Below are 57671 nucleotides of genomic sequence, written 5' to 3'. Positions count from 1 at the left end.
CCTTCCCTCAACAGGATTGGTATGAATATAATCTATTTTTTGTTTGATAACATTGTTACTCCACAATTCTATAGGTTTATAATGATGTTGCCAAAACTGATATTTTGAGATATTGCAATGTTCTTTTCCTACTCGCATAAACTGCTTTCTACTTTCTTGTGTATTGTTCTCTATAGCTTCGATTACTTTTTTTGATGTATGTCTTTTAAAATTTCTCAATAACTCCATTGGCTGTTCATTAGCTGAACAAAACATAAAATGTATATGACTTGGCATAAAACAATAGCAATACAACTCCATGCCTTTTTCATTTCTGCAATAAGTTACACTATCTGCCAAAACATCAAAATACACTTGCCTTGTAAAAACATCTATCCAGTTTACAGTGGCAAAACTTACAAAGTATAAACCTTGTTTGTTATAAAATTTATAATTTCTACTCATAGCAGTAGCAAGATACAAAATAACACGCAACTGCTTCCGCTAGTATTTACTAGTGGCTACACAGTTAAGGATTTTACATAAAAAACTACCATAATCTCTTAAAGTAGTTTTGTCTATTCTTTGTGTTCTCACTGTTGCCGCCACTAGTTACAAACTAGCGGGAGCGAGGATTATAATTGAATATAGGTAGAGTTATATCTTTTAATATTGTATTAAAATTATTGGTATTTCCAATACAAGCTTTTCTATCTTCTTTTATTTTACAAATAGCTTCTTTTATGCTAGATATAAAATCGTTCATTTGATTTCCATCAAGACCGGACTCATCTCTTAATTCTCCTGCTAAAACATTATTTTCAAAAACTCCACCTTGTTTAGATTCGTAATGATTCATTAAATTATCCAAAGAAATATCAAAATTGGAATTGTGATGTGGGAAACTCTTTTAAAGAGCTTCGGTTTTTTACTACATAGGTACTTATTTGCAAACTAGCACCAGCTAAGGGGTATCATCCTCACAATCATTAATGCCATCTCCGTCACTATCTTTTCCACATTTTTCTGCTATAAAAGACTTAACTCTATTAATGGAAGTATCTTTTATGGCTAACCAAAGGCTAAATAAATCTTTTTTAGTATTAATTACTGGACTCATCGCTGATATACGAGAAAAATCATCATCATTATAATAAAATAAAACAAATGAGACGGCACTAAACTCCTTAGGATTTGGATCTATTTCAAAAATAGAGAGCATTAATACAAAAGCAGAAAAATCAAAATCATCAGAATCCAGATAATTATTTAACAATGATGGATTGCTTTTTATAAGATTACTAGTATTATTTACCCAATCACTAGGCATATCAATAATTCTTACATGAGTTGGAAAGTGAATATGGGATTGTCCTATTACCTTCTCATATACCTCTGCATGAGTAGCTACATAAGAATTTGTAAAATTACGCATTAAATCGTCTATTGTTTGTGCTTTAGCACTTACCGTAAATAATAAGTATACTAAAATGGCAAATCTTTTTTTCATAATTTCTTTGTTTTTATTCACAACCATATTTTCTGTTAAGTTCCTGTCTTATTTGAGTATCATCTAAACCTTTACTTCTATAATCAGCAATCTCTAGTTTAATTTCCCCCGCTGGTCCTAGTATATTAAGTATTCCCAATTCGTTCCATACACTATACTCGCTACCGCTAGCATTTGCTAGTGGCAATATAGATAAGCAAGTTATTTTGATAATAACATCATTAAAAGCTTAATATCTAAAATAGGTATCTATACTCTTTGTGTTCCCAAAGTTGCCGCCACAAGTTACAAACTAGCGGGAGCGGAGGCAATACAACTCCATGCCTTTTTCATTTCTGCAATAAGTTACACTATCTGCCAAAACATCAAAATACACTTGTCTTGTAAAAACATCTATCCAGTTTACAGTGGCAAAACTTACAAAGTATAAACCTTGTTTGTTATAAAAATTATAATTTCTACTCATAGCAGTAGCAAGATACAAAATAACACGCAACTGCTACCGCTAGTATTTACTAGTGGCTACGCAGTTAAGGATTTTACATAAAAAAACTACCTTAATCTCTTAAAGTAGTTTTGTCTATTCTTTGTGTTCTCACTGTTGCCGCCACTAGTTACAAACTAGCGGGAGCGGGGAAACACTTTTACAAAAAAAAATTAAAGCAATTTTATTTTACACTAAAAAACCATAAGTTTAAAATTTATGATTTTTTTTATTCGGTTCAACATAATTACAACAAATTATTCTATAAAACCTGTATCATCTATCTCCAAAACTGTATTATCATCTTGATAATTTCTTGCACTTGAGTATTTCCAATCTATTGCATTCGTTACAAAACCAACACTAAAATTCTAAGTACACTTTTTCTATTATTCTTTGCATTGATAACTCCTACCCACGGACAATTATGGAAAAGAATAAAGAATAAAATACAAAATAAGGTTGAACAAAAAATTGATAAAGAAGCAGATAAAATTATTGATGAAACTTTAGAAGGAAATAATGATAATGAAGATACTAGCAATACTAAAAAAACAGAAGATAACATAAAATCTTACGGATCTGCTTCTATAAATCATTCTACTATATACGGAACTACAAGTATTACAAGTTTAACAAAATCAAAGGTACAGAAAGAAGGAAAACAAATTAAAATAATTGGGTATTGGGATACTTTTGGTGTTGATGTACATGATGGATATATTATTAGATTAAAAAATGTTAATGATATTGATAAACTTCAAAACAAGACATTTAAAATTCCTGATGAAGCTTCTTTAAGGCTAGATTATGATGCTTTAGTAAAAGGGAAATATAATTTTGATCAAAAAATTAGAGCAGGTCAGCAAGAAGTAGAATTTACTTCGGGTTCTGTAACTGTTACTTTTAATAAAGATAAAAATATAAATATTTCCTTTTCAGGTAACACTTTAATTGATAACTATAAAATTCCAAGAAAAGAAAATAGTGGTTTAAAAGGAAATATACCAGCAACTTTATCGGGTAGTATAAGTACAACTTTACCAGAATACACAATAACAAGAGAACCTAAAACTAAAGAAAAAGATTTAGTTGAAGCTCTTACAGAGGATGAAAAAATGGAGATGCTTAAAAAAGCAATGCCAACAGTAGATATTCCATCAACATTTAGTTTTGATAAGAGTGTAGAGGTTAAAATGACAGATGATAGAGGAGATGTTCAAACTATTGAGTTTTTACTAGGAACTTACCCAGATATTTACGGAATATCTGTAGCACCAAAAGAAATGCAAGGTCAAGAAATGCTGGTTGTAAATACGCCAGAATCAATGACAATGTTTATGAGTATGGCAGGTATGAAAATAAAAAAATCGACTTCTATAGAACAAATGGGAGACCAATATAATATGGAAGATAAAATTCCGGAAGAAGGTGATTTTGACTATAAAAAAACGGGAAAAACAAAAACAATTGTTGGTTATTTATGTGAAGAAGTAAAGGTAGATTATGAATATACAAACCAAAAAGGAAGCGTATCTTTTTGGGTTTCAAATGATTTCCCGGTTCAAAATAAAGCTTTGCCAATGTTAGGTATGAAAATGAATAATTCAAACTTTTCTGGATTTGTATTGGCAATGAACACCATTCAAAATGGAAAAAGTTTTTCTTTAGAAGTTGTTGGCTTAGAAGATAAGGCGGTAACCATAAATACAAATGAATACAAGAAATTTGGGTTTTAAAATAAAAATGTTATGAAAAATATAGTAATACTTACTTTAATTATTAGTGTTTTTACCAGTTGTTTTGGTGATAAAAAATCTGCGATTGGTACCAATTTTAAAGATACTTCTTTTGAAAATAAAAAATTTAAAACAAAAGTGGTCTATGCAGACTTAGCCCAACCTTGTAGTTATGTTGCAAAAAAAGATTTAGCCAAACAATACAATGTTTCTGTAGAAGAGGTTTTAATTATAGAGGGCAGCTCACAAAACAAAATTTGTACAATAAGAGTAAAATTGTCGGATGATGAAAATAACTATTTAATGGGGAGTTTTAGTTTTTATGAAGAGAAAGATAATTTAATAGATGAATCTTCTTGGGTAGAAAGCTGGCAAATACAAAAAGGAAGTTCTAAAAGTGGAGAATGGATACCTAATTTAGGGAAAGCCGCGCTTTGGATTGGTAAAAAGAGAGAATTAAGAATAAAGTTTAAGGATTATACAATGGCTTTAAAGGTACCTGGTGCAGCTTTTAATAAACAAGAGGAAGCTCTAAAGAGAGATTATAAAAAAATAGCGTTGTCTTTAGTGAGAAAAATTAATCTTTTAAATTAAAAACTATGAAAACAAAATTATTTTTATTATTTTTTTTATTGAGCTCTATAGGGTTTGTAAATGCACAAAGCTTTAGTATTAATGGTGTAAATTATAGTATTTCAAATGAGACAGAAGTAATTGTAACCAGTAATTCTTGTTATTCTGGTTACTTAAATTTACCAAGTTCAGTTGCAACCGAGGGAAAATTATATACGGTAGCCAGGATTGTTCAAGGAGCTTTTGAAAATTGTAATGATTTAACAGGAATTTCCATACCAAATTCTGTAAGATATGTAGGACAAAGAGCATTTGTAAATTGTACAAATTTACAAACTGTAGAAATGTCTAATAGTCTTAATACAATAGCAGAAAATACTTTTTTTGGATGTTCAAATTTATCAGATGTAACCTTACCAAATTCAATCTTAACAATAGAAGAAAGAGCATTTGAAAACTGTACCAGTTTAGAAACAGTTACTTTGCCATCAACCATAAATAAAATAGGAGATTATGCATTTAATAATTCCGGATTGCATAGTATTAATATACCAAAATCATTAGAAACTATTTTAGATGAAACGTATCCTTTTGGTACAAATGTTTTTGCAAATTGTAAGTTTACCAATTTTGAGTTTCCTACATTTTTTGAATATATTCCGGTTGGTTTTTTAAGCGGAAATGAAGAGTTAACCAATATTTCTTTACCCACGTCAATTGAAGAGATATTGGCAAACTCTTTTTCTGGTTGTATTCTTTTAACAGATGTTGCGCTACCTTCATCAGTAGTGGTCATAGGAGTATCAGCTTTTGCGGGTTGTAAAGAAATTGATCAAATAATACTGCCAGAAAACTTAGAAATTCTTTGGGATGGAGTTTTTTCTAATAGTGGGTTAACAAGTATCATTATACCAAATAATGTTAAAGAGATTCAATACAATGCTTTTACAGATTGTTTGAGTTTAACAGAAGTTACTATGGGAAATAACGTAACTTATATAGGGGTAAATGCGTTTAGTAGATGTTTTGTTTTAAGTAGTATAAATATTTCTACTTCTTTAGAAGAAATTGGTGCAAGAGCTTTTGAAAGTTGTTTTAAATTAAGAGAAATTAATTTACCAATTTCATTAACTACAATAAATACTTTGGCTTTTTCTAAAAGTGGCTTAAGAACAATTATGCTGCCAGAATCACTTACAACTGTTTCAAATAGTTTGTTTTATGATTGTAGATCTTTAGAGGAAATAACCTTGTCTTCTTCTATAGAAACCATTGAAGAAAATGCTTTTGCTAATAACACAAAACTGAATAGAGTAACAGCAAATTGGCAAACACCTATTGCAGTAGAAAGTTCTATTTTTTTAGATACAGACATTGCTAATGTAGAGTTGCTTGTGCCAATGGAAACAACAGAACTATACAAAACGGCCAATGTTTGGAAAGATTTTTGAACCATAAATGAAATTATTGATCCAACAGAAACTACAGCAATTACAGATGCTAATTTCGAAAATTTTTTAGAAAGTGAAAACTTGGGTAATGATATTGCAAATGATGGACTTGTTTTTACCGCAAGAATTGCAAATGTTGAGACTTTAGAAATTGAGAATCAAAATATAAGTAATTTAATGGGTATTGAAGATTTTAGGTCGTTAAAGATGTTGAATTTTGATGATAATACGATAACAACATTAGATGTTTCTATGCTTACTAAATTAGAAAGTCTTACTGGTAAAAACAATCAATTAACGTATTTAAATGTTAAGAATGGTAACAATACCAAATTTACAGAATTTAAATCTACAGGAAATGAAAACTTACAATGTATTAGCGTAGATGATGTTGATTATAGTGTGGCCAATTGGGGAGACATAGATGCTCAAACTATTTTTAGTTTAAACTGCTCAACTTTAAGTTTTGTAAGTATTCCTGATGCAAATTTTGAACAATATTTAATAGATGAAGCCATTGATTCTGACAATACCATTAACGGACAAGTATTAAAATCAGATATTGCAACAATTACTACTATTGATGCTCAAGGAAAAAATATTTCTGATCTAACAGGAATTCAAGAATTTACGGCGCTTATTTCATTAAATGTTAATAATAATGCGTTAACTACTATTAATTTAACGGGCAATTTACAATTAGAGGTTGTATCAATAAATAATAATCAGCTTACAACAATAGATGTTTCTGAAAACACCAACTTAAAAAATGTGTATGTAGCAGAAAATGATTTAACAGCTTTAGATGTAACGAATAATATCAATTTAGAAATTCTAGATGTTAACTTTAATGCTATAACAGCAATTGATGTTTCTAAAAATACACAGTTATTAGATATCAATATTAGTGGTAATCAACTATCAGCACTAAGCGTAACCGAAAATAGATTGTTAGAACGCTTAGATTGTAATTTTAATCTAATTCCTAGTCTAGATGTAGCAGCAAATATCAATTTAGAATACATTAATTGTCAGCAAAATAAACTGCAACATTTAGACCTTTCTCAAAATGCTGAATTAACAACGATTTTCTGTAATGATAATTTATTGGAGACTTTAAATGTGCAAAACGGAAATAATTCAACTATTACAAATGCCAATTTTTCTGCATTTGCAAATTATAATTTAGGGTGCATTCAAGTTGATAATGAAATTTACAGCAACACCAATTGGAGTCAGATAGACATGCAAACAATTTTTAGATACAATTGTAATTTATCTGATTTAGAGTTTTCTGTGCCAGATGCAAATTTTGAACAGGCGCTCATAGATGAAGGTATTGATAGTGATGGAATTATAAATGAAACTGTATTAAAAGCAGATGTAGAGCAATTAACCTATTTATATCTAGCTTATTCTGAAATAGAAGATGCAACTGGTATTGAAAATTTTATTGCCTTAACATTGTTAACTTTAAGTGATAATGAGATTAGCAAAATTAATTTATCGAAAAATGGTAATTTAGAAAAAGTTTATTTAGAAAGGAATCAATTAACCAACATAGATCTCTCTGAAAATGTAAATTTAAAAGAACTTTTTTTAAATGAGAATCAATTAACCAACATAGATATCTCTGAAAATGTAAATTTAGAAGTTCTTGATTTAAGTAAAAATCTATTAATGGATTTAGACGTATCAAAAAATGTAAAGTTAAAAGATCTTAGTGTAAATGATAATCAATTAACTAGCATTGATATTTCACAAAAGGTGAATTTAGAAAATCTTGAAATAAATAGTAATCAATTAAGTACTATAGATGTATCACAAAATAATAATCTAACAACATTATCCATTGTAGATAATAATTTAACTACTATTAATTTACAAAACAATATAAAATTAAATACACTTTATATCGGTAGTAATAGTATAATGGAATTGGACTTAAGTAAAAACACAAATTTAGTTGATGTTTCAATTTCAGAAAAGCTATTAACTGCACTTGATTTAACAAAAAATATTAAGCTTAATAGTTTAGGAATAGGTTTTGTTGAATTATCTGAAATAGATTTAAGTTTAAATACAGCATTAAATAGGTTATCTATTACTTACAGTAACATTTCTAGTATTAATTTAAGTGAAAACATCCAGTTGCGGGAATTGGGTTTATTCTATAATTTAATAGAGACTATTGATGTTTCAAAGAACACATTATTAGAAAGATTATATATAGATCATAATAACCTTTTAAGAAATTTAGATTTAACAAGTAATGTAGCTTTGGCACATATTAGTTTACAGGATAATCAATTAGTTGATTTAAAGTTGCCTAATTCAGAAAATCTAAGATCTATTAATGTAACAAATAATTTATTACAAAATATAGATATATCAAATCTCACAAATTTAAGCGATCTAACTTGTCGTAACAATCAAATAGTGCATATAAATACATTTTCTAATTTAAAATTAAGTTATTTACAAGTTTCTGATAATTTAATTGAATATTTAGATTTAAGGTTAAATGAAAAATTAAGTGTTTGTAATTTAAAGAATAATAATCTTCATAATTTAAACTTAAAGAACCAAAATAATACAAAATTTACTGTTTTTGATGTAAGAGGAAATCCAAATTTAACCTGTATAGAAGTGGATGATGTTAGTTACAGTGAAACAAATTGGATGGATGACAAAGATAATTTTGCTAGCTTTTCTTTAGATTGTTCTCCGGCAAATGATGAATGTATTGATGCAATTCCGTTAGTTTTTGGTCAACTAACGCCAGGAGATATAATTAGTGGTACATCAAATAACAGCCCAAGTTGTGCCGTAGGAACCGTGTTGGCAGATGTTTGGTACTCTATTGTAGTGCCACAATCGGGAGAATTTAAGTTAGAAGGTTCTGCAATTGGCGGGCAATTAAAGTTTGCTGTTTTTGAAAGTTGTACAAGTACAGCGCCTATAGCTTGCGGAGAAAATATTTCATTAACAAATTTAATAGCTGGTACAAAATATTTGGTAAAAGTATGGATAGATCAAGGAAACAATTCTGCTAGAAGTACAAAAGAAGAAACAGGAACATTTACGTTTAAAGCAGAAGAAACAAGTGTTTTATCTACAGATACTTTTTCTCTGAATAAATTTAATGTTTCCGTATTTCCGAATCCATCATCATCATCAAAGGTTATTACTTTAGAAAGTAATACATCTATTTCTAAGATAGAATTATATACAGCAAATGGACAAAAAATAATGTCCAAGAATATAAACAATCTTTTAAAAACAGATTTTGATATTTCTAAAATATCAACCGGAATATATTTTCTAAAGATTAAAATTGAGAATCAAATAGTATTAAAAAAATTATTGGTGAATTAAATGGATAAAACATAAATTTCTTTGATACTATAAATTCATTTAATAGTGTTTCAAGTGATTTTAAAAGGCTCTTTTTTTAGAAGAGCCTTTTATATGAGCCAATGTTTTTTAGAAAATTATGTAAGTATATGTTAACTTAATAATGCAGTAGGTTGTAAATAATATTTTGCTAAAAATAGTGCTAATCTTAAATAAGAAATTAAAATTTTAGAAATAAAAATTAATTTGAGCGATGTTTTTCATACGAGTAAATCAGAAGTTGTTTCATGTTAAAACGTACTAAATAAGCCTCGCCTTTTTATAAACCCAATGATTGTTTTCTTTTTCAAAAAAAGAATTTTCATGTATCATATTTAAAGAGTTGTTTTCATAAAAATAGGCTTTAAATTCAACGGTGTTTTCTGTAGTTTTTAACACTTCTAGTTTTATCCATTCAACAGACTTTGTCCAAGTTTCTATTTCTTTTTTTTCAAGTTTAGAAGGCCTTGTTAAACTATGATGACTTTTTTGTAGATAATCAATATTAGCCAAAACAAAAGCACTATATCTAGAACGCATTAAAATTTCTGGGGAAGTTGCAGCATAAATATTCTGATGTGCTTTTTTACAACAATCAACATAAAGATTATTAGGATTACAAGGACATTTCATTTGTTTCTTTGATTTTTATAGCGATGGGTAAAAATGATAGGTTATACTTTATATGATTAAAATTCATTAATAAGAAGTGTTGCGTTCTTAATCCTTTTATTTAAGATCAATTTAGATATTATTTTTGAGCCGATTAAATTAATTATTCATCTCAAATATAGTTAAATATTGAGTGGCTTAAAAGTTTCATTTGGCTCATTTTAGATACACATTTTTTTAAGGTTTTAATGACGTAAATGTCAAGGGTGTTAGAAAATTTAAACCACTTTTTTTAAGAGAGCAAAACTGCAAAGATGGATGAATATCAAAAGATAGAAAAGACATTCTCGCCAATAGCATTGAATGAAATATCTCGTTGGATTTTAAACCACCTTAGATAAGGTAATAAAAAAATAAAGTAAAAATAAGCACTTATCTCCCATTATTTGTAAGGATGTATTTACAGTGCAATCAGGTAACTTTTTTACTAAAAAAGACCTTTTTGCGTCATAATTTATATAGCTGCGTCATAATTTTCAATTAATCATCAAACTTTATACTTAAGGCTACATAAGGGTTTATGACAAGGTAACTTCTTGTTGCATCTTTGTAACAACAAAATTAAAAATATTAATCTTAATAAATTTAAATTATGAATACACTTAAAATTACTTCAATCAGAATTGCAATTCAGATGTTATTCTTTACTCTTTTATTAACAAATTCATGTGTACAATCAGACAAAAAATCAAGTTCAAAAAATACTGCTGAAACAACAAAAACAGTAACTAAGTTAGATATGGACATTCATGCAGCTGTACTAACTGGAAATTTAGAAGCTGTTAAGCAGCATATTGAAGCTGGAACTGATATTAATCAAAAAGAGGCAATGTCTGGATCTACACCTTTAATGTCAGCAGCTACATTTAACAAAACTGAAATTGCAAAAGTACTTATCAATGCAAATGCAGATTTGACAATAAAAAATAATGATGGAGGTACAGCATTACATACTGCAGCATTTTTTGGGCGTATAGAAATTGTACAACTACTAATTGATGCTAAAGCAGATAAAAACATACGTAATAATTTTGGAGCGACTCCTAGAGAAATAGTGAATACAGACTTCGCTCAAATGAAACCTATTTATGAAATGCTAATACAGCAATTAAAACCAATGGGTTTTACATTAGACCTTAATGAATTACAAAAAGCAAGACCCGTTGTAGCAATGATGTTGCAATAAACACAAAATAACATGACAACAGAAAGAAGATACGATATAGATTGGCTAAGAGTAATTGCTATTGGTTTATTATTAATTTATCATATAGCCATTATTTTTCAGCCTTGGGCAATGTTCATAGGTTTTATAAGAAGTGAAGAAGCTTTAGAAGGTTTGTGGAAACCAATGACCATGCTTAATGTTTGGAGAATTCCTCTTTTATTTTTTGTATCAGGAATGGGACTGTATTTTGCCATGAAAAAAAGAAATTGGAAGCAATTATTACAAGAAAGAGGTAAACGAATTCTATTGCCTTTTGTGTTTGGTTATTTTGCGATTACGCCTTTGCACATGTATATTTTTCAGAAGCATTATAATATGTCTTTAAGCTATTTTTCTGACAGTGGTCATTTATGGTTTTTAGGAAACATCTTTGTATATGTGCTGTTGTTAACACCTCTTTTTTTATATTTGAAGAATAATGATCATGGAAAATTTAAGAAGATAATTTCTAAAATGATGAGTTATGCTATTGGACCATTATCGATATCTGTTTTTTTTATGTTGGAAGTGGGTTTGATAAAACCACAATTATTTGAAATGTATGCACAAAGCTGGCACGGATTTTTTATTGGTTTTTTAGCCTTCTTTTTTGGATATTTATTTGTTTACAGTGGACGTGCTTTCTGGCAAACAGTTTTAAGATGGAAATGGTTATATATTGGTTTGGCAACAACTCTCTTCGTTATTCGTTTCACTAGATTTGAGTCCATATCAAATATGTATTTAACCTCCTTAGAATCTATTTCATGGATATTGGGTGTTTTTGGAATTGCTAATAGCTATCTCAATAAACCAAGTAAATTACTAAGCTATTTGAGCGCTGCTGTTTATCCTGTTTATATCATACACATGTTTGTCTTATATACTGGGGCATTATTAATTCTGCCATTAGATCTTCATCCTATGTTAGAATTTATAGGAATAACTGTGTTTACATTTATAGTTTGTTTTCTTATTTACGAATTCATTCTAAAAAGAGTTTCAATTTTAAGACCTTTATTTGGGTTGAAATGGAAATTTAAATCAGCAGAACAACAAAATTTGAACACATCTAGTGTTACATCTGAAACTATATAATTTAATTTGATAAATTTTTAAGCCGTGATAAAATTATTTAGAAGAAACAAATCAAATGCTCAAAAGAGTTAGATACAATCTACAAATATTGTTCAATAAAGAATATGTTCTCCCCAAGATTATCGTCTAAACTATTATTATTATTATTATTATTATTATTATTATTATTTCAAGCCAAACGTTCAATTTTGAAATATGGGAGTTTTTTGAGAAAATTACGGAAAAGACATTTATTTTGAATATAGGATTTGAGTAGAATGACAATGATATCACAAAATACAAATTACAAAATGTTGATTATAGATGTGTATATTGTTTCACTTTTAATTTAGATCAGAAAAGTTTTGCAATTAGAAAAACGTAAAAGGGACATTGGTAGCACTAAAACAATAAAAAAACAATCATCTCATGAAAAAAAAACAAACAAAAAAAATGCTTAAATTTTTACTTATTATTGCTAGCGTATTTTCTTTAACCTTTGTACCATGGACTTTAGTTAAGGCTTGGGGATTACCTCTTCCAGATACGGTTCAAGAACAGTTAGATGAAGCCATAGGTTATGATTTTGAAGGAATGGTTGTGTACATAGACCAAGTAGAAAAACAACCACAATTTTATGCTTCTGGTTGGCACAATCGAGAATCTAAGATACCTGCCAAATCTGATGCTATTTTTAAAATAGCCAGTATTAGCAAGCTATATGATGCAGTTGCTGTTACTAAATTGGTAAGTCAAGGACTACTTTCTTTGGATAAAACTTTAGCAGATTATTTACCAGAACTTATAGGTGAAATTGAGAATGCCGAAAATATTACTTTGAGGTTGATGATTCAGCATAGAAGTGGTATTCCTAATTTTACAGACACTCCAAGATTTTGGGAAGATCCAATAAAAACCTATGAAGAAAGTCTTGCTTTAATTCAAGGAAAACCTGCCAACTTTGAACCTGGTGAAGACTATGAATATTGTAATACCAATTATCTACTTATAAATAAAATAATGGATAATGAACTTGGATATGATAATTTTCAATTCATTCAGAAAGAAATATTAAATCCTTTGCACTTAAAAATACATTTAGCTCACTCAAAGAAGTAAATATTGATAGTGTAATGAGTGGTTACCATATTGGATATCCTTATGATGTAAAGACCAATGATTATGGTATGCATGCAACTGCAGAAGACGTTGGTATTTTTCTTAGAGCATTAAACAATGGGTCTTTATTTAAAGAAGATGAACAAGAAATCTATGCTTCTATTTACAAGTATGAACATGCTGGTTGGGTTCCTGGATATCAAAGTTTCGCAAAATACTATAAAGATATTGATGCCGTGATGATAGCCTTCTACAATACAACTGATCCTAAACTGTATAATTGGAATTTATCAGAAATTATAAACAAAAGAATTTATAAAATAGTAAAAAGGAAAATCTAACATTTAACTATATAATTTTATAAACCTATAATTTGTGGATTATAAAGTAAGAAAGAGGGGTGTCCTTGTTGTTTTTCTGTTTTAAAAATCAATGATTCCTTTTTAAAAAGACTTAGGAAAAGTAGACTTTATTTTGGGTACGATGTTTTTTATAAACTATCTTTTAGCATCTTTTCTTTTATTTAAAGGGTTTAGTTGTATTGGAGTGGAGTGTAGGTGTACTATTTTATCTTCTTTTGATTGATTTAGTCAAGTAAAATAAGATAAATAAATTCTAATTTTTATACGTCATGAGCTATAAATACGACTTATATAGCTCATTTTTAATTATGACTTGAGAGAATATTTCATAGAAAGTAAGCTATATCTATAAAACTAAACGCTAATTACGTAATAATTTTTTAAGCCTAGTTTGGTAACCTTGCGTGTAATTTCGTTTCATTTTTTCGTTTAAGAAAGAAGCTTCAATAAGTGTTAAAACTTTATTTTGTTTAGACGTTAAATTTTCAAAAACTTTTTCTACCTGTTTTTTTGAAATACCTGCTTGTTTACCTAAAATATAGAATTGATTTGTAATTTTTCCTTGCGCTAAATTTGTTTGTAACAAACCCTCTTCTAAAGCAAAATCGTTATCCTCTATATGAATTCTACTATTTAATAAATCGTAAGCAGGACTTAATTTAAAATCACCTAAAGGAGTTTCTATAAGTGAGAAGTTTTTAAAATGAGCATCACCATTAGAAAATAAATAATTAAATAAAAACAAGTATTTCTTGCAATTTTCATCCGTTTTAAACCGATCAGCAAACTCTAGAAGAGTTTGTTCTTTAAAAATATGAATTTAAATACTGACCTCTATATTTTCATTAGTATTATTAGTATAAACAATATTGTTTATACCAATATTTGGTCTACCATCAACAAAATTTTAGATGTTTTTGTATGGTTTGTTTAAGTAAAATTAGACGTGGTAAATATGAAAGATATCCTTGCTTTAAAAGGAAATCACAATTATTTAATAGCTAAATTTTGTGTTTTATTCTGATATATGAACTTCTAATTCTATTTCTATCATAAATTCTGGAACTGCTAATTCTTTTACTCCAAGCCAAGAGCCAGTAGGAAATTGTTTGGTATAAATTTCGGCTCTATACGCTGCATTTTCAAGAAATAAAGGCATATTGGTAGTGAAGATATTTTCTACAATAACGTCATCAAATGTGCATCAATAATGTTTTAAAATCTTTTCCAAATCGGTATAACAATTTTTCATTTGCTGTCCTAAGTCGCCAATTTTTATCTATAAAGTAATCATAATATTTAAACTTTATTTGAGTTTGTGGTGAATAATTTTGTTTTCAACAGTATTACAATGTTGTACAATTTAACTTTAAGTCAATTTATAGAATCTTTTAAAACGAACGTCTAGCTTAAGAATGTGAGGAATTATATTTGGAATTGTAGGTGGAGTAACGCATAAAAACTATTTTATATTTTCTAATTTTATGAAACAGAATTTTAAGTTCATGTAATGGTGAAATTTTTATCATTCTGCCTTTTATGCTATCTTTTTTTATTTTGATTGTGATGAATAACAAGAGAATTAAAAATGTTGTATTTAATTAGAATAAATAATTGTAAAACGGATTTAGTATGCCGTAATAGAAAATGCTTTTTTTCCTCTTAAAAACAATTAAAAAATTGAATTAAAACCCGCGTTGTCTTTTTGCTTCAAACAAAATAATAGCCGCAGAAACAGATACATTCATAGAGTCTATTTGGCCTTGCATTGGTATGTTTATGTTTTGCGTAGCGGCTTCTCTCCAAATACCTGTTAACCCGGTTGCTTCTGTGCCCACAACAATGGCAGCAGCATTTGTATATTTTTCTTTATGATATTCATTAGAATTTTGCAATGTGGCAGCAAAAATATTGATATTCTTTTCTTGTAAAAAAGCAATTATTTCTTCAGAAGTGCCTATTGCAATTTGGTTTGTAAATACACAACCTACACTAGATCTAATAATATTTGTATTGTAAACATCGCTTTTAGGGTTTGCTATAAAAACAGCATCTATATTTGCAGCATCTGCAGTTCTTAAAAGTGCACCTATGTTACCGGGTTTTTCTACGCCTTCGGCAACTAAAATTAAAGGATTTTCGTTTTTAAATGTAATGTTTTTTAAAGAGAAATCTTTGCTTTTTGTTACTGCTATAATGCCTTCTGTAGAACCTCTGTAGGCTAACTTTTGATAGACTTCTTTTGAAATAACAATTCTATTGATGTTGCTATTAAAAAAGTGTAGAATTTCGTTTTCAGAAATAATTTCCGGTAAAAACAATACGGTATCAAATTGATAATTTGCTGCGATGGCTAAAGAAATTTCACGTTTTCCTTCAATAAGAAAAAGTCCTTTTTTTTTGCGTTCGCGTGCTTTTTCTTGCAGCTTAAGCAAGTCTTTAATATACTGATTGTGGATACTTGTAATTTCTTTCATCAAAACAAATATACCTAATTGTAGGTATAGAAGTTATATCAAAATAGATAATATTTGTAGTATTCAAGAAATTAATTTATAAACTCTTGCAATATTTTTAAGGGAAAAGCTGCTATGAAAGAGTAAAGTAATTTAATTGAATGATTTTAAATGAGAAGGCTCGCAATTTGCGAGCCTTTTTTGCTATTAGTTAGTACTGTTTAAGAATTTTTTAAACTGAATAATTTTTTGTCTTTTAATTTTTTTTAAAGGCGAAAATCTGATAAAGAAATGTAGCCCTAACTGAAAGCTTTGTATTAAAATAAATTATTTTGTTTTGTACTTGTTAGAATATCTTTTCCATAATGTTGTTTGATGAGTTTCTAAACTAAGTTTTCTACCTTGAATAAAAGCATCTGTTAAAATATTACCTCGCATATCTAACGCATCACCTTCAGAAATAAACAAAGTAGCATCTTTACCAACTTCTAAACTACCAACTAAGTTATTAATGCCTAAAATTTTTGCGGTATTTAAGGTAATCATCTTTAAAGCTTCTTCTTTATCAATGCCATAAGCAGCATAGGTTCCTGCATAAAAAGGTAAGTTTCTAGTACTCATTCTTTCCATATCTCCTTGCATTCCTAAACCAACTACAATACCTTTGTCTAGTAATATTTTAGCGTTTCTGTAAGGCATATCATAATCGTTATCTTCTCCTTCTGGCAGTCTATGAGCACGTTCAATAATAACAGAAATATTATTTTTTATAAGCAATTCTGAAACATTTTCTGCACCCTTTGCATGTACAAGAACAATATTATTAATACCTAATTCTTTACAAGATTTTATAGCATCTGTAATTCCTTTTTCGCCATTTACATGAATAAAAAGCTTTTGTTGCCCATTAAACAATCCTTTAGTAGCTTCAAACGGAATGTTTTTTATGGATGCATTGCTTGCTAAATATGCTTTAGCATCCGTAAAATAGTTGATTATTTTTGTGCTATTTTTTATGTATTTTTCATCTTCTTTTAAGGTGGTGTCTTCTCCTAACCACTTACGTCCGCTTGTATAAGTCTTTGGCCAATTAAGATGAATGGCATCGTCTATTTTTAGTGCTGCATCTTCCCAATTCCAGGCATCAAATTGCATGATAGAAGAGGTTCCAGATATGGTTCCGCCGCGAGGCGTAATTTGCCCCATAAAAACTCCGTTTGGCCTCATAGATTCTGTTATTTTACTTTCTGCATTGTAGGCAATTAAACTTCTAATATGCGGATTCATTGCGCCAACTTCATCTTCATCATCGGTAGCTCTAACGGCATCAATTTCTACCAAACCTAAAGAAGTATTTGCTGCAATAAAACCTGGATAAATGTGTTTTCCCGATGCTTGGATAATCGTGCCAATTCTAGCAATGCGCATCATGGCAGAACCTACAAAAGTAATTTTACCATTGGCAAACATAATTAGCGAGTTTTCTATTATTTTGCCGTTGCCTAAATGCGCTGTTGCACCTTCAATAGAAAAAGCCGTAGTTTGGTTTGGCGCAGGTGTTTGTTGTGCTGCTATGTTTCCTAAAATGAATATGAAACAGATTAAAGTATATAAATATTTATTTTTCATCTTGTATTTTTTTAGGTTTTACTCAGAATCACAGTGAAAATGTCTGCTAATTTTTTTTGTAGGTTTGGTAGTTTTACCGCCTTTCAATTTTTCTGTAAACATCATTTTTAATAAGGTGCTTTTTTCTTTTTTAATGGCTTTTCTTTTTTCTAAATCGGCAGCTAAATCAAAATAAATAGTTCCGTCTATAATTGTTTTTTCTGCTTTTGCATAAATGGATAAAGGATGATTGCTCCAAAGTACAAGGTCTGCATCTTTTCCTATTTTGATACTTCCAGTTTGTGCATCTAAATGCAATAATTTTGCAGGATTTATAGTTACCATTTTCCAAGCTTCTAGCTCAGACATGCCGCCATATTTTATTGCTTTTGCAGCTTCTTGGTTTAATCTACGAGACATTTCTGGATCATCTGAATTAATGGCAACCGTAATACCTTGGTTGGCCATAATTGCAGCGTTGTACGGAATTGCGTCTAAAACTTCATATTTATAGGCCCACCAATCTGAAAAAGTAGAAGCGCCAACTCCGTGTTTTTTCATTTTATCTGCAACTTTATACCCTTCTAAAATATGTGTAAATGTGTTGATGTTAAAGTTGAATTGTTCTGCAACTTTCATAAGCATATTTATTTCTGATTGCACATAAGAATGACAAGAAATAAAGCGTTCTTTATTTAAAATTTCTGCCAAAGTTTCTAATTCGTTGTCTTTTCTATATGGTTTTCCGCTTTTTTTAAGCGCATCATATTCTTGTGCACGCGTAAAATAATCTACATACACTTGTTCTGTTCCCATTCTTGTTTGCGGAAAACGAATAGTTTGATTTTCGCCCCAATTAGATTGTTTTACGTTTTCTCCCAAAGCAAATTTTATAAATTTTGGAGAATTTTTATACAACATGTTCTCAGCATTTTCTCCCCATTTTAGTTTGATAATTGCAGAACGCCCACCAATAGGATTTGCAGAACCATGTAAAATTTGAATAGAAGTTACGCCACCAGCTAAATTTCTGTAGATATTAATATCTGTTGGGTCAATTACATCTTCAATGCTTACTTCTGCGGTAGAATTATGTCCAGCTTCATTTACTGCAGAGGTTGCAATATGAGAGTGTTCATCTATAATTCCGGCAGTTACATGTTTGCCTGTTCCGTCTATTATTGTGGCATTTCTTGCTGATAAATTTTTGCCTATTTCAGCAATTTTACCATCTTTTAAAAGCACGTCTGTTTGTTCTAAAATACCTTCATTTTCACTTGTCCAAATGGTAGCGTTTTTTATAAGAATAGTTTCTTGTTTGGGTTGCACAAAATTTCCAAAACCTATATTAGGATAACTAATAGGTAAGACATTCATGGCATCGTCTTTCTTTGTATCCTCTTTCTTCTTTTTACCTTTTTTTACTTGTTTAGAAGCAGACCAACTGGTTTCATTTCCGGCTTCATCATAAGCAGTGCCTTGCATTAGATTAGAGGCATTTATAACTTGACCAGTTAAACGTGTAAAATCATTTTCATTATTAATAGTAATGTGAATCCAATTATTTTTATAAACAAAAGTGGACTTAATTTTTTTATCGCCTATTTTTATTTCGCCTTTTTGTTTAGCACCTTTTCCAGAAATGGTAAGAATATAATTTATCTTGTTTACATATAACATATATTCTCCTTCGAGATTTTTTAGCGTCATATCAGTAATTAAATTTTTTTCTCCTTGCACCCAATTTTCATACAGTACAGTTTCCTTGTCAAAAATAGCACCAGAAGTAATGATAAAATTGGCATAACTGCCTTCATTTAAGTTCCCAATATTTGTTTTACCTAATATTTGTGCAGGTGTTGTTGTTAAGGCTTCTAATGCTTTTGTAGCATTAAAACCATACGTAATGGCTTTTTGTATGTTTTTTTGAAAATCTTCAAGCTTTTTTAAAGAGTGTGTTGTAAGCGCAAAATGAATTCCGTTTTTTGCCAAAACACTTAAATTTGAAGGTTCTTGATTCCATTTACGTAAATCGCTTAATGCAATTTGTTTTGTTAATAGCGGATTGCTAACATCAAAAGCGGCTTTAAAATTTACCGGAATAATAAGGTTTGCATTTGTTTTTTTTATGTCTTCTATTCTTTCATATTCATCGCCAGCACCAAGTATTGTGTATTGTATACCAAATTCGTCGCCTACTTTATCTGCTCTTAAAAGATCTAAATTATTACTAGTTTCAAAAATTTGTAATAAGTTTTTGTTATTATTTAAGGCTTCTAAAGATTGGTCTTTATTTTTTGTATTTCCATCAGCATACCATTTTGCATCTAAATACATTTGACGTAATAAAGCCATTGCACCCATTTTAGATGTTGGATACGCTTGTTTAGATAAGGCACTTTTGCTAAATGATAAATATTGAGCAGATTTGTTTTCTAAAATTCTGTAAGCGTTAGAAGAATTTGGGTTTAATGCCACTAACATGCCGTTTCCACGCACAATTCCGTCTTGTAAATGTGTGTTTACAACACCAAAACCAGCCTTTAAAAGTTCTTTTGCTTTTTTATCATCAAATTTAAAAGAGGTGGTTGCTTCCGTTTCAGGTCTAATATGATCGTTCCAATAAAAGCCTTTTCTGCTGGCATCATATTGTGGTTTTCCACTCCGTCTATCAGCTGGGTTTCTTTTTGGTTTTTCAATTCCAAAATCTGCATAGATATCAATAAAAGAAGGATAGATTGTTTTTCCGTTTAAATCGATGGTTTTTGTTCCTGCAGGAATAGCAACTGATTTGCCAACGGCAACTATTTTACCGTCTTTGACTAGTAAAGTTCCTTTTTTTAAGATTTTTTGTGGAGTTACATAAATAGTAGCATTTTTTAAAGCTATTATTTTGTTTGTTGTTGTTTTAACTCCTGTATTTGTTGGAAAATAATCTTGTGAATAGATAGAAATTGTCAGCAAAAAGGAGAGAAATAAAAGTAATTTTCTCATTAAAGTTTTGATTTAGTTTTTGTGATAAATAAGTTTTAAATTTAATTAGAAGGATTTTGTAAAACGTTAAAAGAAGTTATTTTAACATAAATTTAAGAGAATGATAAGGTATTCAAGTAAGGTTAAATCACAAAAAAAATATTTATTGAGTTATCTTAGTCTTGCTCTCACTCTCAAAATAACTAATAAATAAATCCACAACATAATTATAAGATGCTACACCTTTATCTTGTTTATTTGCTTTTAAATAAGCGTTATATCCTTTTTTTAAAATAGGTTCAAAAGGGTTTGAGTAGTTTTGCCAAAAGGCATAGCTGGCGTCAAAATCTTTAACAATACCTTTGTTTACATTTTCCCAAAGTTCTCTTGAAAGAGGTCTGTCTCTTTTTCTGAGCTCAGAAATACAATACGAAAAAGCCATTCTATAACTGGCATATTTAAAATAAATATCTTCATTATAATTAGCAGCTAAAAAACCCACAAAATTAGCTTCGTTTTCAGCGGCAAAACCAATTTGATGTGCCATTTCATGGCAAGTTGTGGTAGGATAACTTGTTTTAGGAATTCTATCATTTACTTGTGCTTCACCCGTTAAAGGATTTAGATAACCAGCCGTACCGTTATAGGTTTGCAACAAACTCATTAAAGAACTTTTAACAGAGCTATGTACATATTTTAATTGAGGAAAGTCTTCAGATAAATTATCATAACCCGCAACAGCCAATTGGTACATTTCTTTTTGATGACACGGATTCTCTACTTTTAAAGTGTCGTTTTTTGTAATTTTAAATTGATACTCATTTAACTTCTCTATAATATGATTTGTTACTTTCTTAAGTTGTGCTGTGGTATATTTTTTTTGTTGATAGTTGAGGTTTTTGGCTAAAGGTTCTCTGTAATAATTCAATCCCCAAAAAAGATAAAAGCAAAAGTAAATAAGAGATAATATTGCTGTAAAATGAATAATTTTAGGAAAGAAATTTTTAAATCTTGTTTTTATCAACCTATATATAAAACGAATAAAAGCAAAAATTGCAAAGGCAATTAAAAGGTCACCAACAGAAAAAGGAATCCAACCTAAGGTAATTCTAAAAAAAGAAGCTATGTATGGGTAAATTCCGTTTGAATAATACTGTTCTATAAAGGCAGGATTTTTTGCAACCAATTTCATCAATAGCATTTGTATTGGTAAGAAAATGGTTAAAATAAGATGTCTTTTATGTAGCTTCAAGAATGGTTCTGTTTTAAATAGTATGCTTTTTTTTCCTTCAAAAAAAATGAGAATTCATTTTGAAAATTCCCATTTTATTGGTAAAAATAACATTTCATTTTGGAAGTTGACTGGTTATTAACAAGATAATAACAATTTAATTTGCAATATTGTTTACAAATTAAAGTTGTAATTTAGAAAGAGCATTCAGACTAAAAAAGTACATTTGTAGCCATGGAAAAGACGAGTCCTATAGTAGGTAAAAAGGTAGATAAATCAAGAATCATAAATCTTGAGAAAGGGAAGATTCCGCCGCAGGCAGTAGAGTTAGAAGAAGCTGTTCTGGGCGCAATGATGATTGATAAAAAAGGAATTGACGATGTAATAGACGTATTAAGCGCAGATGCTTTTTATGATTCTAAACACGAAGAAATTTATGCGGCTATATACGAATTGTTCCAAAATTCTGAACCTATTGACATTTTAACAGTATCTAACCTGTTAAAAAAGAAAGGAAAGTTAGAATTTGTGGGTGGAGATTTCTTTCTAATTCGTTTAACTCAAAAAGTTGCTTCTTCTGCACATATTGAGTTTCATGCTAGAATAATTTTACAAAAATTTATACAAAGAAGATTAATTTCAATATCAAGTGAAATTATAGAAAATGCCTATGATGAAAGTTCAGATGTTTTTGAGTTATTAGATGATGCCGAAGCAAAACTTTTTGAAGTTACCCAAGGAAATTTAAAGAAAAGTTCTGAAGATGCAGGATCGCTTGTAAAACAAGCATTACAGAAAATTCAAGAAATAGGAAATCAAGAAGGAATGTCTGGTTTGGAAACAGGTTTTACCAAATTAGATGCCTTAACATCTGGTTGGCAACCTTCAGATTTAGTAATTATTGCAGCACGTCCTGGTATGGGAAAAACGGCTTTTGTAATTTCTATGGCAAAAAATATGGCCATAGATTTTGGTCATGGTGTTGCAGTGTTTTCTTTAGAGATGTCTTCTGTTCAGTTAATTACGCGTATGATTTCTTCGGAAACAGGCTTAACATCAGAAAAATTAAGAAAAGGTAATTTAGAGCCTCATGAATGGGAGCAATTAAATGTAAAAGTAAAACGTTTGTCTGATGCACCTATTTTTATTGATGATACACCGTCTCTTTCTGTTTTTGATTTACGTGCAAAAGCACGAAGATTAGTATCGCAACACAATGTTAAAATAATTGTAATTGATTATTTGCAATTAATGACAGCAGGAGGGAAAGCAGGAGGAAACCGTGAACAAGAAATCTCTATGATTTCTAGAAATTTAAAAGCATTGGCAAAAGAATTATCTGTACCGGTAATTGCATTGTCTCAATTATCGCGTGCTGTTGAAACTCGTGGTGGATCTAAAAGACCTTTATTGTCAGATTTACGTGAATCTGGTGCTATTGAACAAGATGCAGATATTGTATCGTTCATTTTTAGACCAGAATATTACGGAATGACGGAATGGGATGATGATGATCATACGCCATGTGAAGGACAAGGTGAATTTATTGTAGCAAAACACAGAAATGGTGGTTTGGATAACATTCGTTTGAAATTTACCGGACATTTAGCAAAGTTCTCTGATTTAGAAGAAGGATTTAGTTCAGAATTCCAATCTTCTATGAATGCAGATTTTCCGGAAGATCCATTCTCTGGTCAAGGAGGCGTAGATCCTAAAGATGCTTTTGGAAGTGATGATGATGATATGCCGTTTTAAACTCTTAAAAAATATATAAAATTATAGAAATACACAATTGCTTCACGGTAATTGTGTATTTTGGTTTTTAATTATTTCAAAAAATAGAAGTTACCTAAATTGAGAATTATGTAACTTTTAATTTTTGTAACTTTGAAATTAAACAATTGTTTATGAGTTTACAAGCAAGGAAATTGAGTATAATAGAATATCTAATATCTCTAAAGGATGAAAAACTTTTTAAGAAAATAGAAAATGCTGTTTTAGAGTTAAAAGAAGAATTCCCGGTCTTTACAGAAGATGAGTTAATTTTAAGAGCAGAAGAATCGAATAGCGATTATTTAAAAGGTAATTATAAAACTCAAGAAGAGTTAGAAAAGGATAGTGAAAACTGGTAAATTATGAAAGTAATTTGGTCTGATTTCGCAATAAGAATGATAAAAGATATTCATTTTTATCACAAAGAAAATGTATCAATTATAATAGCAAATAAAATCAAAAAAGATATTTTTTCAACTACAAAACAACTTCTTAAACACCCTTTTTCTGGTTCAGAAGAAAAAGTTCTAAAGAAATTAAATCAGAATCATAGATATTTAGTAAATGGAAATTATAAAATAATTTATAAACCTATTAAAGAAGGTTTATTGATTACGGATGTTTTTGATACTAGACAAAATCCGGATAAAACCAATATTCAAAATAGATAATAAATTTGAAAAAACTTATAACAATCTTAACCTTTCTCTTAATTTCAAACTCAATTTGGGCATCTTTTATTTATATACCTATGAGTCATGACAATCAGAAAAACCATTTAAAAGCCTACGGAATTGTATATTTTTCATTAGAAGCTGGTTTAAAATCGAAGTGGTTGTTAAATTATGATGGAGGTGCATTTCTCATAGAAAACAATAAAATTGTAGAAAACGAATGTAAAATTCGCGGTGTTTCCTATCAAGTAATATCTGATGCAAAATCACAACTTATTTTACAAGAAATTTCTTCACCATCTTCTAATCAAGATGCTGTAACTTTAGAAAAAGCACCAAAAATTGCGGTCTATTCTCCTAAAGATAAAATGCCTTGGGATGATGCGGTAACCATGGTGTTAACTTACGCAGAAATTCCTTTTGATGTAGTTTACGACAAAGAAGTTTTAGAAGACAAACTGCTTATTTATGAATGGTTGCATTTACATCATGAAGATTTTACGGGTCAATACGGGCGTTTTTACGGTGCATTTAGAACCGCACCTTGGTATATAGAAGCAAAGAAAAATGCTGAAAAACAAGCAAAAGAGTTAGGTTTTACCAAAGTTTCTCAAGAAAAATTAGCTGTTGCAAAAAAAATTAGAGACTATGTAATTGGTGGTGGTTTTATGTTTGCTATGTGTTCTGCAACCGATAGTTTTGATATTTCTTTGTCTGCCGAAGGCGTAGATATTGCAGAAGCCATGTTTGATGGTGATGCTTCAGAAGCAGGCTATCAAGCTAAAATAAATTATAATAAAACCTTAGCGTTTAAAGATTTTGAGCTTATTAGAAATCCAACCACGTATGAGTTTTCTACCATTGATATGACAAGTAAACGTAGAATTCCAAAAACATCAGATTACTTCTCATTGGTAGATTTTTCTGCAAAATGGGATCCTGTGCCAACAATGTTAACGCAAAATCATACAACATTAGTAAAAGGTTTTATGGGGCAAACCACTTCTTTTGATAGAAATACTGTAAAAACCAATGTATTGGTTTTAGGAGAAAATAAAACCAATAGAGAAGCACGTTATATACATGGAACTAAAGGTAAAGGAATGTTTACGTTTTATGGAGGTCATGATCCGGAAGATTATACACACAGAGTTGGAGACCCAAAAACAGAATTAGATTTGCATCCAACTTCACCCGGTTATCGTTTAATTTTAAATAATGTATTGTTTCCGGCGGCTAAGAAAAAGAAGCAGAAAACATAAATAATTGTTATTCAGAACGCCAGAAAATAGAATTCTTATTGTAATTGTTAATAACCCTAATTTTTGCTTATAAATAATCTTGCTTCTTGTTATTAAAAAAATTACTTTTGCCATCAAATTAAAACAATAAAATGCCTACAACACAACAATTACAAGATTTTACGCAACAAGTTCGTAGAGATATATTAAGAATGGTTCATAAAGTTAATTCTGGTCACCCTGGAGGTTCTTTAGGATGTGCAGAGTTTATTACTTGTTTATATCAAGAAGTAATGGAGTACTCTACAGATTTTGCGATGGATGGAAAAAATGAAGATTTGTTCTTTTTATCAAACGGTCATATTTCTCCTGTTTTTTACAGTGTTTTAGCGCATAGCGGCTTTTTTCCAGTTGAAGAATTAGCTACGTTTAGATTGTTAGATTCTCGTTTACAAGGTCATCCAACAACACATGAAGGTTTACCTGGCGTTAGAATTGCTTCTGGTTCTTTAGGTCAAGGAATGTCTGTTGGTTTAGGAGCTGCACAAGCTAAAAAGTTAAATGGAGACGATAAAATAGTATACACTTTACATGGTGATGGTGAATTGCAAGAAGGTCAGAACTGGGAAGCAATTATGTATGCATCAGCAAAAAAAGTAGATAATTTAATTGCAACTATCGATTTAAACGGAAAACAAATTGATGGTTCTACGGATGAAGTTTTACCAATGGGAAGCATTAAAGCTAAATTTGAAGCTTTTGGTTGGGACGTTTTAGAAGTAAAAAAAGGAAATGATATTGATGCTATCTTAGCAGGTTTGGCTGAAGCAAAAGCATTAACAGGAAAAGGAAAACCAGTTTGTATTTTATTGTATACAGAAATGGGGAATGGCGTAGATTTTATGATGCATACACATGCTTGGCATGGTAAAGCACCTAGTGATGAGCAATTAGAAAATGCATTGGCACAAAATCCTGCAACTTTAGGAGATTACTAAGATTGAATTAAAAGATTCAATAAATAAAATATTAAAGAGCTTTTCATTAAAAAAGAAAAGCTCTTTTTTTATAAATTTATTTTGAATTTAACTGTAAGAATAAAGGTATATTTACAACTAAAGGGATAAGTTTGTTAATCTTTTAATTTTAAATCATTTAATTTTTCAATATTTATATGAAGATAGGAATTGTTTGTTATCCAACATTTGGTGGAAGTGGCGTTGTAGCTACAGAATTAGGAATGGCATTGGCAGATAAAGGTCATGAAGTACATTTTATTACCTACAATCAGCCTGTTCGTTTAGATTTTATTTCCCATAAATTACATTTTCATCAAGTTTTAATTGAAGAATATCCCTTGTTTCAATACCAACCTTATGAGCTGGCGTTGTCTAGTAAAATGGTAGAAGTTGTACAAAAACATGAATTAGAAGTTTTACATGTACATTATGCCATACCACATGCCTATGCTGCTTATATGGCAAAACAAATGCTAAAAGAAAAAGGACTTTCTGTAAAAGTGGTAACTACTTTACATGGCACAGATATTACACTTGTTGGTAGTCATCCTACGTATAAAACAGCGGTAGAGTTTAGTATTAATAATTCTGATGTAGTTACTGCAGTTTCTAACGATTTAAAAGCAACTACAAACAGACTTTTTACTATTAAAAAAGATATTAAAGTAATTTATAATTTTATAGATGTGGCAAAGTATGATAAAGCCCATCATCAAAAATGTAATAGAATTGCAATTGCAAAACCTCATGAACGTGTTTTAACGCATATTAGTAATTTTAGGCCAGTAAAAAGAGTAGAAGATGTAATTAAGATTTTTTATGAAGTTCAGAAAAAAATTCCATCTAAATTATTATTGGTTGGTGAAGGCCCAGAAAGAGTAAAAGCAGAAAATTTAGTCAATAAATTAAAGATTTCTGAAGAAGTTTTATTCTTAGGTAACAGCTCTGAAGTTGCCAAGGTTTTATGTTATACAGATGTGTTTTTATTGCCTTCTCAAACAGAAAGTTTTGGTTTGGCTGCCTTAGAAGCAATGGCGGCTAGAACAGCTGTAATATCTACAAATACAGGTGGTTTACCAGAAGTAAATATTCATGGAATTACTGGTTACTTAAGTAATTTAGGCGATGTACAAGACATGGCAAAAAATGCCATTTCTATTTTAAAAGATGATAAAACGTTAGAAACATTTAAAAACAATGCCAGAGAACATACCAAGCGTTTTTCTTTAGAAAATATTTTACCTGTTTATGAAGAGATTTATAAATCTTGCTATAAAACATTCAGTTAAATTTTTGTTTTTATTGAAGTTGCTATTTTCTTTATAAATAAAGGATGCCAAGGCGTAAATGTTTATTGTTTACATACTGAGTTTTATATTGCTAATAAAATAGTTGTAGAGCATTGTTTAACTAAGTCTTAGAAATGATAAATGGAAGTTGAAAAAGATTTTATAAAACGAGAAATTCAAAAATTAATTTTGCTTTTAAATAGCTTAATTGAGAAAATTAGTGGCATTAATTCAAATAACGCTAAAAGTGAAATTGGAGAAATTAATGAAGCTTTGAAAAGTGAATTTGATTTTTCATTAGTAGAAATAGCTAAAATGGAGAATTCTGATTTTATAGAACATATTTCAAAAATGCACGAATCTCACGCTGAAAAATTATCTGAACTAATCTATGAAATTGTTATAAAAACGGAAATAGTAGATTTTGGGGAGAACTTTAAAAAAACCAAAATCATTAAAAAAGGAATTACAATAATTCACTTTATAAATGAAAACTCAAAAACATTTTCACTCAAAAGAATGAAAATGTTAAATAATCTAAAACAACATTTATAAAGGATTAAAAACGGTTGTACTATTGGTCTAAAATTAATGAATGAAAAAATAATAATAAAATTAAGAGCTAATAGTATTTTCTAAATATGGCATAATTATTTTGGCATACATTTAAAAATTAAGCTGTTTTTGTGTGCTAATTTTAGTAGTTCTTTTTCCTACACTTTTATTTTAGAATATTGAATGGTTGCTTTTTAAAGCCTTAGAAATCTGCTGCAAATTGGGCAATAGAAATAAGAATAAATATGTACTTTTGAAAGGTTTAAAATTGATCATAATTTGAATTACGAGTTATTTATAGCAAAACGAATTATTACCGGCAAAAAGTATAAAAATAGTATTTCATCGCCCATTATAAAAATTGCAATTACAGCAATAGCGTTGGGAATTATTATTATGCTTATTGCCGTGGCAACTGGCGCCGGTTTACAGTATAAAATTCGTGATAAAATGGCGGGGTTTAAAGGGCACGTGCAAATAGTAAATTACGACAATAACAATTCAGATGTTTCTACAACGCCAATTTCTAAAACACAAGAATTTTATCCAGAATTCAAAACGATTGCCGGTATAAAAAACGTACAAGTTTTTGCAAATAAAGCAGGTATTTTAAGAACCAATACAGATTTTGAAGGCATTATTTTTAAAGGAGTTTCTACAGATTACGATTGGACGTTTTTTAAAGAATATCTAGTAGAAGGAAAAGTGCCAGATTTTAATAAACCCAGAAGTAGAGAAGTATTGCTTTCTAAAACAATTTTAAATAGGTTAGCATTAAAAGTAAACGATACTATTTTAGCTACTTTTTTAAAAACTGTAAATAGCAAATTACCCTCAAATAGAAAATATATTATAACGGGCGTTTACAATTCTGGTTTTGCTCAGTTTGATAAAAATATGATGATTGGCGATATTAGAGAAGTGCAGAACTTAAATAAATGGACCGAAAATGAAGTGGGTGGTTTTGAGGTTTTACTAAATAATTTTGATGAAATAGATACAAAAGGAAAAGAAATTAACAGCAAAATTGGTGCTACTTTAAACAGCAAAACAATAAAACAAAGTTATGAAACCGTGTTTGAATGGATTCAACTTTTTGATAACAACGTGTGGTTTATTATTGCAATTATGATTTTAGTTGCGGGCATAAATATGATTACAGCTTTGCTTGTTTTAATTTTAGAACGCGTGCAAATGATTGGTATTTTAAAAGCCTTAGGAAGTTGCAATGCTAGCATCAGAAAAATATTTTTATACAATGCTTCTTACCTTATTTTAAAAGGACTTTTCTGGGGTAATATTATTGGTTTGTCTATTATTTTTATACAACATTATTTTGGTGTAATTACTTTAAATCCAGAAACTTATTATGTTTCTGTGATGCCTGTTTATATTTCTTTAAAAGCAATTATATTCTTAAATTTAGGTACGTTAATAATGTGCTTTTTAATGCTGATTTTACCTTCGTATATTATTACAAAAATAAATCCGGCAACGTCTATAAAGTTTGCGTAGCAACAACAGCTTTTAGTGTTTTATTGGTGAAATTATCTAAAATTACCTTGGTTATTTTATAAGGTTTTGGGCGTTACCTAAAGGTCGCGCTTTCCGTTATATCTTTTTTTCGTTCCTCAAAAAAGGATGCCACTTCAATCGCTAACGCAAATGTGCTATGGGCAAATAGCAATATCTAAAAGCTAGTAAATGTTCTGCGTTAGCGATTGAATGGCGTGTTTGAGCTCTTTAACACTTTTTTTAAAGTGTTAAAAGCGAGTAATGAAAGCGCGACCTTTAGGTAACGCCCTAAAATTATTTTATATTTACCTAAGAAATTTACCGAATGAAATACGCAAAAAATATACTTGAAACCATAGGTAACACACCTTTAGTACAATTAAATGCTGTTACTAAAGATGTTGATGCTTTGGTATTAGCCAAAGTAGAAACCTTTAATCCAGGAAACTCTGTAAAGGATAGAATGGCCTTAAAAATGATTGAAGATGCAGAAGCAGATGGGCGCTTAAAACCCGGCGGAACCATTATTGAAGGAACTTCTGGAAACACAGGAATGGGTTTGGCATTGGCAGCAATTGTAAAAGGTTACAAATGTATTTTTGTAATTTCGGACAAGCAATCTAAAGAAAAAATGGACATTTTACGTGCCGTTGGTGCAGAAGTAATTGTGTGTCCTACCAATGTAGATCCTGAAGATGCGCGTTCTTATTATTCGGTTTCGAAACGTTTGGGAAAAGAAACGCCCAATTCTTGGTATGTAAATCAGTATGATAATCCGAGTAATTCTATTGCACATTATGAGCAAACTGGCCCAGAAATTTGGGAACAAACAGCAGGGAAAATTACGCATTTTGTGGTGGGTGTAGGAACAGGTGGAACCATTTCTGGAGTGGGGAAATTTTTGAAAGAGAAAAATCCGAATATTAAAATTTGGGGAATTGATACCTACGGATCTGTTTTTAAAAAATATCATGAAACGGGTATTTTTGATGAGAATGAAATTTATCCGTATATCACAGAGGGAATTGGTGAAGATATTTTACCTAAAAATGTAGACTTTTCTTTAATTGATGGCTTTACAAAAGTTACGGATAAAGATGCGGCTGTGTATACTAGAAAAATTGCGAAAGAAGAAGGAATTTTTGTTGGAAATTCTGCAGGTTCTGCCATAAAAGGTTTGTTGCAATTAAAAAAACATTTTACAAAAGATGATGTTGTAGTGGTTTTATTTCATGATCATGGAAGCAGATATGTGGGTAAAATGTTTAACGATGATTGGATGCGTGAACGAGGTTTTTTAGAAGAAGATATAAAAACGGCGGCAGATTTAATTAAAAATCATGATGAAAAGCCATTAGTGGCAGCCCAAACTGAAGAATTGGTTTCGCACGCTATAGAGAGAATGAAAGAGTTTAAAATATCTCAAATACCCATAAAAGATGTGCATGGTTTTGTAGGTTCTATTGATGAATCTATTTTATTACATAATTTTATTGCAGATAAAAATTTAGCAGACACTCCTATAAAAAATATTATGGGTAAAGCATATCCGATTGTAAAAAAATCGACAAAATTAGATGTAATTTCTAAATTGATAACCAAAGAGAATCAGGCTGTTTTGGTTGATTTAGAAAATGGAAATTATCATATTATTACAAAATATGATATTATTTCTGCTATGTAAATTTGTTTTAAAAGATGGTGTAAACAATTGCGTAAACGAAAAATGACGAAAAAAGAAATCAAAAATATTTTGAAAACTGAATCTGGAATGATATTGTTGGAAAAGAAATCTGAACAGTCTTTCTTTGAAACTATTTTTAGTAATATGGTTTCTATTATTTCTGCTTTGTATTTCCTGACAAGGAAAAAAAACGATTCTCTAATTCTGACCAAAAAAAGAATAATTCTGATAATTCGGAATAAAATCGATATTGAACAAATTATTATCGAAATTAAATCTCTGAATTACAACATAAATAAAACCACTCTTGAAGTGAATGACCAAAATCAAGAATTTTCATTCCCTCTAAATAAATTAAGAGTTACTTATGAAGAGTCTAAGTTAATTAAACAAAAACTGAATGAATTTATGAATCGGAAAAAACAAATGGAATAAAAAACTGTTTACAATAACAGCGTGTATTTAATTTCAAAAAAAGAATGAAACCTCATTACAGAACGAATAATATTTTAAAATATGAATTATCGAATAGTGATGGTGAGGTTGATAATAGGATGCCTTTTACGCCATTTGGGCCAATTCCTGAAATAGGGACATTTTTCAAGATTAGTTCTAAGGAATGGTTAAATAAGAACATTTCAGAAATCAATATTAACATATTTTGGAATAAAGAATCCTTGCCGAAGGACTTTTTAAAATATTATGCAGACTATCCTAATATACAAGGCTTGGATCATGAGTTTTTTAAGGTAAAAATAAACACTTCACAAAATAGGCAATCTAGCGCATTATTGAATGACCATTCTTTTAATTTATTTCAAGTAAACAAAAAAAAAGCCGAAATTTCTTATAAAAGTGAATTCCGTCTAAGAGTAGGAGAAAATATTGATTTCACCAATTATTTCGAAGGCATCTATATCATATTAATTGAACCAGATTGGGGGTTTGGTAATGCTATCTTTCCTCAATTATTTTCCGAAGTAGTTTTAGAAAATAACCGTTGGTTAAATCGTCTTTTAAAAAGACAACTTCAACTTCCAAATCCGCCTTATATACCCATTGTTGATAAAATAGAAATTGTATATACATATTTAAAACAACCATAATTTAGCATACAAAAAAAACCATCTCGAGAGAGATGGTTTTATCAACTAAACTAACTAATTTAAACAATGAAAACAGGTAACTAATCTGTTTTTATGAAAGACAGTTAACTACGCTGTCTTCAAGTTGTACTTTGCAATCTGTGTGCCATAAAATACCTTGAATTTAATTTTTAGATAACTTTAACAAATAACTCTTATTTTACAATGAGTTTTGTAAAGCGGCTATTATTTTTTGCTATTAATAGTTTGAAATGAGTAAAATAAAAAAAGATTCTCGTTAGAGAATCTTTAGTGTTTTTATAAAGTAGAAGCCACATTTAATATTTTTTACGCAAGATATTAAGTGACGTTTTTTAAACCGCGTGTTTATGTGCTTTGTAAGAAGAACGCACTAAAGCGCCACTTTCTACATACATAAAGCCCATTTCTAATCCTAAAGTTTCGTATTTTTTAAATTGATCTGGAGTTATAAACTCCTTTACAGGTAAATGTTTTTTAGTAGGTTGTAAATACTGCCCAATGGTAATAATATCGCAATTTACCGCGCGTAAATCTTTCATTGTTTGTATTACTTCTTCTTCAGTTTCACCTAAACCTAACATTAAACCCGTTTTGGTTCTCATTCCGTTTTCTTTTAGGTATTTTAAAACACCTAAGCTTCTATCATATTTAGCTTGAATTCTAACTTCACGTGTTAATCTTCTTACCGTTTCCATATTATGAGAAACTACTTCTGGATGCACTTCAATAACTCTATCTAATTGTTTTGTGTTTCCTTGAAAATCTGGTATTAATGTTTCTAAAGTAGTGTTTGGATTTGTTCTTCTAATAGCATCTACCGTTTCTGCCCAGATAATAGAACCACCATCTTTTAAATCGTCTCTATCTACAGAGGTAATTACGGCGTGTTTAATGCTCATTAGTTTTATAGAACGAGCCACTTTTTCAGGTTCATCCCATTCCACAGTTTCTGGTCTTCCGGTTTTAACACCACAAAAACCACAAGAACGCGTACAAATGTTTCCAAGAATCATAAAGGTTGCAGTTCCTTCTCCCCAACATTCGCCCATATTTGGGCAGCTTCCGCTTGTACAAATGGTGTTTAATTTATATTTGTCTACCAAACCCCTAAGTTCTGTATATTTTTTACCCACAGGTAATTTTACACGTAACCATTTTGGTTTTTTAGGTCTTTCTGGAAGTATTACAGATTCTATTGCCATTTTCTATTGAATTTGAAAAACAAAGATACAAAGGAAAAAATAAAAAAGGAGGGTTAAAAATTGAAGTATTACACAGTTTTTAAGGAAATAAAAAGAGTTTGACTATTTTTTAAAAATTACCAGTGATACCGGCTTTAAAATGTTCCCAATCAGAAAAAATAGCTTTAAAAATTATGTAGAAAATGATAGCAATAATCAGAGACAACTTTAATGTATACTTGTTTTTTTTAGACCTGTTTTGTTTCCTTAATATTGTTGTCATATTCGTTTATTTGTTATAAAGAAACATAAATATTTACAAACTCATTAAAAACCAAACACTAAATCCTATTAAAAACACAATGCCCACAATACTTAAAATGCGTAAATAAATTCCTGGCTGATGTTCTTTGGGCGTATGTTTACCGGTAATTAATTTGTAGTTTAAAATTGCATAAAATGGCGCTGTTAAAAAAGATAAAATAGTAGCTATTTTTACTAACAAGCCCATATTGTCCATATAAAATTTTAAAATTAAAAAAGTACCCGCAAATAAGAAAAGAATCCAAAACCAATAGCCATATTTTAGTTCTTTATTTAATAATAATTTTGTGGTTCTATTCATTGCTCTAGGAGAAGCATCTAACGTGGTAATAGTAGTGCTAAACATGGTTGTAAAAGCTGCAACAGCAATAAATATATAAGAAAAATCTCCTAAGTTTTTGGTGTATAAGTCTAATAATTGCGAAGCAAAAATACCTGCTTTATTAGAAAATGTTTCTCCTGATTTATACATTACTAGTGCACCTAACAACACAAAACAAATACCTAAAAATAAGGTGCCAATATAGCCTACGTTAAAGTCGAAAATAGCATCTTTTCTTTTTGTTTTTACAATGTTGGTTTTATCTTTTTCTACAGACCAAATAGAGTGCCAAATAGAAACATCTAATGGCGCGGGCAACCAACCTAAAAAAGCAATTAAAAAAGTAAGTTCTACTGTGCCAAATGGAATAATCTGAGTAACATCAAAAGTGTCTTTTGTCTTAAACAAAGCAACATTTACAGCTATAAGGGTACTAATTGCTAAAATAACAATGATGTATTTCATTACATTGTCTAACAATTTGTATTTACCAAGAACTAAAAAAATAAAACTGATAAACATTATTAATGTAGACCATAACACCAAATCATTGGTAAATCCGAAAAGTTGTGAAGCCAAACCTGCTGTAACAATGGTAACAGCTGCTTGAATGGTAAACATGGTTGCAAAATTAAGAATGTAATATGCAATTAAAACACCTTTGCCTAATTTTTTGTAACCATCTAATAGCGTTTCTCCGGTTGCAGCTGCATAACGTGGACCATATTGAAAGAAAGGGTATTTAAATAAATGCACTAAAAGCAATGCCCAAATTAAGCCAAAACCAAATTCTGCGCCAGCTCTTGTAGATTGTACTAAATGCGAAACACCAATTGCTGCTCCTGCAAATAATAAGCCCGGACCTAAAGATTGTAAAAATGATTTTTTCATAATTTAGGTCTTCTTAATGATCTCGGCTAACAGTTTTTTGGCACGTAATAATTTTACTTTTACGTTGTTCATAGGTTCATTAATATGAGTTGAAATCTCTTTATAACTCAATTCTTGAAAGTAACGTAACTGAATTACTTCTTGGTATTTTGGTTTTAATTGTTTAATATCCCTTAATAGTTTTGCTAAATTTTGTTCTGTAATAATTTTATCTTCTGGTGTAGGACTTTCGTCTACCACCAAATAGGCTTTTTCTTCTTGTTCTTTTGTAGTATCAGTAGCTATAGAAATCTTTTTTTTGCGTAGTAAATCTATATGAACATTTTTAGAAATGGCAATTAACCATGTTTTAAAAACGTATTTTTCATCGTAGGTATCTATTTTATCAAAAGCTTTAGAAAATGTTTGTATGGTAATATCTTCGGCATCATTTTCGCTTTTGGTTCTTTTTAACTGATAATTATAAACATCAGACCAAAAGGTATCTAACAAAAACCTAAAAGCAGATTGATTTCCGTTTTTGGCTTTTGAAATGTATACATCAAGTTTTTTATCGCTTATTTCCAATGAGTCGGTTTAGACGACAAATTAGTGATAAATATCGAAAGTTGAAATATCAGCAGTCCAATTTCTAAAAAAGGTAAAAAATAAGTAACCTGTGGTTCTTGTAATTTCTTAGCAGAAAAACCTATTACAATGAATTGCACAAGATAATACGTTAGTACTATTGGTAACTTAATTTTCCAAGGATAGAAGAAAAATAACACCGTTGCCAAAAGGTAAAAGAATATTTTAGAAACCAAAAACAATCTTAAAAAGAATTTATGTTTTAACTTGTAGTGTTTCCTTCTAGTTAATTGTAGCCTTTTTTTATGAAACAACTCTTTAAAAGAGGGTGGAGTTTCAGAAATGGTAAAACTATTTTCTGTGGTAGCTATTTCTGTATTTTGCTTATTTGCAGCGTCTTGAATAAAAAATTCATCAGCACCAGATTTTATATGCATGTGATTTATAAAGCCACTTACCTTAAAAAATTCATTTCTGTGATAGCTTAAATTTCTACTAGTAGCCATAAATGGAGACCCCATTTTTGCATAACTAAAATATTGAATTGCTGTTAATAAATTCTCAAATCTTACAAAAAGATTTACCAATGAATTTACTTTTATATATTTTCCATATCCAATAACTATGGTTTTTTCTTTAGAGAAATTTTGACTCATTTCTGCTATCCAATGTTTAGAAACCGGTTTGCAATCTGCATCTATAAAAAGTAAATGATTATATTTTGCGGCCTTAATACCTAAAGTTAGCGCATATTTTTTATTTCCCCAAAATGCTTCAATGTTTTCAACATTAATTATTTTAAGCTTCTCATATTTTTTTTCCAATAATTGCATCATTTCTGAAGTTTCTTCAGAAGAAGCGTCATTTATTAAAAGAATTTCAAAATCATCATATTCTTGGTTAATAAGTGAAGGTAGAATTTTTTGAAGATTCTCAATTTCGTTTTTGGCGCAAATTACTACAGAAACAGGTACTTTTATAGTTTCTTTATTTTCTTTTTTACGATGAAATAAAAAAGTTGAAAAACAAATATAATAAGCAATCTGAATGACTGTAAATACTACAAAGGAGTAGAGGAGTACAGATAAAATCATTTAAAAAAAAGAGAATTAGTTATGTTCTGGTTCTGCACAAGAATCAAATTGGTCTGGAGTTTTTCCGCAAAAACCACAAGATTCTCCTGTTTTATTAAGCATTGGGTTTTGGCTTGCACAAGTACCGGCAAATTTACCATCTTTTTTTGCCCAAATTTTAATAGCTATTCCAGCAACAGCAATAGCTAACATTCCTAAAGTAAGCAGTAATAATTTCATAAAATAGTAATTATAGTACAAAGATACATATTCTTATTCTGTACTAAAAAAACTATAGGGAATATTTAAGTGTGATTTTTTTATTATTTCATGTGACTTTTTAAAGAATAAAGTGTCAAATTTAAAAACTAATTTTAATATTTAACTATGAATACAATATCAGAATCTTTGCAAAACTTTTACAGCTCAATTTCTTCTGGATTAGGAGATTGGGGATTACAACTTATTGGGGCTATTGCCGCTTTAATTGTTGGTCTTTGGATTATTAGAATGATTATGAAAGGAATTTCTAAAGCGTTTGAAAAAACAAAACTAGATGAAACTTTACAACCATTTTTATTAACAACTATTGGTTTTATTTTAAAATTATTACTAATAATTTCTATTGCAGGAATTGTTGGTTTGCCTATGGCTTCTTTTGCTGCTTTGTTAGCGGGTGTTGGTTTAGCAATTGGTGCTGCATTTAATGGTTCTTTGGGGCATATTGCATCCGGAATTATGTTGCTTATTTTTAAGCCATTTAAAGTAGGAGATTTAATTAAAACAAATGGCGCTTTTGGTTTTGTAAAAGAAATTTCTGTATTTGTAACGGTTATAGAAACGTTTCAAAATGAAACAGAAATTATACCCAATTCTGCTATAACTTCTAATAAAATTACCAATTTAACTAAAATAGGAAATTTACGTATAGATATGCCTTTTGCAATTAGATATGGTTCTGATATTGCGAAAGCAAAACAAATTGTTTTAGATGTTCTTAAAAAAGATAAAAATGTGTTACAAGAAGGAGCAGCGGCTCCAAGAGTTGCCGTAAATAATTTAGGACAAAATAGTGTTGAGTTATTGGCTTTACCATACACAAATTGCGAAAATTATTGGGATGTGTATTGGGACACAAGACAAGAAATTGTTGAGGCATTAGGAAGTGCAGGTTATGAAGCTCCTTTACCACAGCGTGTTGTTACTATGACAAAATAATTTTTATATACATAATAATTAGAAAAGACTGTTTTAAGAAGCAGTCTTTTTTTGTATGTTTACTTTTTATTAATCTACCTTTTGAACGAAGAAACTTTTATAACACAATTACAAGCTGGAAAACAAGCTGCTTTTAGTCTACTTTTAGATGAATATCAGCAGAAAGTTTTTGGCACCTGTATTTCTTTTATTCCTAATAGAGAAGATGCAGAAGATGTGGCACAAGAAGTTTTTTTAGAAGTTTTTAAGTCGATAAACAAGTTTAAAGGAAATTCTAAATTATCTACTTGGATTTATAAAATTGCAACAAATAAGTGCTTAGAATTTATTAGAAAAAAGAATACTAAAAAGAGATTTGCATTTATGCAAACTATTATGGGTAATGACATTCCGATGGATAAAACCAGTTATTTTACAGAAGTAAATCACCCTGGAATTTTGTTAGAAAATCAAGAAAAATCTAACATTATTTTTAAGGCAATAAATACATTGCCAGAAAGCCAAAGAGTTATTTTTACCTTGGCAAAGATTGATGATAAAAGCTATCAAGAAATTGTTGAAATTACTGGTAAAAGCTTATCATCTGTAGAGTCTTTAATGTTTAGGGCAAAGAAGGCATTACAAGAAAAATTAGAAAAATTTTATAGAAATGAAAGCTCTTGATGCTTTTAATTAGATTGATAAATGAAGCATTTCAATAAATTAGTAATTTTATCCAAATATTTTATGCAGAAAAAGCCAAAGACTTCGCAAGTTTTTATAATTATTAGCATCTAAATACAAAGTAAAGGATTTAAGAACAAATAAATATGAAAAGTAAAGACTACATAAACAAAGAAGTTGAAACTACTTTTAATGCATTAAATACCATTGAAAAAGTAGAAGTGAATCACTTTTTTAAACATAAAGTATTGCAAAAAATGTATGCGGAAAAAGAAGAGAAACAAACTGTTTTTTCTTGGTTTACACCGCAACTGCAATTGGCAACATTAAGCGTAATTTTGTTGTTAAACGTTGGAACAATTTTTTATGCGTTTCATAATTCCACAGATACTTCTAGTGCACTTTCGGGTATAGAGGCATTTGCGAAAGATTATGCTTTACAATCTGAGAGCAATTCAATATTAAATTAAAAGATATGAAATCAAAATTACTTCCTGTTTTTTTACTCTTACTTATCCTGTTAAATGGAGTATTAATTTTTATGTTAGTAAAAAGACCACATGAAAATCAAAGAAATAATCTGAAAAAAAATTTCTTATCAGAACAATTAAATTTTTCTGATGCTCAGAAAGAGCAATTTAATGATTTAGATATTGTTCACAGAGGGTTTATGCATGATTTAGATGAAAGCATTAGAGAAAATAAAGATGTTTTATTCAATTCTTTTCAAAAGGAAAATTTTAATCTAGATTCTATAACAACCAATATTGGAATTTTAGAAGCAAAAAAAGATGTAGAAGTATTTACGTTCTTTTCTAAAGTAAGAACATTATGTACTACAGAACAGGCCAAAAAATTTGATAAAATAATTAAAGAAGCTGTAAAAGGCGGAGAAGGAAGACCACCAAATGGTGGAAGAATGCCACCTCCGGAAAATGAAGGAATGCCTCCTCCTCCTAGATAATATTATAGATAGTGAATAAGAAAAAATCCAAAGTAAAAAGGCTTTGGATTTTTTTTGTTGTTTTTTAGTTTCTAATATGTTTTATGAAATTCCTTAAGAAGTTCTTTTACAATTATTGGGTTTTCAGTGTCAATATTTACAGATTCATTTAGGTCTTTTTTATGACTTATAGTGCTATAAATAGCAGATCAATTTTTTGTTTTCTTCTTTCATTATAACATACAATTCTGAAAGCAGTTAAGAAAATAAGGCTTAAAAAATTGGTAGTTTTCAAATCGAATATGTTTGTACAATAATAATAGAAACCATAAATTTCTACTTCCTCTTATTTTGAATTGGTTTTTTCTAATAATTTTTGATTAAAACAACTAATTATAGTTGGTTGTATTTAAGTGTTTTACGTTTTTTCTTGATGAACTAATTTTACTAAATGTTAAAGTAAAGTTAACCTACGCAAGTTTTAAAAAATAGCAGCATCTAAAAGTACATAAACTAAATAAATAGAATTAAAATGAAAAAATCAGTAAATAGAAGTATCGCAGTTTTAGGGTTAACTTTAGTAATGTCTGCAACAGCTTTTGCTCAACGTTCTAATAATGATGAAAAACCAAAAGGACCACCATCTATAAAAGAAATTTTTAAAGAATTAGATGAGAATGAAGATGGAAAACTTTCCTTGAAAGAAGTAAAAGGGCCTTTGAAAGAAGATTTTAAAAAAATTGATACGGATGAAGATGGTTTCTTATCTAAAAAGGAATTGAAAGATGCGCCAAAACCAGAAAGAAAAGAAAGACCTAGAAATTAAACAAGAATTAAAAATAATACCATGAAAGATTTAAAAGCTCTATTTTTTTCGACATTTATAATACTCATTATGTTCTCATGTACTAATGATGAAGTTGCAGATGTGGTAGAAGAGGAAGAAGAAATTGTAATAGATGATACAGATTTTGAAGCAACAGACTGGACAACAGATACCCATAGTAATGATGCAGACCCTAATTTTGATGAGGTGTTTAAAGACAATACCGTAAAAAGATTAGATTTTGTTATTACACAAGAACGTTGGCAAAGTATGTTAGATGATATGACTGAACTTTATGGAACCTTTGGAGCAAGTTCTGGAGGATCGGGTGGGGCAGGAACTGTAACAGACATAGATGAAGACCCTATTTTTGTTCCTGGAGAAGTCTTTTATGAAGGTAAAGAATGGTACAGAGTTGGCTTGCGTTTTAAAGGGAATTCTAGTTTGAAATCTAGTTGGGAATCTGGTATTTTAAAATTATCTTTTAAGTTAGATTTTGATGAGTTTGAAGATGATTATCCGCAGATAAAAAATCAACGTTTTTATGGTTTTAAAAAATTAAGTCTTAAAAATAACTATGATGATGCGTCAATGTTACGAGAGAAAGTAGCTACAGATGTGTTTAGAAATGCAGGTTTAGTAGCTTCACATACAGCGTTTTATACGCTTTATGTAGATCATGGTAATGGCCCTCAATATTTTGGAGTGTATACTTTAGTTGAAGAAGTAGATGGTACCGTTTTAGATACTCAATTTTCTGATGATGACGGAAATTTATACAAACCAGATGGTGATGCCGCTTCTTTTGCAGACGGTACATTTGATGAAGATGAATATGTGAAGAAAACAAATGAAGATGAGGCAGATTTTACAGATGTTTCTAATTTATTATCAATTATAAATGATGGTACAAGAACAACAGATGCGGTTACTTGGAGAGCAAATTTAGAAGAAGTTTTTGACACAGATGTGTTTTTAAAATACTTAGCTGTAAATACCGTAATTCAAAATTGGGATACCTATGGTAGAATGACACATAATTATTACTTGTACAATAATCCTGATTCTAGTAAATTAACATGGATTCCTTGGGATAATAATGAATCGTTACAATCAGGCAAATTACAAGGATCTCTTCCATTAGATTTCTCTGGATTAAGTGCCTCAGAATGGCCATTAATAGGGTATATGTATCAAGATGATGTTTATAAAGCAAAGTATAATACATTTGTAGAAGAAGTAATAGACGGAGCTTTTAATGAGACAACAATTCAAGCCTTGTATACAAATTATGCTACTTTAATAGAGCCTTACGCAACAACAGAAGTTGCCGGATATACTTTTTTAAATAACAGTTCAGAGTTTCAATCTGCTATAAGTCAATTAAAGGCACATGTAACTAGTAGAAAATCAGCAGTAGAAGCGTATTTAAACTAGTTTTAAAAAATAGATAAAAAATAATTTTGGTTGATTATTTGAAAACTTCATCGGATTTATTCGGTGGGGTTTTTTTGTGAATTTCTAATAGGTATTTATATTATTTTATTACGCAAGATTACTAGCATATTATAATTGGTAAAGTTGTTTATTTATTTAAAAAAAGAACCTCGATACTTGAAAAAGTATCGAGGTTTTAACTCTAGTGTAAAAACTAAGTTTAGTACTAGAGAAATTGTACTAGCTACTATTAATTATTTTATAATTATTTTTTTGGTAGCTTCATTATTTTCAGAAGTTACCTTAACAAGGTAAACTCCAGTAGAAAAATTATTTAAATCTACAGGGATAAAATTATTTCCATTTTGTGCTTGATTAAAAACCTTTTTTCCATTGATGTCAAATAAATCAATATTGATAGCTCCAGCGCTCATTCCTTTTATTTGTAAGAAATTATCATCATTATAAATTTGTAATGTACCAAGATTACTTTCAGTTACACTTAAAGCATTGTTAGAGAAATGAATGTAAAAACGTCCAAAACCAGAAGTGTCTTTAGATAAAGTTACTGTATGAGCTGTTGTTTCATTTAATTCATAAAAAAGAGACGTTTCTTTGTCTTCTAAAAATACTTTTATTCCTTCAGGTAAATTACTATTAAATGATGAAAAAGTAATTTCTTGGTTTTCTTTTCCTTTTAGATTTAAAGGAACAACTTGGTTTTCAAAATTATCATTAGGAATAGACTGAATTGTATATTCTTGATCCGTTAGATTGTCTAACAATTTAGTTGTTAAATCAAATTCTGAATGATTAAAATTAATGATATCTTGTCCTTCGTCAAAACCTATTGTTGCCGTTTCAGAGAAAATAATATCGGTATTTACTTTTACATTTTCAAGAGCAACTGCAATTTTTACATAAGGTGTGGTATTGGCATCTTTATGAAACGTGTGATCTCCTGTTAAGGTGGTTTTTGTTCCTAAATAGCTGTTATTAAAAGCTACCATTTCATCTGTTCCGGAAGCTTTCATTTTTATAAAAAATCCTTGTCCAGGTGCAATTACTTTTTGATCGGCAGAAACTACGTCTGCATAGGCTACGTATTTGTTTTCCTCTTTTTCCCAAACATAAACGGCTTTAGCACTAGTGTTTAATTTAGAGCTATTGTCTTTTATAAAATCTCCAGCAACCCTTTTGTTTGCAGGAAAATAAGCTGTAAACGGATTTCCTATTAAAACCCACTTATTGTGAGCTGCATCAACATTTAAAGAACCTGTGTGTAGTGTACCTGCTAAAGAAACAGTACCATCAGTATTTCTAGACATAGAATAACCAATACCTTTGTCAAATGCTTCAGTTGCACCAACATTTACATCAAAATATTCCCATTTATTTGTAGCATTTGCATCGTTATATTTAGCAATGGCATATTTAACAGGTGCATCTGAATTTTTTCTGATGTCATTATTTGCTTCTTCAGCAAAATCTTTTACTAATTGACCACTTACGGGCGGCGCTACAATACTCCATTTATTTGCTAATAATCCACCTCTTACATAAGTTACTTTACCTGTACTTGTTCCTTTAACAATGAATACACCACTATCATCAGTATCAGAATATATGTAAACGCCGCTATTTGCAGCATTAGAATCAAAATTATTTTCAATTGTTAAGTCCGCATTTTTTTCAATATTTAAATAACCACCATCTGCAATTTCGATAGATTTAGCAATTGCACCGTTAGAATCTAAAGTTACTTCTTCGGCCGATTTTATAAAAACATCGTCTGTTGCTGTTGGTAAAGTTTTTCCTTCCCAACTAGAAGTGTCTGACCAATATATGTTTGCAGGAACGGTATTATCAAAATATTTTTGGTCATTATATACCCACATTCCTCTACCAAAAGTACCAACGTAAATGTTTCCGTTATTCGGACTTATCTTAATATCACTGATTCTAACATTTGGTAAATCTGTACCTAATTTTGTCCAAATTTTTGCTACGTCTGTAGATGAATTATCTGTAAAATACACACCTATTTCTGTAGCTAGATAAATAGTTTCATTCGTTTTATTTGGGTCTAAAATTACTTTAAACAAAATAATATTAGGTAAATCACCACTAATATTTGTCCAAGTATCTCCATTATTTGTGCTTTTATATACTTTTTTACCATCTGTGTAACTAGATACTGTTGCGTAGACTGTGTTTGTATTAGGTACGGCATATACACTATTAATCTTAACACCACTAGGGCTTGCTATGGTAGACCAATTTGCTCCGTCATCTACACTTCTTTTAAGTGTTGAAACTTCTGCAATTTCTCCAATGGCAAATATTCTAACTGAAGAGTTGTTAAGAGAAACGTCTAAAAATTCTGTTTTTGTTAACCCTGAGCCAAGTGCTGTAAAAGTATCTGAAGCTCCATCATCATTATCAAGATCAACAGAACCTCCTTTATCTGCAGTTCTTTTTACATCTCCATGACCTACATATATGATATTAGCATCTGTTGGATGCGTAGCTATAGGAGAAATAAATGCCGCATTTGTTGCATCTGACCTAAGAATTTTGATAGCTGAAGCGTAACCATTTGCATAGCCATTATCAGTTCTATTTAATTGCCCGTTAGTTCCTCCTAAATATCTAATTGCTGGATCTACAATATCTATTGCCGTTCCTGTTCCATCTCCTGCTACGGCTGCAACCCATTTATTTTCATCCGTTTGAAAAACTTTTGAAAAACCATCGTTATCTTGGTTTGCCATCATATAATCATCGCCATTTAAACCATGGGTAATTGCAATATTATAAGATTGTGTTATAATTAATCCGCTAGAAATATCAGGGAAATCTAAATCTGAAGCTGGTGAAAAAGACCCCATTCTAAGTCCTGCATCATTTCCATTAATAATATGTGAGTCATCTGTAAATAATAAAAAGTGATGATCTGCATGCACGTGAATTTGACCAGCAGGTAGTGGATTAGAATATGCATTTAAAATAGGAGTAAAAGTATCTCCATTATCTGTAGATTTCCATCCTTGTACACCACCAACCATTAAGTTATCTGCATTTGTTGGAGAAAGTGCAATACATTGTATATAGCCACTTTGAGAATCAAATGGTGTAGTCGTACCTGCAATATCTGCCGTAACATGTACAGATTTAATTAAATCTGCCGCTGTGTTCGTAAAAGCAAAACGATATTTTTTAAATAATCCATTTTGATCTATTCCATAAAAATGATCGTTGTCTGCTGGTGTGGTTGCAAGTCTTACTATGTTTTGTGTAGGATAATCTCCTCCAGCATCTGCAACTTTGAATACAGCATGTTGTACAAAATTTTCTCCAGCGTCAGTAGAATACCATAAACCTCCCCAAACATCAGAAACTACAACTTTGTTAGTATCATTTGGATCAATAACAATTGTTTGAAAATCTTCAAAATAATCATTTGCATGCGTAAATGTTGCATCGTACCATGTGGCACCACTATCTGTAGATTTTCTTATTCTGTCATTTGTTAAAGCTAAAATTGTAGCAGACGACGTGCCAGGAAGAAAACTGATATCTCTAATGTACTCATTATCGCTTAATGAAAAACTAAAATCTGGTAAAACGGTCCAAGTTTCTCCACTATCTGTAGACTTAAATAAACCGATAGAGCTAACATGTTTGCTGTCTCTATCTCCGGTTGCCATATAAAGTGTATTATTAGCAGTTGTAGTAGCTGTAGTAGGCGTAGTAGATGTAGGAACTATTAAAATATCTGTAACTCCCATACCAGCTAAATGATCTGTTTTTGGTGCCCAAGTAGCTCCTTTGTCTGTAGTTTTCCATAAACCACCAGAAGGAGTACCTACATACATAATATTTGAATTTGCAGGATCTACTGCTACAACATCAACTCTACCAGGACCAGGGTAATCGAAGTTTCCATTTTTAGTTACAATTGCTGTTGGACCAATTTGTGTCCAAGGTTTTACTGTAGAAGAAGATCTAGCTTGTGTATTAGCGTTGTTTTCTAATAAGTTTAAGTAATCTTCTTTATTAACTTGGTTCTTCGGAAAAGTACCATCTGCATTTACTCTGTCTTTCCAAATCCAAACCCAGCGTTCAAATTGTTTTTTTGCTTTTATGTCTGTTTTTGTGAGTACGCCCTTGGCTAGGTTGTTTTTTTCTAAAAACTGTTTTCTTGTTTTAGTCACAATCTCAAAAAAGTTGCTATTCTCTTTAGAGGCTTCCTTTTTATAATTTATTGTTTGTGCACTAAGTGGTGCGCAAAAAATACATAAAAAGATAAAATAAACTACATGTAATCTTGTTTTCATAATAAATTCTAAATTAAAAATTTTGTAAACAAATATCTAAAAAAAATCAATATAAAATAAAAATAATACTACGCAAAAACTACTCATTTCTTATCAAATTATTGTTTTTGTTTAACGTTGATATTAATATTTATTCATAATTTATGTTATGTTGCGCTAGCCTTTGTTATTTTTGTATTTCGTAATTTAAATTTGATAACTTTTTTGATCTTAAATAATAAATATTTTATTCTAAAACTAATTATCGTTTTTTGTAGTTTAACTATTTGCGCCCAAAAAGGAAACTCAAATAGGTACCTTAAATATCTAGATTCTGCAAAAGTTAAAGTGGATGATTTTCCAAATTTGGCAACCAAGTATCTAGATTCTATTCCATATCCAATAGAAAAAAATATAAAAGGTCATCTTTCTGATTATTATAATTTAAAAGCATTGGTAAATTCTCATTTAAACCTGCAAGCAGAGGTATATCATAACTATATTTTAACAGTTAAATATGCAGAGCTAGAAAAAAATTATAATATTGCTGGAGATGCTTGCATAGAATTATTTTACAACCTTTTTATCGTAAAAAAAGATACTATTGCTTTTGATTATCTTAAAAAGGCAGAAAAATACTATACTGAAGTTAATGATACTTATGGACTTTTAGATGTTATGCAAATGAAAGATTTTGCAGAGTATTACAATAAAAATTATGTAAAAAGTAATACACTTATTTTACCAAAATTGGCGTATTACAAATCTTTTACAGAAGATTCTTATTATTATATGCATGCCTTATTTACATTATCATCTAATTATATTCATTTAAAAGATGATGTAAATAGAATTAAATATTTTAATAAGTTTAAAAGTTTAGAAAGCGATACCACTATTCCTTCTTTACTTTATAAAAAGTATCTGGTTACTTTAGATATTTGTTTGGGTACATTATTCTTAGAAAATAACCAATTAGATTCAACTTTATATTATTTAAAAAAAGTTGATACTACGCGTGCCTTTATGAATGATGCTGATGTAGAAAATCATTTCAAAAGCTATATTTCATATTACAACAAGTTACATAATTTTAAAGCAGAAAAAGAATATATAGATTCACTAAAGATTTTTAATGAGACCTTGGTGAAAAAAAATATAAACGCCAGCTATACTATTAATGAATCTTTATTTAAAAGTGAACAAAATTTAGAAGTTGAAACAAATAAAACACATTCCAACAGAAATTGGGTCCTATTCTTAATAACACTTTTAATAGGGATATTTGGCTACATAATAGTACGTTATAAAAAGATGAGTGGTAAAGAAAAGGAGTTTTCTAAACAGAAAAATGAAATTACATTTCTACATAAAAATCACGAAAAATTAAAAGTTAAGGTAAAAGGATTAGAAAATTATATTACTGATTTAAAAAAGGAAATCAAAAATATTTCTTTAATTTCTGATATGAACAATCAAAAATTAGGCATTGTAGAATTGCATAAAAACATACAACATAACTCCTCTGTTTTAGTAGTAAAAGGAGAAGATTATTTAGATTTAATTAATGAATTAAATGTTGATTTTTTTAATCAAATATCTCGTAAACATCCTGAATTAAATTCTTCTGAAACCATTATTTGCTACTATTTATTAATGGAATTTAAAAATAAAGAAATTAGTGCCTTTGTAAATTCATCAATTAGATCTGTTGAAAGTAAAAGATATAGAATAGCTGCTAAATTAGATCTTAAAAACAAAAAAAATAGTCTTCTAGAATATTTACAAGATAATTTTAAACATACTCTATAGAAATAGGTTTATTTTATTTAGTTAAGTATTTGTATATTAGTTTGTTATTAATTTTTTTTGATCGTGTTTTTTAAACTATTTTGATTGAAAAATAGCAACTTTTTTTAAATTTTCTATCAATAAAATTATTTTTTAGCGCAAGTTTATGTAATCGTTAGCATCTAACTATTAAATAAATTTAAAATATAAAAAATAATGAAATTTTTATCCAAAGTAACACTACTCATTTTAATAACGTCATTTTTGTCTTGTACTAGTGAAGATACCACTACTACAGAAAGTACTGATCCTGATGCTACAGTTACAGAATTACATGCAGCTTATGCGGCATTTAACACAGATGCAACAGATATTTATTTGTCCAATAATGGTGCATCGGTAACTATAGAAACTACAGGTTTACCAAATCATGAAACATCTTATTGGGGAGTTGGAAACAGTTTGTATATTGAAGAAGATATCGATAAAACTCCAAGTATTATGAGCAGCAATAACAATGCAACCACAATTACGGTAGATGCAATTCCAGATTTAACAGGTAGTACTGTTAGTACAGAATTAAATACAATTGGTATTGCAGTTAGTGGAGCATCTATTTTTAACGATCAAGAAGGTGGAGGAGCTTTAGATCAAGCTGCAGGAAGTTTAGATTGGACAGGCGCACATATTGGACCGGGAGTTTATCATTATCATTTAGAGCCAATAGCTTTTTCGGATGATGATGAAAAATTAGTTGGAATTTTGTTAGATGGTGTTTTTCTATATGGAAGAAAATGCAATTCTACAGGAACGTATCCTACAGATTTAGATGCTTCTGGTGGACATACATCGGCAACACAATACACAGATGGTGAAAATGAATATCATTATCATATTATTAATGAATTGTATTCAAATACAGGTTCTTATATTGCTTTTGCTGGACCTTATCAAGGTTATTAAATGAGAAATTTTCAACTGATTTTATTCGTTCTTTTTAGTGGTTTTATGAGTTGTAATTCATCAACAAATAAAACAAATAAGCAGTCTTATACGTTTGAGAAAATTCAAATAGATGCTTCTATAATTGTTCATAAAGATAGTTTACACTTAAATGGAAACGAAGGAAATTGGTATTATAAAGACAAACTTTTTAATGGCTTTGGCGTTAAATATTACGCAAACAATTCTTTAAAAGAAAAAACGGGTTTTTTTAAAGGAAAAAAGCAGGGAGTTTATAAGGTTTGGTTTGAAAACGGTATGCTTAAAATGGCTTCGCATTATCATCAAAATACCTTAGAAGGAAGTTATAAATCTTGGTGGAATTCTGGTGTTTTAGCCTCTGAAGTTACGTATAAAAACGGGAAAGCAGAAGGTGTAGAACGCAAATGGTTTAGAGATGGAACGTTATCTAAAGAAAGAAATTTACTGGCGGGTAGAGAAGACGGTTTGCAAAAGGCTTGGTTAGAAAACGGAAAACTATATGTTAATTATGAAGCTAAAAACGGAAGAATTTTTGGCATGAGACGTGCAAATTCTTGTTATAAATTAGAAAATGAAAAACTTGTTGAAAAAAAAATATCAAATAATTAGTTTAGTTTTTATCGTTGTTGTTTTTATAAACTGTAAAAGTGAAGTAAAAAAAGAAAACATAAAAGTTGAAGAAACTAGTCGTGTAGCTTCATTGCCTTACTATAATGAAGAGTCTTTTACACCAAATTGGTTGCAATTAGGTTCTAAAGAGGAAAAAGAATTTCATAAAATTCCAGATTTTAAATTGATAAATCAATTAGGAGAAACGGTTAGTAATAAAACTTTTGAGAACAAAATTTATATTACAGATTTCTTTTTTACCAGTTGCCCAGGTATATGTCCTAAAATGACAGGTAATATGTTTAAAGTTCAAGAAGCCTATAAGAATGACCCCGACGTACTTCTCTTATCACACTCTGTAACCCCTACAAAAGATTCTGTTTCAGTATTAAAAGAATATGCTGTTAAGAACAGTATTATTGATACAAAATGGCATTTGGTTACAGGTGCTAAAAGTGAAATTTATAATTTAGGAAGATCTTCTTATTTTGTAGAAAATGATTTGGGTGAGGAAAAAAGTATTGATGACTTTTTACACACAGAAAACTTTTTATTAATTGATAAAAACAAACATATTAGAGGTATTTACAATGGTTTAAATAGGGCTTCCGTAGCACAGTTAATTATAGATATTAAAACATTAAAAACAGAATTATAGCACCTTTATGTTGATTTTTATTGGTAAAAATTAAAATTAAGTAAAGGTTATAGGCGAAAGAAACTTTTAAATGATCTTTAAATAAAACTAAAATGAAACACACTATTTTTTTATCAATTGTACTAATATTTGTAATTATTGGTTGTAAAAGTAAAAATACAAGTCATACTCACAGTCACTTAGGCAATACAACACATCATTCTCATGCTTCAACTAATTATTTTGAGGCTTACAATTTAAGTGATGAAAATTACGGAACAAAAACCATTGTTTCAATAAAAAATAATATGCGTATTATGGAAACAAATGCGTTGCCAAATCATAAAACGGGAGATTTTCCTAGAAAGGGAAATCCGAATACAATATCCGCGCAAAATAGAACATATACAATTCCATTAAATCCAGCTTATACAGGCAAACCAACTTGGATTAGAGAACCAGGCGTTGCTTTAAATGGTGTAAAATTTGAACCAGGAACAGCAGAAGTAGTTGTTTGCGAAACTGGCGAGAATTATAGAGTAGAAGCATTTCAAGATTTAATAGATCTCGGACTCGATTTTAACCATGCGCATGTACAACCAACAGGTGCGTATCATTATCATGGAACACCAACTTCTGTTATTGAAAAATTTGATACAGGAAAAGATTTGGTACATGTTGGTTTTGCTCATGACGGTTTTCCGATGTATTATTCTAAAAGTGGAAAATACAAATCAAGTTATAAACTTTTAGACGGAACAAGAGAGGGCGAAGACTGCGTGTATGAAAATCCTATGCAAACCTTAAATGTTGCTGTTGGTGGGCATCATGATGGAACTTATGGTTCAGATTTTGAATTTGTAGCAGGTTCTGGCGATTTAGATGAATGCAACGGAATTACCATTAATGGTGAATATTTGTATTTGGTTACCAATGAATTTCCTTATATCAGCAGGTGTTTAATGGGGAAAGTTGTAACAGAAGAACGCAAAGGACCGCCAAGAAATCAAAGAGAGCGATTGTCTTTAGATGATTTATTTAAGCGAATGGATGAAAATAAAGATGAAAAATTATCAAAAGACGAAGTAAAAGGACCTTTGGCAAATGAATTTACTGAATTTGATACAAATAACGATGGATTTATCACTATAGTAGAACTAGAGAAAAGTGCAAAAAATAGACCTAGAAGGAAAAATTAGAAGTATCTGAGTCTTCAGAAGTAGCCACAAACCAGTTTTACAACTAGTTTGTGGTTTTTTTTACTGTCGATTTTCTTAATTAAATTATTGATGTTAATTCACCAAAATCTTTAAGTACACTATTTGCATTTTCTAAAGTTTGGTCATCTGCCATCGGATTTTTATATCCAAAAACAAATATTCCGGCATCGTTTGCTGCCTGTACGCCGTTATCAGAATCTTCAATAACAATACAGTTTTCTTTTGGAGTATTTCCTAAAATTGCCGCTTTTTCAAAAATTTCTGGATGTGGTTTAGACGCTGTTAAATCTGCTCCACTAATTTTTGCTGTAAAGTATTTATTTAAGTTGAATCTGTTAAAAACTCTGTCTATATTCACCATAGCAGAAGAAGATGCTAAAACCAAGGTTAATCCTTTATTATAGCAATGTTTAATTAAGTCTTCTACACCTTTTACCAAATGCAAAGTTGGGTCGTTTTCAAAGAAATTTACATAACGCTTTCTTTTATCCAAAACCAATTCTTCAGGATTCAAATCTAACTTAAAATGGGTTACTAATTTCTGAAAAGCATTTATTGTAGAAGAACCTGTTAGAGTTTTGTACAAATCATCGCTTACATCTACACCTATAGAAATGAAGGTTTCATAATAGGCTTTTTTATGAATTTCTTCAGAATCTATAATAACACCATCCATGTCAAAAATGACACATTTTATTTCTTTTGGTAAGTTCATTTTTATCATATTCTCTATTCTCTATTCATTATTTCAAAAACTTCGCTTTTAAAGCAGGCGTTGGTATCATACAACTTTCTTTTTTTCCAAACCACGAGTATCTGTTTTTTGCAATATAATCATAAACAAAGTCTCTAAAACCTACAGGAAAAACCCATAATAGTTGAGATAATTTCCAAAATCCTCCAAAAGTATTCATCACTTTTAAGGCTGCTGTAGATTTAATATCATAAGAAACCCCTTGTTCATATAAGATAATTGAGTCAATTTTGGTAATATCAATCCCTAAATGATTGGTAATTTTTTTACCGGTTTCTGATTGTAAAGCAGCAAATAAGAAAGCGTTATTATAATCATACTTTATCACTTTTAAGACAGCATTGTTACAGAGGTTACACACCCCATCAAACAGAATTATTTTTTTATTTTTAGGTAAATCAATCATTTACAGGTTTCAAATTTAAAGTGTAAAAATACTTTATCTTTTTTTAAGTAGAAAAGAATTTCTCTAGGGTTTTCTAAGGAACTTCTATAAGCATTGCAATGCTGTATTGACATAAATTTAGCGGATTAATTATTATTTAAAAAAATAGTTAAGATCTTGTAACATAATTTTTAATTAGGCGTCTTATGTTTGTACTTAGTTATTTTAAGACTTGTTTTTAACATAAAATTAATAAAAACACCAAATAGCTTTCGGTATTTTCGTTTAAAATTGACCAAACTAATGATTAGAATTGAAAAACTTCACAAATCTTACCCAATTGGTAAGGATTTTTTACATGTTTTAAAAGGAATAGATTTACACATAAAAGAAGGCGAATTTGTTTCTATTATGGGATCTTCTGGTTCTGGAAAATCTACCTTATTAAATATTGTTGGTTTATTAGACACCCATGATGAAGGTGATTATTATTTAAACGGACAACTTATTAAGGACTTAAATGAAAAAAAAGCAGCCATTTTAAGAAATAAATTTTTAGGTTTTGTATTTCAATCTTTTAATCTTATTAGCTATAAAACAGCGTTAGAAAACGTTGCGTTGCCTTTGTATTATAAGGGAATAAATAGAAAAGAACGCTTAAAAATAGCCTTAGATTATTTAGATAAAGTAGGTTTAAAAGATTGGGCAAATCACTTACCAAATGAACTTTCTGGAGGGCAAAAACAACGTGTGGCTATAGCAAGAGCATTGGTTACAAAACCAAAAGTTGTTTTAGCAGATGAGCCTACAGGTGCGTTAGATTCTACCACCACAGATTCTGTGATGGATTTATTAAAAGACATTAATAATGAAGGAATGACTGTCTTTGTAATTACACACGAAGAAGAAGTTGCAGAACAAACAAAAAGAATTGTACGTTTAAAAGATGGTTTAATTATTAGTGACGAATTAACATCAACAGGAAAAGTAAAAGCCGTTTAATTATGTTTGATTTAGATCGTTGGAGAGAAATTTTTCAAAGTATTAGTAAAAACAAATTACGTTCTGCGTTATCTGGTTTTACGGTTGCTTTTGCTATTTTGTTATTCACGTTGTTGTTTGGTATTGGTAACGGACTTCAAAATACATTTAAAAATGAGTTTGCAAAAGATGCCATGAACTCCATTTATATCTGGTCTAATTTTACAACTAAAGCTTATAAAGGAAACCAAATAGGAAGAAGAATTCAGTTTAAAAATGATGATTTTACCTTTTTAAAAGAAAAATTTGGTGATAAAATTCAAACAATAAGTCCAAGAATTCAAAGAAGTTCAGAAGTAGTTTATAAAGATGAAAAAGATACATATTCTATTAGAGGAGTTTATCCAGGATACTATATATTAGAATCTGCAGAGGTTACAGAAGGGCGCTTTTTAAATTTTAGAGACATTAACGAAAAAGCCAAAGTAGTGGTTATTGGTAGAATGGTTGAAAAAGATTTATTCGGTCAATTAAGTGCTTATGGAAAACAATTAAATATTGGCGGTATTATTTATAAGGTAATTGGTGTTTTTTCTGATCCAGGAGGAGATAGTGATGAGAGATATATTTATACACCTTTTTCTACCATGCAAAGATTGTATGGTAATAATGGCCATGTAGATGAATTTGGTATTACATACAACCCAAATTTAAGTATTGATGCTGCTATTGCTTTTGGCAATAAAATGCAAAGAGAACTTAAGAAAAAACACAATGTTTCACCAGATGATCAACGTGGTATTGGTTTAAACAATTATGCAGAAGGTAACAAAGAAGTTTCTGGAATGATGGTAGGTTTAAGTATCTTAATTTTAGTGATAGGTTTTGGGACATTAATTGCAGGTGTTGTTGGTATTAGTAATATTATGGTATACATTGTTAAAGAAAGAACCAAAGAATTGGGTATCAGAAAAGCTGTTGGTGCAACCCCAGGAGCCATTGTTGGTATGATTATGCAAGAAGCTATTTTTATTACCGCAATTTCTGGTTATGTTGGTTTAATGGTTGGTGTAGGAATTTTAAAATTAGTAGGTCCTAGTTTAGAAAAGTTTTTTATTTTAAATCCTAGCGTTTCCACACCAGTTGTAATAGGAGCAACAGTAACATTAATTTTAGCGGGTTTAATTGCCGGTTATTTACCAGCTAAAAAAGCAGCAAGAATTAAACCAGTAGTAGCATTAAGCGCAGATTAGTTATGAAATTTTTATTTGAAAAAGATACTTGGCAAGAAATTTATGGTAGTATTCGAAAGAATAAAACCAGAACAGCTATTACTATTTTTGGTGCTTTTTGGGGTATTCTTTTATTAGTAGGGTTGTTAGGAGCGGCAAAAGGATTAGAAAATAGCTTTAATAATATGTTTGGAGATTTTGCAACCAACAGTGTTTTTATGTCTGGTAGCAGAACTTCTATGCCTTTTAAAGGTTTTCAAGAAGGAAGAAAAATTAATTTAAGACTTGGTGATGTAGATAAAATTCGTTCAGAAATAGATGGTGTGCAATTTGTTGTGCCTAGAAATGCAACAGGCGGACAAGTAATTCATGGTTTAAAAACAGGGAATTTTACAATTTTTGGAGATTTTCCATTATTAGATGAAGTGCAAAAAAAGGATCTAATTCAAGGTAGGTTTATCAACCAAAATGATATTGATGATAATAAAAAAATATGTGTAATTAGCGAAGGTGTTTTTAAGGAAATTTATGATAAGAATGAAGATGTCATTGGCACATATATTAAAATAAGTAGTATAAATTATAAAGTTGTTGGCGTTTATAAAACAAGTCAATTTGAAGGGAAAAATAATGTTCATATTCCTTTTAGCACCTTTAAACTAGTTTATAATAAAGGAGACAAATTTGAATGGATGGTTGTTACCGGAAAAAAAGAATTTGATATTGTACAAGTAGAAGCAGATGTAAAATTACTTTTAAAAAATTTACATAAAATTCACCCTGAAGATAACAGAGCATTTAGAGGGTTTAATTTAGGAAAAGAAATATCTAAAGTTACAGGTTTTTTAACAGGAATGCAGTTTTTAACCTGGTTTGTGGGTATCGCAACCTTAATTGCAGGAATTTTTGCAATTGGAAACATCCTATTAATTACTGTAAAAGAACGCACAAAAGAGATTGGTATTAGAAGAGCTTTGGGCGCTACACCAGTACAAATAAGGCAACAAGTTGTTTTAGAATCATTGTTTTTAACATTATTAGCGGGTTCTTTAGGAATCATTGCCGGAGGTGTTATTTTAATGGTCATAGATCATTTAGATTTATTAACAAACCCAACGGTAAATATACCCATTGTATTAATTGCGTATGCCGTTTTGGTAATATTAGGAACTTTAATAGGTTTAATTCCTGCATATATGGCAACTATTGTAAAACCTATAGACGCATTAAGAGAAGAATAAAGAAAATCAATTAACCAGAATAAAAAGAGTAAAATGAAAAAAATAATCATTTTTGGAAGTATCGCAGTAGCGCTAATCTTAGTACTAATTTGGTTTGGTAAAAAGAATCAAACAAGTATTATAGATTATCAAACGGAAAAACCTTTTAAGACTACCATTGTAAAAAAGAGCATTGCTACTGGTAAAGTTACTCCGCTTGAAGAAATTGAAATTAAGCCTCAAATTACTGGTATAATTGATAAAATTATGTTGTTAGAAGGTGCAAAAGTTAAAAAAGGAGACTTAATTGCAACGGTAAGAGTGGTGCCAAATGAGCAATCTTTAATTAGTGCTAGAGGTAGGGTAAATAATATTAATTTAAGTCTTAAAAATGCTGAAATCTCCTATAATAGAAATAAGAATTTATTCGATAAAGGGGTTATTTCTAGAGCTGAGTTTGAAAAAATTGAGCTAACCTTTAATCAAGCAAAGCAAGACTTACAAAACGCGCAAAATGATTATCAGATAATTAAAAAAGGATCTTCGGGTTCTGGATCTTCTGCAAATACAAATATTTTGGCGCAAATGAGCGGAACTATTTTAGAGATTCCTGTAAAAGAAGGAGACCAAGTAATTCAGTCTAATAACTTTAATGCAGGTACAACCATTGCTTCTATTGCAGATATGAGTAAAATGATTTTTGAAGGAAAAGTAGATGAATCTGAAGTAGGAAAATTGGTAAAAGGAACAAAAATAGAAATCTCCTTAGGAGCTATAGAAAATAAAAAATTTCCTGCCGTTTTAAATTTTATTGCACCTAAAGGAACAGAAGAAGCAGGAGCGGTACAATTTAAAATTAAAGCAGATGTTTTATTAGATGATGAATATTTTATTAGAGCTGGTTACAGTGCAAATGCAGAAATTGTTTTAGAGAAAAAAGATAGCGTTTTATCCATAAAAGAATCTTTATTACAGTTTGATAGAAAGACGGAAAAACCTTTTGTAGAAGTTAAAAATGCAGAAGGAAAATTTGATAAAAAAGATATTAAATTGGGAACATCAGATGGTGTAAATGTTGAAATTTTAGAAGGTGTTACCGCAGATGATGAAGTTAAAATCTGGAACAAAACATCTAAAGAAGAAGAAAAAGATAATAAAAATTAATGTAAGCATTTAGGTTGTAAGACCTAAAAAAACTATTGAATAATGGTAAAACCTAAGACTAAATCTTGTTTAGTCTTAGGTTTTTTTTTGAATTTCCTCAAAGTACATTAAGGTTGGTGAAAATTAATTTTTACCAACTTTAAACCTTAAACCTTAAACCTTAAACCTTAAACCTTAAACCTTAAACCTTAAACCTTAAACCTTAAACCTTAAACC

Annotated in this window: 51 protein-coding genes and 2 pseudogenes (1 of these 53 running past the window's edge); 33 read left to right on the top strand and 20 right to left on the bottom strand. The window is 29.7% G+C overall.

The window, feature by feature from the left end; genetic code table 11:
• The 5 genes and pseudogenes from ACSHW5_RS11495 to ACSHW5_RS11475 form a co-directional block, all read right to left on the bottom strand.
• Positions 1–444 carry the 5' portion of a transposase gene (locus tag ACSHW5_RS11495; protein ID WP_435676278.1) on the bottom strand. It extends 15 nt beyond the left edge of the window, so only the first 444 of its 459 coding nucleotides appear in the window; the start codon lies at positions 442–444; its stop codon lies beyond the left edge, outside the window.
• 154 nt (positions 445–598) lie between these two features.
• Positions 599–838, bottom strand: coding sequence for a hypothetical protein (locus ACSHW5_RS11490; protein ID WP_435676277.1), 240 nt, complete (start codon positions 836–838; stop codon positions 599–601).
• A gap of 105 nt (positions 839–943) precedes the next feature.
• Positions 944–1489 carry a hypothetical protein gene (locus ACSHW5_RS11485; protein WP_435676276.1) on the bottom strand — a complete coding sequence of 182 codons (546 nt, stop codon included), beginning with the start codon at positions 1487–1489 and terminating at the stop codon, positions 944–946.
• 292 nt (positions 1490–1781) lie between these two features.
• Complete coding sequence (locus ACSHW5_RS11480; protein ID WP_435676275.1) at positions 1782–1955, bottom strand: hypothetical protein; 174 nt, start codon at positions 1953–1955, stop codon at positions 1782–1784.
• Positions 1956–2230: 275 nt separating this feature from the next.
• A pseudogene (locus ACSHW5_RS11475) lies at positions 2231–2332 on the bottom strand (transposase); the annotation flags it as partial.
• Positions 2333–2374: 42 nt separating this feature from the next.
• Here ACSHW5_RS11475 and ACSHW5_RS11470 point away from each other — a divergent pair.
• From ACSHW5_RS11470 to ACSHW5_RS11455, 4 genes are all read left to right on the top strand, one after another.
• Positions 2375–3712, top strand: a complete 1338-nt coding sequence (locus ACSHW5_RS11470) for a hypothetical protein (protein ID WP_435676274.1) — start codon at positions 2375–2377, stop codon at positions 3710–3712.
• A 12-nt stretch (positions 3713–3724) separates the two neighbouring features.
• Positions 3725–4306 (top strand): hypothetical protein, encoded by a 582-nt coding sequence (locus tag ACSHW5_RS11465; protein ID WP_435676273.1) that lies wholly within the window; start codon positions 3725–3727, stop codon positions 4304–4306.
• Positions 4307–4311: 5 nt separating this feature from the next.
• Positions 4312–5736 (top strand): leucine-rich repeat domain-containing protein, encoded by a 1425-nt coding sequence (locus ACSHW5_RS11460; protein WP_435676272.1) that lies wholly within the window; start codon positions 4312–4314, stop codon positions 5734–5736.
• Positions 5737–5817: 81 nt separating this feature from the next.
• Positions 5818–9114 carry a T9SS type A sorting domain-containing protein gene (locus tag ACSHW5_RS11455; protein ID WP_435676271.1) on the top strand — a complete coding sequence of 1099 codons (3297 nt, stop codon included), beginning with the start codon at positions 5818–5820 and terminating at the stop codon, positions 9112–9114.
• 279 nt (positions 9115–9393) lie between these two features.
• On the opposite strand, the gene ACSHW5_RS11450 is transcribed toward ACSHW5_RS11455, so the two are convergent.
• Positions 9394–9765, bottom strand: coding sequence for a YchJ family protein (locus ACSHW5_RS11450; RefSeq protein ID WP_435676270.1), 372 nt, complete (start codon positions 9763–9765; stop codon positions 9394–9396).
• Positions 9766–10396: 631 nt separating this feature from the next.
• On the opposite strand from ACSHW5_RS11450, the gene ACSHW5_RS11445 reads away from it, so the two are divergent.
• The 3 genes and pseudogenes from ACSHW5_RS11445 to ACSHW5_RS11435 all read left to right on the top strand — a co-directional run bounded on the left by ACSHW5_RS11445 (position 10397) and on the right by ACSHW5_RS11435 (position 13548).
• Positions 10397–10990, top strand: coding sequence for an ankyrin repeat domain-containing protein (locus tag ACSHW5_RS11445; RefSeq protein WP_435676269.1), 594 nt, complete (start codon positions 10397–10399; stop codon positions 10988–10990).
• A 12-nt stretch (positions 10991–11002) separates the two neighbouring features.
• Complete coding sequence (locus ACSHW5_RS11440; protein WP_435676268.1) at positions 11003–12109, top strand: acyltransferase family protein; 1107 nt, start codon at positions 11003–11005, stop codon at positions 12107–12109.
• Positions 12110–12517: 408 nt separating this feature from the next.
• Positions 12518–13548: pseudogene (locus ACSHW5_RS11435) on the top strand (serine hydrolase domain-containing protein).
• Between the two features lie 382 nt (positions 13549–13930).
• On the opposite strand, the gene ACSHW5_RS11430 reads toward ACSHW5_RS11435, so the two are convergent.
• From ACSHW5_RS11430 to ACSHW5_RS11405, 6 genes are all read right to left on the bottom strand, one after another.
• Positions 13931–14314 carry a HipA domain-containing protein gene (locus ACSHW5_RS11430; RefSeq protein ID WP_435676281.1) on the bottom strand — a complete coding sequence of 128 codons (384 nt, stop codon included), beginning with the start codon at positions 14312–14314 and terminating at the stop codon, positions 13931–13933.
• A gap of 270 nt (positions 14315–14584) precedes the next feature.
• Entirely contained in the window at positions 14585–14728 is a 144-nt protein-coding gene (locus ACSHW5_RS11425) for a hypothetical protein (RefSeq protein ID WP_435676267.1), read from the bottom strand.
• Positions 14729–15254: 526 nt separating this feature from the next.
• Complete coding sequence (locus tag ACSHW5_RS11420) at positions 15255–16046, bottom strand: TrmH family RNA methyltransferase (RefSeq protein WP_435676266.1); 792 nt, start codon at positions 16044–16046, stop codon at positions 15255–15257.
• Positions 16047–16352: 306 nt separating this feature from the next.
• A complete protein-coding gene (locus ACSHW5_RS11415) occupies positions 16353–17654 on the bottom strand; it encodes an amidohydrolase family protein (RefSeq protein WP_435676265.1) in 1302 nt (433 codons plus the stop codon).
• A gap of 18 nt (positions 17655–17672) precedes the next feature.
• Positions 17673–20627 carry an amidohydrolase family protein gene (locus ACSHW5_RS11410; RefSeq protein ID WP_435676264.1) on the bottom strand — a complete coding sequence of 985 codons (2955 nt, stop codon included), beginning with the start codon at positions 20625–20627 and terminating at the stop codon, positions 17673–17675.
• Positions 20628–20769: 142 nt separating this feature from the next.
• A complete protein-coding gene (locus tag ACSHW5_RS11405) occupies positions 20770–21858 on the bottom strand; it encodes a DUF3810 domain-containing protein (protein ID WP_435676263.1) in 1089 nt (362 codons plus the stop codon).
• 213 nt (positions 21859–22071) lie between these two features.
• Here ACSHW5_RS11405 and dnaB point away from each other — a divergent pair, with 213 nt between their 5' ends.
• From dnaB to ACSHW5_RS11350, 11 genes are all read left to right on the top strand, one after another.
• Positions 22072–23592 (top strand): replicative DNA helicase, encoded by a 1521-nt coding sequence (gene dnaB, locus ACSHW5_RS11400; protein WP_435676262.1) that lies wholly within the window; start codon positions 22072–22074, stop codon positions 23590–23592.
• Positions 23593–23744: 152 nt separating this feature from the next.
• Positions 23745–23969, top strand: coding sequence for a hypothetical protein (locus ACSHW5_RS11395; RefSeq protein ID WP_435676261.1), 225 nt, complete (start codon positions 23745–23747; stop codon positions 23967–23969).
• 3 nt (positions 23970–23972) lie between these two features.
• Complete coding sequence (locus ACSHW5_RS11390) at positions 23973–24281, top strand: type II toxin-antitoxin system RelE/ParE family toxin (protein WP_435676260.1); 309 nt, start codon at positions 23973–23975, stop codon at positions 24279–24281.
• Positions 24282–24361: 80 nt separating this feature from the next.
• Positions 24362–25546 (top strand): asparagine synthetase B, encoded by a 1185-nt coding sequence (locus ACSHW5_RS11385; protein ID WP_435676280.1) that lies wholly within the window; start codon positions 24362–24364, stop codon positions 25544–25546.
• Between the two features lie 131 nt (positions 25547–25677).
• A complete protein-coding gene (locus ACSHW5_RS11380) occupies positions 25678–26523 on the top strand; it encodes a transketolase (RefSeq protein ID WP_435676259.1) in 846 nt (281 codons plus the stop codon).
• A 176-nt stretch (positions 26524–26699) separates the two neighbouring features.
• Positions 26700–27833, top strand: coding sequence for an N-acetyl-alpha-D-glucosaminyl L-malate synthase BshA (gene bshA / locus ACSHW5_RS11375; RefSeq protein ID WP_435676258.1), 1134 nt, complete (start codon positions 26700–26702; stop codon positions 27831–27833).
• A gap of 141 nt (positions 27834–27974) precedes the next feature.
• Entirely contained in the window at positions 27975–28388 is a 414-nt protein-coding gene (locus ACSHW5_RS11370) for a hypothetical protein (RefSeq protein WP_435676257.1), read from the top strand.
• Positions 28389–28667: 279 nt separating this feature from the next.
• Entirely contained in the window at positions 28668–29903 is a 1236-nt protein-coding gene (locus ACSHW5_RS11365) for an ABC transporter permease (protein ID WP_435676256.1), read from the top strand.
• A 325-nt stretch (positions 29904–30228) separates the two neighbouring features.
• Complete coding sequence (locus ACSHW5_RS11360) at positions 30229–31587, top strand: pyridoxal-phosphate dependent enzyme (RefSeq protein ID WP_435676255.1); 1359 nt, start codon at positions 30229–30231, stop codon at positions 31585–31587.
• A 42-nt stretch (positions 31588–31629) separates the two neighbouring features.
• A complete protein-coding gene (locus tag ACSHW5_RS11355) occupies positions 31630–32022 on the top strand; it encodes a hypothetical protein (RefSeq protein WP_435676254.1) in 393 nt (130 codons plus the stop codon).
• A 44-nt stretch (positions 32023–32066) separates the two neighbouring features.
• Positions 32067–32693 carry a hypothetical protein gene (locus ACSHW5_RS11350; protein WP_435676253.1) on the top strand — a complete coding sequence of 209 codons (627 nt, stop codon included), beginning with the start codon at positions 32067–32069 and terminating at the stop codon, positions 32691–32693.
• A 353-nt stretch (positions 32694–33046) separates the two neighbouring features.
• On the opposite strand, the gene lipA is transcribed toward ACSHW5_RS11350, so the two are convergent.
• From lipA to ACSHW5_RS11325, 5 genes are all read right to left on the bottom strand, one after another.
• Positions 33047–33916 carry a lipoyl synthase gene (lipA, locus tag ACSHW5_RS11345; RefSeq protein WP_435676252.1) on the bottom strand — a complete coding sequence of 290 codons (870 nt, stop codon included), beginning with the start codon at positions 33914–33916 and terminating at the stop codon, positions 33047–33049.
• Positions 33917–34211: 295 nt separating this feature from the next.
• Positions 34212–35432 (bottom strand): Nramp family divalent metal transporter, encoded by a 1221-nt coding sequence (locus ACSHW5_RS11340; protein WP_435676251.1) that lies wholly within the window; start codon positions 35430–35432, stop codon positions 34212–34214.
• A gap of 3 nt (positions 35433–35435) precedes the next feature.
• A complete protein-coding gene (locus ACSHW5_RS11335) occupies positions 35436–35999 on the bottom strand; it encodes an RNA polymerase sigma factor (RefSeq protein WP_435676250.1) in 564 nt (187 codons plus the stop codon).
• Positions 35990–37093, bottom strand: coding sequence for a glycosyltransferase (locus ACSHW5_RS11330; protein ID WP_435676249.1), 1104 nt, complete (start codon positions 37091–37093; stop codon positions 35990–35992). Before ACSHW5_RS11330 ends, ACSHW5_RS11335 begins: the two co-directional genes overlap by 10 nt.
• A gap of 15 nt (positions 37094–37108) precedes the next feature.
• The gene (locus ACSHW5_RS11325; RefSeq protein WP_435676248.1) at positions 37109–37312 is read right to left on the bottom strand and encodes a membrane or secreted protein; all 204 of its coding nucleotides are present in this window, start codon (positions 37310–37312) and stop codon (positions 37109–37111) included.
• A 147-nt stretch (positions 37313–37459) separates the two neighbouring features.
• Between ACSHW5_RS11325 and ACSHW5_RS11320 the strand changes: the two genes are divergently transcribed.
• From ACSHW5_RS11320 to ACSHW5_RS11295, 6 genes are all read left to right on the top strand, one after another.
• Positions 37460–38290, top strand: coding sequence for a mechanosensitive ion channel family protein (locus tag ACSHW5_RS11320; RefSeq protein ID WP_435676247.1), 831 nt, complete (start codon positions 37460–37462; stop codon positions 38288–38290).
• Between the two features lie 81 nt (positions 38291–38371).
• Entirely contained in the window at positions 38372–38953 is a 582-nt protein-coding gene (locus ACSHW5_RS11315) for an RNA polymerase sigma factor (protein WP_435676246.1), read from the top strand.
• A 146-nt stretch (positions 38954–39099) separates the two neighbouring features.
• On the top strand, positions 39100–39423 hold the full coding sequence (locus ACSHW5_RS11310) for a hypothetical protein (RefSeq protein WP_435676245.1): 324 nt from the start codon (positions 39100–39102) through the stop codon (positions 39421–39423).
• Between the two features lie 5 nt (positions 39424–39428).
• Positions 39429–39917, top strand: a complete 489-nt coding sequence (locus ACSHW5_RS11305) for a Spy/CpxP family protein refolding chaperone (protein ID WP_435676244.1) — start codon at positions 39429–39431, stop codon at positions 39915–39917.
• Between the two features lie 511 nt (positions 39918–40428).
• Positions 40429–40722, top strand: coding sequence for an EF-hand domain-containing protein (locus ACSHW5_RS11300; RefSeq protein ID WP_435676243.1), 294 nt, complete (start codon positions 40429–40431; stop codon positions 40720–40722).
• A 69-nt stretch (positions 40723–40791) separates the two neighbouring features.
• Positions 40792–42159: a CotH kinase family protein gene (locus ACSHW5_RS11295; protein ID WP_435676242.1), complete on the top strand. Its 1368-nt coding sequence runs from the start codon at positions 40792–40794 to the stop codon at positions 42157–42159.
• A gap of 254 nt (positions 42160–42413) precedes the next feature.
• Here ACSHW5_RS11295 and ACSHW5_RS11290 read toward each other — a convergent pair whose 3' ends face one another.
• A complete protein-coding gene (locus tag ACSHW5_RS11290) occupies positions 42414–46499 on the bottom strand; it encodes a T9SS type A sorting domain-containing protein (protein ID WP_435676241.1) in 4086 nt (1361 codons plus the stop codon).
• 327 nt (positions 46500–46826) lie between these two features.
• Between ACSHW5_RS11290 and ACSHW5_RS11285 the strand changes: the two genes are divergently transcribed.
• The 5 genes from ACSHW5_RS11285 to ACSHW5_RS11265 all read left to right on the top strand — a co-directional run bounded on the left by ACSHW5_RS11285 (position 46827) and on the right by ACSHW5_RS11265 (position 51698).
• Positions 46827–48290: a helix-turn-helix transcriptional regulator gene (locus ACSHW5_RS11285; RefSeq protein WP_435676240.1), complete on the top strand. Its 1464-nt coding sequence runs from the start codon at positions 46827–46829 to the stop codon at positions 48288–48290.
• A 195-nt stretch (positions 48291–48485) separates the two neighbouring features.
• Entirely contained in the window at positions 48486–49232 is a 747-nt protein-coding gene (locus tag ACSHW5_RS11280) for a YHYH protein (RefSeq protein ID WP_435676239.1), read from the top strand.
• Complete coding sequence (locus ACSHW5_RS11275; protein ID WP_435676238.1) at positions 49233–49862, top strand: toxin-antitoxin system YwqK family antitoxin; 630 nt, start codon at positions 49233–49235, stop codon at positions 49860–49862. It begins immediately after the preceding gene.
• Positions 49837–50520, top strand: a complete 684-nt coding sequence (locus tag ACSHW5_RS11270; protein WP_435676237.1) for an SCO family protein — start codon at positions 49837–49839, stop codon at positions 50518–50520. The genes ACSHW5_RS11275 and ACSHW5_RS11270 overlap by 26 nt, the downstream gene beginning before the upstream one ends.
• Before the next feature lie 92 nt (positions 50521–50612).
• Positions 50613–51698, top strand: a complete 1086-nt coding sequence (locus tag ACSHW5_RS11265) for a YHYH protein (RefSeq protein ID WP_435676236.1) — start codon at positions 50613–50615, stop codon at positions 51696–51698.
• Positions 51699–51777: 79 nt separating this feature from the next.
• On the opposite strand, the gene ACSHW5_RS11260 is transcribed toward ACSHW5_RS11265, so the two are convergent.
• Positions 51778–52434, bottom strand: coding sequence for an HAD family hydrolase (locus ACSHW5_RS11260; protein ID WP_435676235.1), 657 nt, complete (start codon positions 52432–52434; stop codon positions 51778–51780).
• Between the two features lie 28 nt (positions 52435–52462).
• Positions 52463–52879: a thiol-disulfide oxidoreductase DCC family protein gene (locus tag ACSHW5_RS11255; RefSeq protein ID WP_435676234.1), complete on the bottom strand. Its 417-nt coding sequence runs from the start codon at positions 52877–52879 to the stop codon at positions 52463–52465.
• A 282-nt stretch (positions 52880–53161) separates the two neighbouring features.
• Between ACSHW5_RS11255 and ACSHW5_RS11250 the strand changes: the two genes are divergently transcribed.
• From ACSHW5_RS11250 to ACSHW5_RS11235, 4 genes are read left to right on the top strand one after another with little or no spacing between them, the layout of a single operon-like run.
• Positions 53162–53860 (top strand): ABC transporter ATP-binding protein, encoded by a 699-nt coding sequence (locus ACSHW5_RS11250; RefSeq protein ID WP_435676233.1) that lies wholly within the window; start codon positions 53162–53164, stop codon positions 53858–53860.
• Between the two features lie 2 nt (positions 53861–53862).
• The gene (locus ACSHW5_RS11245) at positions 53863–55092 is read left to right on the top strand and encodes an ABC transporter permease (RefSeq protein ID WP_435676232.1); all 1230 of its coding nucleotides are present in this window, start codon (positions 53863–53865) and stop codon (positions 55090–55092) included.
• Between the two features lie 2 nt (positions 55093–55094).
• Positions 55095–56312, top strand: a complete 1218-nt coding sequence (locus ACSHW5_RS11240) for an ABC transporter permease (RefSeq protein WP_435676231.1) — start codon at positions 55095–55097, stop codon at positions 56310–56312.
• Positions 56313–56345: 33 nt separating this feature from the next.
• Positions 56346–57455, top strand: a complete 1110-nt coding sequence (locus tag ACSHW5_RS11235) for an efflux RND transporter periplasmic adaptor subunit (protein WP_435676230.1) — start codon at positions 56346–56348, stop codon at positions 57453–57455.
• The last annotated feature ends 216 nt before the right edge of the window (positions 57456–57671 follow it).

Origin of the sequence: Polaribacter sp., assembly GCF_051251875.1 — a bacterium.
Lineage (GTDB): Bacteria > Bacteroidota > Bacteroidia > Flavobacteriales > Flavobacteriaceae > Polaribacter.
This window is presented reverse-complemented; position numbering and strand designations above follow the sequence as displayed.

Bases quoted from the DNA above. Each gene is read 5' to 3' on its own strand.
- ACSHW5_RS11300 (WP_435676243.1), top strand. From the start codon at position 40,429: ATGAAAAAATCAGTAAATAGAAGTATCGCAGTTTTAGGGTTAACTTTA.
- ACSHW5_RS11360 (WP_435676255.1), top strand. From the start codon at position 30,229: ATGAAATACGCAAAAAATATACTTGAAACCATAGGTAACACACCTTTA.
- ACSHW5_RS11385 (WP_435676280.1), top strand. From the start codon at position 24,362: ATGAGTCATGACAATCAGAAAAACCATTTAAAAGCCTACGGAATTGTA.
- ACSHW5_RS11390 (WP_435676260.1), top strand. From the start codon at position 23,973: ATGAAAGTAATTTGGTCTGATTTCGCAATAAGAATGATAAAAGATATT.
- ACSHW5_RS11350 (WP_435676253.1), top strand. From the start codon at position 32,067: ATGAAACCTCATTACAGAACGAATAATATTTTAAAATATGAATTATCG.
- ACSHW5_RS11320 (WP_435676247.1), top strand. From the start codon at position 37,460: ATGAATACAATATCAGAATCTTTGCAAAACTTTTACAGCTCAATTTCT.
- ACSHW5_RS11295 (WP_435676242.1), top strand. From the start codon at position 40,792: ATGTTCTCATGTACTAATGATGAAGTTGCAGATGTGGTAGAAGAGGAA.
- ACSHW5_RS11440 (WP_435676268.1), top strand. From the start codon at position 11,003: ATGACAACAGAAAGAAGATACGATATAGATTGGCTAAGAGTAATTGCT.
- ACSHW5_RS11325 (WP_435676248.1), bottom strand. From the start codon at position 37,312: ATGAAATTATTACTGCTTACTTTAGGAATGTTAGCTATTGCTGTTGCT.
- ACSHW5_RS11450 (WP_435676270.1), bottom strand. From the start codon at position 9,765: ATGAAATGTCCTTGTAATCCTAATAATCTTTATGTTGATTGTTGTAAA.
- ACSHW5_RS11245 (WP_435676232.1), top strand. From the start codon at position 53,863: ATGTTTGATTTAGATCGTTGGAGAGAAATTTTTCAAAGTATTAGTAAA.
- ACSHW5_RS11410 (WP_435676264.1), bottom strand. From the start codon at position 20,627: ATGAGAAAATTACTTTTATTTCTCTCCTTTTTGCTGACAATTTCTATC.
- ACSHW5_RS11465 (WP_435676273.1), top strand. From the start codon at position 3,725: ATGAAAAATATAGTAATACTTACTTTAATTATTAGTGTTTTTACCAGT.
- ACSHW5_RS11395 (WP_435676261.1), top strand. From the start codon at position 23,745: ATGAGTTTACAAGCAAGGAAATTGAGTATAATAGAATATCTAATATCT.
- ACSHW5_RS11380 (WP_435676259.1), top strand. From the start codon at position 25,678: ATGCCTACAACACAACAATTACAAGATTTTACGCAACAAGTTCGTAGA.
- ACSHW5_RS11250 (WP_435676233.1), top strand. From the start codon at position 53,162: ATGATTAGAATTGAAAAACTTCACAAATCTTACCCAATTGGTAAGGAT.
- ACSHW5_RS11255 (WP_435676234.1), bottom strand. From the start codon at position 52,879: ATGATTGATTTACCTAAAAATAAAAAAATAATTCTGTTTGATGGGGTG.
- ACSHW5_RS11240 (WP_435676231.1), top strand. From the start codon at position 55,095: ATGAAATTTTTATTTGAAAAAGATACTTGGCAAGAAATTTATGGTAGT.
- ACSHW5_RS11415 (WP_435676265.1), bottom strand. From the start codon at position 17,654: ATGAAAAATAAATATTTATATACTTTAATCTGTTTCATATTCATTTTA.
- ACSHW5_RS11480 (WP_435676275.1), bottom strand. From the start codon at position 1,955: ATGAGTAGAAATTATAATTTTTATAACAAACAAGGTTTATACTTTGTA.
- ACSHW5_RS11420 (WP_435676266.1), bottom strand. From the start codon at position 16,046: ATGAAAGAAATTACAAGTATCCACAATCAGTATATTAAAGACTTGCTT.
- ACSHW5_RS11460 (WP_435676272.1), top strand. From the start codon at position 4,312: ATGAAAACAAAATTATTTTTATTATTTTTTTTATTGAGCTCTATAGGG.
- ACSHW5_RS11370 (WP_435676257.1), top strand. From the start codon at position 27,975: ATGGAAGTTGAAAAAGATTTTATAAAACGAGAAATTCAAAAATTAATT.
- ACSHW5_RS11445 (WP_435676269.1), top strand. From the start codon at position 10,397: ATGAATACACTTAAAATTACTTCAATCAGAATTGCAATTCAGATGTTA.
- ACSHW5_RS11260 (WP_435676235.1), bottom strand. From the start codon at position 52,434: ATGAACTTACCAAAAGAAATAAAATGTGTCATTTTTGACATGGATGGT.
- ACSHW5_RS11490 (WP_435676277.1), bottom strand. From the start codon at position 838: ATGAATCATTACGAATCTAAACAAGGTGGAGTTTTTGAAAATAATGTT.
- ACSHW5_RS11485 (WP_435676276.1), bottom strand. From the start codon at position 1,489: ATGAAAAAAAGATTTGCCATTTTAGTATACTTATTATTTACGGTAAGT.
- dnaB (WP_435676262.1), top strand. From the start codon at position 22,072: ATGGAAAAGACGAGTCCTATAGTAGGTAAAAAGGTAGATAAATCAAGA.
- ACSHW5_RS11235 (WP_435676230.1), top strand. From the start codon at position 56,346: ATGAAAAAAATAATCATTTTTGGAAGTATCGCAGTAGCGCTAATCTTA.
- ACSHW5_RS11305 (WP_435676244.1), top strand. From the start codon at position 39,429: ATGAAATCAAAATTACTTCCTGTTTTTTTACTCTTACTTATCCTGTTA.
- ACSHW5_RS11355 (WP_435676254.1), top strand. From the start codon at position 31,630: ATGACGAAAAAAGAAATCAAAAATATTTTGAAAACTGAATCTGGAATG.
- lipA (WP_435676252.1), bottom strand. From the start codon at position 33,916: ATGGCAATAGAATCTGTAATACTTCCAGAAAGACCTAAAAAACCAAAA.
- ACSHW5_RS11425 (WP_435676267.1), bottom strand. From the start codon at position 14,728: ATGCCTTTATTTCTTGAAAATGCAGCGTATAGAGCCGAAATTTATACC.
- ACSHW5_RS11330 (WP_435676249.1), bottom strand. From the start codon at position 37,093: ATGATTTTATCTGTACTCCTCTACTCCTTTGTAGTATTTACAGTCATT.
- ACSHW5_RS11275 (WP_435676238.1), top strand. From the start codon at position 49,233: ATGAGAAATTTTCAACTGATTTTATTCGTTCTTTTTAGTGGTTTTATG.
- bshA (WP_435676258.1), top strand. From the start codon at position 26,700: ATGAAGATAGGAATTGTTTGTTATCCAACATTTGGTGGAAGTGGCGTT.
- ACSHW5_RS11310 (WP_435676245.1), top strand. From the start codon at position 39,100: ATGAAAAGTAAAGACTACATAAACAAAGAAGTTGAAACTACTTTTAAT.
- ACSHW5_RS11340 (WP_435676251.1), bottom strand. From the start codon at position 35,432: ATGAAAAAATCATTTTTACAATCTTTAGGTCCGGGCTTATTATTTGCA.
- ACSHW5_RS11280 (WP_435676239.1), top strand. From the start codon at position 48,486: ATGAAATTTTTATCCAAAGTAACACTACTCATTTTAATAACGTCATTT.
- ACSHW5_RS11290 (WP_435676241.1), bottom strand. From the start codon at position 46,499: ATGAAAACAAGATTACATGTAGTTTATTTTATCTTTTTATGTATTTTT.
- ACSHW5_RS11265 (WP_435676236.1), top strand. From the start codon at position 50,613: ATGAAACACACTATTTTTTTATCAATTGTACTAATATTTGTAATTATT.